This window comes from Streptomyces sp. NPDC048442, from assembly GCF_040651475.1.
Taxonomy (GTDB): domain Bacteria; phylum Actinomycetota; class Actinomycetes; order Streptomycetales; family Streptomycetaceae; genus Streptomyces.
Window position 1 is genome coordinate 1 of record NZ_JBEZKB010000003.1, and the last position, 57,671, is coordinate 57,671.

General features: G+C 69.0%; 36 protein-coding genes and 2 pseudogenes (1 of these 38 running past the window's edge). 8 read left to right on the plus strand and 30 right to left on the minus strand.

The window, feature by feature from the left end; genetic code table 11:
* Nucleotides 1–134: 134 nt before the first annotated feature.
* Together AB0D18_RS06105 and AB0D18_RS06110 are read right to left on the minus strand one after the other, a co-directional pair.
* On the minus strand, nt 135–815 hold the full coding sequence (locus AB0D18_RS06105; protein WP_362413452.1) for a TrkA family potassium uptake protein: 681 nt from the start codon (nt 813–815) through the stop codon (nt 135–137).
* Complete coding sequence (locus AB0D18_RS06110; protein WP_362413454.1) at nt 815–1,480, minus strand: TrkA family potassium uptake protein; 666 nt, start codon at nt 1,478–1,480, stop codon at nt 815–817. Before AB0D18_RS06110 ends, AB0D18_RS06105 begins: the two co-directional genes overlap by 1 nt.
* Nucleotides 1,481–1,712: 232 nt before the next feature.
* Here AB0D18_RS06110 and AB0D18_RS06115 point away from each other — a divergent pair, with 232 nt between their 5' ends.
* Both AB0D18_RS06115 and AB0D18_RS06120 read left to right on the plus strand, forming a co-directional pair.
* Nucleotides 1,713–3,767: an APC family permease gene (locus AB0D18_RS06115; RefSeq protein ID WP_362413456.1), complete on the plus strand. Its 2,055-nt coding sequence runs from the start codon at nt 1,713–1,715 to the stop codon at nt 3,765–3,767.
* 135 nt (nt 3,768–3,902) lie between these two features.
* On the plus strand, nt 3,903–5,339 hold the full coding sequence (locus tag AB0D18_RS06120) for a TRAM domain-containing protein (protein WP_362413458.1): 1,437 nt from the start codon (nt 3,903–3,905) through the stop codon (nt 5,337–5,339).
* A gap of 135 nt (nt 5,340–5,474) precedes the next feature.
* On the opposite strand, the pseudogene AB0D18_RS06125 reads toward AB0D18_RS06120, so the two are convergent.
* Nucleotides 5,475–5,870, minus strand: a pseudogene (locus tag AB0D18_RS06125) (recombinase RecQ); the annotation flags it as partial.
* Nucleotides 5,871–6,445: 575 nt separating this feature from the next.
* On the opposite strand from AB0D18_RS06125, the gene AB0D18_RS06130 reads away from it, so the two are divergent.
* Nucleotides 6,446–8,590, plus strand: a complete 2,145-nt coding sequence (locus tag AB0D18_RS06130) for a DUF2075 domain-containing protein (RefSeq protein ID WP_362413459.1) — start codon at nt 6,446–6,448, stop codon at nt 8,588–8,590.
* A gap of 54 nt (nt 8,591–8,644) precedes the next feature.
* On the opposite strand, the gene AB0D18_RS06135 is transcribed toward AB0D18_RS06130, so the two are convergent.
* From AB0D18_RS06135 to AB0D18_RS06185, 11 genes and pseudogenes are all read right to left on the minus strand, one after another.
* Nucleotides 8,645–8,773 carry a DUF6408 family protein gene (locus AB0D18_RS06135; protein WP_362413461.1) on the minus strand — a complete coding sequence of 43 codons (129 nt, stop codon included), beginning with the start codon at nt 8,771–8,773 and terminating at the stop codon, nt 8,645–8,647.
* 198 nt (nt 8,774–8,971) lie between these two features.
* Nucleotides 8,972–10,835 (minus strand): annotated as a pseudogene (locus AB0D18_RS06140) (DUF2075 domain-containing protein).
* A gap of 238 nt (nt 10,836–11,073) precedes the next feature.
* A complete protein-coding gene (locus AB0D18_RS06145) occupies nt 11,074–11,424 on the minus strand; it encodes a transposase (protein WP_362413463.1) in 351 nt (116 codons plus the stop codon).
* Nucleotides 11,425–11,830: 406 nt separating this feature from the next.
* Complete coding sequence (locus tag AB0D18_RS06150) at nt 11,831–14,014, minus strand: DEAD/DEAH box helicase (protein WP_362413465.1); 2,184 nt, start codon at nt 14,012–14,014, stop codon at nt 11,831–11,833.
* A gap of 42 nt (nt 14,015–14,056) precedes the next feature.
* Nucleotides 14,057–15,418, minus strand: coding sequence for a BREX system ATP-binding protein BrxD (gene brxD / locus AB0D18_RS06155; protein WP_362413467.1), 1,362 nt, complete (start codon nt 15,416–15,418; stop codon nt 14,057–14,059).
* Nucleotides 15,419–15,497: 79 nt separating this feature from the next.
* Nucleotides 15,498–18,458 carry a BREX-2 system phosphatase PglZ gene (pglZ, locus tag AB0D18_RS06160; protein WP_362413469.1) on the minus strand — a complete coding sequence of 987 codons (2,961 nt, stop codon included), beginning with the start codon at nt 18,456–18,458 and terminating at the stop codon, nt 15,498–15,500.
* Nucleotides 18,458–22,384, minus strand: a complete 3,927-nt coding sequence (locus tag AB0D18_RS06165; RefSeq protein ID WP_362413471.1) for a phage resistance protein — start codon at nt 22,382–22,384, stop codon at nt 18,458–18,460. The genes pglZ and AB0D18_RS06165 overlap by 1 nt, the downstream gene beginning before the upstream one ends.
* A gap of 28 nt (nt 22,385–22,412) precedes the next feature.
* Nucleotides 22,413–26,114, minus strand: a complete 3,702-nt coding sequence (pglX, locus tag AB0D18_RS06170; protein ID WP_362413473.1) for a BREX-2 system adenine-specific DNA-methyltransferase PglX — start codon at nt 26,112–26,114, stop codon at nt 22,413–22,415.
* Between the two features lie 87 nt (nt 26,115–26,201).
* On the minus strand, nt 26,202–30,887 hold the full coding sequence (gene pglW / locus AB0D18_RS06175) for a BREX system serine/threonine kinase PglW (protein ID WP_362413475.1): 4,686 nt from the start codon (nt 30,885–30,887) through the stop codon (nt 26,202–26,204).
* Between the two features lie 248 nt (nt 30,888–31,135).
* Nucleotides 31,136–31,345, minus strand: coding sequence for a DUF397 domain-containing protein (locus tag AB0D18_RS06180; RefSeq protein ID WP_362413477.1), 210 nt, complete (start codon nt 31,343–31,345; stop codon nt 31,136–31,138).
* Nucleotides 31,342–32,211: a helix-turn-helix transcriptional regulator gene (locus AB0D18_RS06185; RefSeq protein ID WP_362413479.1), complete on the minus strand. Its 870-nt coding sequence runs from the start codon at nt 32,209–32,211 to the stop codon at nt 31,342–31,344. Before AB0D18_RS06185 ends, AB0D18_RS06180 begins: the two co-directional genes overlap by 4 nt.
* A 175-nt stretch (nt 32,212–32,386) precedes the next feature.
* Between AB0D18_RS06185 and AB0D18_RS06190 the strand changes: the two genes are divergently transcribed.
* The gene (locus AB0D18_RS06190; RefSeq protein WP_362413481.1) at nt 32,387–32,905 is read left to right on the plus strand and encodes an ATP-binding protein; all 519 of its coding nucleotides are present in this window, start codon (nt 32,387–32,389) and stop codon (nt 32,903–32,905) included.
* Here AB0D18_RS06190 and AB0D18_RS06195 read toward each other — a convergent pair.
* From AB0D18_RS06195 to AB0D18_RS06215, 5 genes are all read right to left on the minus strand, one after another.
* Complete coding sequence (locus tag AB0D18_RS06195; protein WP_362413483.1) at nt 32,832–34,151, minus strand: 7-cyano-7-deazaguanine synthase; 1,320 nt, start codon at nt 34,149–34,151, stop codon at nt 32,832–32,834. The genes AB0D18_RS06190 and AB0D18_RS06195 overlap by 74 nt on opposite strands.
* Entirely contained in the window at nt 34,148–34,990 is an 843-nt protein-coding gene (locus AB0D18_RS06200) for a hypothetical protein (RefSeq protein ID WP_362413485.1), read from the minus strand. Before AB0D18_RS06200 ends, AB0D18_RS06195 begins: the two co-directional genes overlap by 4 nt.
* Nucleotides 34,991–35,698: 708 nt before the next feature.
* Nucleotides 35,699–39,616: an AAA domain-containing protein gene (locus AB0D18_RS06205; RefSeq protein WP_362413487.1), complete on the minus strand. Its 3,918-nt coding sequence runs from the start codon at nt 39,614–39,616 to the stop codon at nt 35,699–35,701.
* A 19-nt stretch (nt 39,617–39,635) separates the two neighbouring features.
* A complete protein-coding gene (locus AB0D18_RS06210) occupies nt 39,636–39,953 on the minus strand; it encodes a hypothetical protein (RefSeq protein WP_362413488.1) in 318 nt (105 codons plus the stop codon).
* Between the two features lie 501 nt (nt 39,954–40,454).
* Nucleotides 40,455–40,625, minus strand: a complete 171-nt coding sequence (locus tag AB0D18_RS06215) for a hypothetical protein (RefSeq protein WP_362413490.1) — start codon at nt 40,623–40,625, stop codon at nt 40,455–40,457.
* 347 nt (nt 40,626–40,972) lie between these two features.
* Here AB0D18_RS06215 and AB0D18_RS06220 point away from each other — a divergent pair, with 347 nt between their 5' ends.
* Nucleotides 40,973–42,259 (plus strand): MFS transporter, encoded by a 1,287-nt coding sequence (locus AB0D18_RS06220; protein WP_362413492.1) that lies wholly within the window; start codon nt 40,973–40,975, stop codon nt 42,257–42,259.
* Nucleotides 42,260–42,262: 3 nt separating this feature from the next.
* On the opposite strand, the gene AB0D18_RS06225 is transcribed toward AB0D18_RS06220, so the two are convergent.
* From AB0D18_RS06225 to AB0D18_RS06275, 11 genes are all read right to left on the minus strand, one after another.
* Nucleotides 42,263–43,672, minus strand: a complete 1,410-nt coding sequence (locus tag AB0D18_RS06225) for an FAD/NAD(P)-binding protein (RefSeq protein ID WP_362413494.1) — start codon at nt 43,670–43,672, stop codon at nt 42,263–42,265.
* A gap of 27 nt (nt 43,673–43,699) precedes the next feature.
* On the minus strand, nt 43,700–44,977 hold the full coding sequence (locus AB0D18_RS06230) for a GTP-binding protein (RefSeq protein WP_362413496.1): 1,278 nt from the start codon (nt 44,975–44,977) through the stop codon (nt 43,700–43,702).
* Nucleotides 44,978–44,979: 2 nt separating this feature from the next.
* A complete protein-coding gene (gene cysD / locus AB0D18_RS06235) occupies nt 44,980–45,915 on the minus strand; it encodes a sulfate adenylyltransferase subunit CysD (protein ID WP_362413498.1) in 936 nt (311 codons plus the stop codon).
* Nucleotides 45,912–46,472, minus strand: coding sequence for an adenylyl-sulfate kinase (gene cysC / locus AB0D18_RS06240; protein ID WP_362413500.1), 561 nt, complete (start codon nt 46,470–46,472; stop codon nt 45,912–45,914). The genes cysD and cysC overlap by 4 nt, the downstream gene beginning before the upstream one ends.
* A 53-nt stretch (nt 46,473–46,525) precedes the next feature.
* Complete coding sequence (locus AB0D18_RS06245; protein WP_362413502.1) at nt 46,526–47,869, minus strand: MFS transporter; 1,344 nt, start codon at nt 47,867–47,869, stop codon at nt 46,526–46,528.
* Between the two features lie 55 nt (nt 47,870–47,924).
* Entirely contained in the window at nt 47,925–48,704 is a 780-nt protein-coding gene (locus AB0D18_RS06250; RefSeq protein ID WP_362413504.1) for a methyltransferase domain-containing protein, read from the minus strand.
* A 38-nt stretch (nt 48,705–48,742) separates the two neighbouring features.
* Nucleotides 48,743–49,972 (minus strand): hypothetical protein, encoded by a 1,230-nt coding sequence (locus tag AB0D18_RS06255; protein WP_362413506.1) that lies wholly within the window; start codon nt 49,970–49,972, stop codon nt 48,743–48,745.
* 115 nt (nt 49,973–50,087) lie between these two features.
* Nucleotides 50,088–50,819, minus strand: coding sequence for an SDR family oxidoreductase (locus AB0D18_RS06260; protein ID WP_362413508.1), 732 nt, complete (start codon nt 50,817–50,819; stop codon nt 50,088–50,090).
* Nucleotides 50,816–51,568, minus strand: a complete 753-nt coding sequence (locus AB0D18_RS06265; RefSeq protein WP_362413510.1) for a hypothetical protein — start codon at nt 51,566–51,568, stop codon at nt 50,816–50,818. The genes AB0D18_RS06260 and AB0D18_RS06265 overlap by 4 nt, the downstream gene beginning before the upstream one ends.
* Nucleotides 51,569–51,636: 68 nt before the next feature.
* Nucleotides 51,637–52,863 (minus strand): transaldolase family protein, encoded by a 1,227-nt coding sequence (locus tag AB0D18_RS06270; RefSeq protein WP_362413512.1) that lies wholly within the window; start codon nt 52,861–52,863, stop codon nt 51,637–51,639.
* Nucleotides 52,864–52,912: 49 nt separating this feature from the next.
* Nucleotides 52,913–53,650 (minus strand): HAD family hydrolase, encoded by a 738-nt coding sequence (locus AB0D18_RS06275; RefSeq protein WP_362413514.1) that lies wholly within the window; start codon nt 53,648–53,650, stop codon nt 52,913–52,915.
* Between the two features lie 336 nt (nt 53,651–53,986).
* On the opposite strand from AB0D18_RS06275, the gene AB0D18_RS06280 reads away from it, so the two are divergent.
* The 3 genes from AB0D18_RS06280 to AB0D18_RS06290 form a co-directional block, all read left to right on the plus strand.
* Nucleotides 53,987–54,811, plus strand: a complete 825-nt coding sequence (locus AB0D18_RS06280) for an AfsR/SARP family transcriptional regulator (RefSeq protein ID WP_362413516.1) — start codon at nt 53,987–53,989, stop codon at nt 54,809–54,811.
* A gap of 57 nt (nt 54,812–54,868) precedes the next feature.
* Nucleotides 54,869–56,341, plus strand: a complete 1,473-nt coding sequence (locus tag AB0D18_RS06285) for an MFS transporter (protein WP_362414036.1) — start codon at nt 54,869–54,871, stop codon at nt 56,339–56,341.
* 246 nt (nt 56,342–56,587) lie between these two features.
* On the plus strand, nt 56,588–57,671 hold the 5' portion of the coding sequence (locus AB0D18_RS06290; protein ID WP_362413518.1) for a transaldolase family protein. The gene runs 56 nt beyond the window's last position; the window shows 1,084 of its 1,140 coding nt (coding positions 1–1,084); it begins with the start codon at nt 56,588–56,590; its stop codon lies beyond the right edge, outside the window.

The window sequence follows — 57,671 nt, forward strand, 5'->3', positions numbered from 1 at the left end:
TGCCCTCCCCAAACAGCAACGTCGGCCTTCAAGACCACAACCAGGTCTCGAAGGCCGACGTCACGCACAGGGCCCACATTCGCCAACAGCATCCGTTTCCATACGGTGCGGGCCCCTCCTCGTACCAAGAAGACTCAGTCCTGAGCGGCCGTCTCGCGCCGCACCGACAGCAGGTCCTCCAGCTGCTCCTCGCGCGCCTGCGCGGCCACGAACAGCAGCTCGTCGCCCGGCTCCAGGGTCTCCTCCGGAGTCGGCGTCAGTACGCGCGTACCGCGGATGATCGTGACCAGCGCGGTGTCCACCGGCCACTCCACCTCGCCGACCTGCGTGCCGGAGAGCGCCGACTCGGGCGGCAGCGTCAGCTCGACGAGGTTCGCGTCGCCGTGGCTGAAGCGCATCAGCCGTACGAGATCACCGACGCTCACCGCCTCCTCGACCAGCGCCGACATCAGCCGCGGCGTGGACACCGCGACGTCGACGCCCCAGGACTCGTTGAACAGCCACTCGTTCTTGGGGTTGTTGACGCGGGCCACGACCCGCGGCACCCCGTACTCGGTCTTGGCGAGCAGGGAGACGACCAGGTTGACCTTGTCGTCGCCGGTCGCCGCGATGACGACGTTGCAGCGCTGCAGCGCCGCCTCGTCCAGCGAGGTGATCTCACAGGCGTCGGCCAGCAGCCACTCCGCCATCGGCACCCGCTCCACCGAGATGGCGGTGGGCGCCTTGTCGATCAGGAGCACCTCGTGCCCGTTCTCCAGGAGCTCGCCCGCGATGGAACGCCCCACCGCGCCCGCTCCGGCAATCGCGACCCTCATCAGTGACCTTCCTCGGGGCCCAGCGAACAGGCCGCCTCGACCTTCGCGATCTCGTGCGTGTGCATCATCACGTGCACGAGGTCGCCCTCCTGCAGCACCGTCTGGGAACTCGGCAGAATCGCTTCCCCCAGCCGAGTGAGAAACGCGACACGCACGCCGGTCTCCTCCTGCAACTTACTGATCTTGTGCCCGATCCAGGACGGCGAGATGTGCACCTCCGCGAGCTGCACACCGCCGCTCGGGTCCCGCCACAGCGGCTCCGCGCCCGAGGGCAGCAGCCGGCGCAGCATCTGGTCGGCGGTCCAGCGGACCGTGGCGACCGTCGGGATACCGAGGCGCTGGTAGACCTCCGCCCGGCGCGGGTCGTAGATGCGCGCCGCGACGTTCTCGATGCCGAACATCTCGCGGGCCACCCGGGCCGCGATGATGTTCGAGTTGTCGCCGCTGCTGACGGCGGCGAACGCACCGGCGTCCTCGATGCCCGCCTCGCGGAGGGTGTCCTGGTCGAATCCGACCCCGGTGACCCTGCGGCCACCGAACCCGGAACCCAGACGGCGGAAGGCCGTGGGGTCCTGGTCGATCACTGCGACCGTGTGCCCCTGCTGCTCCAGAGTCTGCGCGAGAGCGGCTCCCACTCGCCCGCAGCCCATGATGACGACGTGCACGTCCGTCCTTCCGCCCGTTAAGAGTCCATCAAGAGTTTTCGTTGACATTTCGTCGGACTCACAAGAGTCGCAGACCGCCGACAAAGCTACACACGCGCGGTACCCCGCGGGGACCCCCGGTCAGCGCCTTCCTCACCGGTCCGCGCGACGGGCCGTGCACCGATCCCAGAACATTGCGCAGCCCGGGGGTGGTGTGTGGGCGACGCCCGTTCGACCCCTTACGATCCTCGACGTGTCCAAACTGACCGACGTGCCCAAACGGATCCTGATCGGCCGGGCCCTGCGCAGCGACAAGCTGGGAGAAACGCTCCTCCCCAAGCGCATCGCACTCCCCGTCTTCGCCTCCGACCCGCTCTCCTCCGTGGCCTACGCGCCCGGAGAAGTACTGCTCGTGCTCTCCATCGCGGGTGTCTCGGCGTACCACTTCAGCCCGTGGATCGCGGTCGCGGTCGTCGTCCTGATGTTCACGGTCGTCGCCTCCTACCGGCAGAACGTGCACGCGTACCCGAGCGGCGGCGGCGACTACGAGGTCGCCAACACCAACCTCGGCCCGAAGGCCGGACTGACCGTCGCCAGCGCCCTGCTGGTCGACTACGTCCTGACCGTCGCCGTGTCGATCTCCTCCGGCATCGAGAACCTGGGCTCGGCCATCCCCTTCGTCGTCGAGCACAAGGTCCTGTGCGCGGTCGCCGTCATCGTGCTGCTGACGCTGCTCAATCTGCGCGGCATGAAGGAGTCCGGGAAGCTCTTCGCGATCCCCACGTACGTCTTCGTCGCGGGCGTCTTCATCATGCTCGCCTGGGGCGCCTTCCGGGCCCTGACCGGCGACGACATGAGCGCCCCCACCGCAGACCTGGAGATCAAGCCCGAACACCCGGGCCTCGCCGGCTTCGCTCTGGTCTTCCTGCTCCTGCGCGCCTTCTCCTCCGGCTGCGCCGCCCTCACCGGCGTCGAGGCGATCTCCAACGGCGTCCCCGCCTTCCGCAAGCCGAAGTCGAAGAACGCCGCGACGACGCTCGCCCTGATGGGCTCCCTGGCCGTCGTCATGTTCTGCGGCATCATCGCGCTCGCCATGGAGACCGGCGTCAAGATGGCCGAGAAGCCGGCCGTCGACCTGATCCGCGACGGGGTGCCGGTCGGCGACTCGTACGTACAGAACCCGGTGATCTCGCAGGTCGCCGCCGCGGTCTTCGGCGAGGGCACCTTCTTCTTCGTCCTGCTCGCCGCCGCGACCGCGCTGGTCCTCTTCCTGGCCGCCAACACGGCGTACAACGGCTTCCCGCTCCTCGGCTCGATCCTCGCCCAGGACCGCTATCTGCCCCGCCAGCTGCACACCCGCGGCGACCGCCTCGCCTTCTCCAACGGCATCGTGCTCCTCGCGGGCGCCGCCGTCCTCCTGGTCTTCCTCTACGGCGCCGACTCCACCAAGCTCATCCAGCTGTACATCGTCGGAGTCTTCGTCTCCTTCACCCTCAGCCAGATCGGCATGGTCCGGCACTGGAACCGGCACCTGAAGACCACCAAGGACCAGGCCAAGCGCCGCCGCATGGTGCGCTCGCGGGCGATCAACACCTTCGGCGCCTTCTTCACCGGCCTCGTCCTGGTCGTCGTACTGGCCACCAAGTTCACCCACGGCGCCTGGGTGGCCCTCCTGGGCATGGTGATCTTCTACGGAACGATGTCCGCGATCCGCAAGCACTACGACCGGGTCGCCGAGGAGATCTCCGCCGCCGAAGGCCCCTCCGACGACAGCCTGCGCCCGTCCCGCGTGCACTCCATCGTCCTGGTCTCCAAGGTCCACAAGCCGACGCTGCGCGCTCTCGCGTACGCCAAGCTGATGCGTTCGGACCGTCTCGAGGCGCTCTCCATCAGCGTCGACGCGGCCGAGACGAAGGCGCTGCGCGACGAGTGGGAGCGGCGCGGCATCAACGTTCCGCTCAAGATCCTCGACTCGCCCTACCGCGAGATCACCCGCCCGATCATCGAGTACGTGAAGGGGCTGCGCCGCGAGAGCCCGCGCGACGTGGTCTCCGTCTACATCCCGGAGTACGTGGTCGGCCACTGGTACGAGCACCTGCTCCACAACCAGAGCGCCCTGCGCCTCAAGGGCCGCCTCCTGTTCACCCCGGGTGTGATGGTGACGTCCGTCCCGTACCAGCTGGAGTCGTCCGAGGCGGCGAAGAAGCGCGCGAAGCGGCGCCAGGACTGGAACGCTCCGGGCGCGGTACGGCGGGGCCCGGTGGACCGCCGCCCCAAGGAAACGACCAAGGAGACGACCAAGAGCTAGTCAGGCTTGCCTGGTCAGGCTTGCTTGGTCAGGCTTGCCTTGGTCGTGCGGCCGGACGACACCCACGTAGACTGGTGGGCTGTTGTCCGGCCGTTCCCGTTCGGTCCCCCTTTGATCCTCTGGAGTCACCCCACCATGCAGTCCGAATCCAAGGCATCGAAGGAAACGACGGCCCCGCAGGAGCCCGGAACGGCTGCCCCGCAGGAGCTTGCAGCAGCTGCCCCCCAGGAGCCCGCAGCAGCCGCCGCGAAGGAGCCCAAGGTCTCGCTCGTCGGTACGGAGTACGAGGTCGAGATCGGCCCCGTCGCGCACGGCGGCCACTGCATCGCCCGTACGTCCGAGGGCCAGGTCCTCTTCGTACGCCACGCCCTCCCCGGCGAGAAGGTCGTCGCCCGCGTCACCGACGGCGAGGAAGGCGCCCGCTTCCTGCGCGCCGACGCGGTGACGATCCTCGACCCCTCCAAGGACCGCGTCGAGGCCCCCTGCCCCTTCTCCGGCCCCGGCATGTGCGGCGGCTGCGACTGGCAGCACGCCAAGCCCGGCGCCCAGCGCCGCCTCAAGGGCGAGGTCATCGCCGAGCAGCTGATGCGCCTCGCGGGTCTCACCCCCGAGGAGGCGGGCTGGGACGGCACGGTCATGCCCGCCGAGGGCGACAAGTTGCCCGCCGGACAGGTCCCGCAGTGGCGCACCCGCGTCCAGTACGCCGTCGACGCCGACGGCAAGGCGGGCCTCCGCAAGCACCGCTCGCACGAGGTCCAGCCCGTCGACCACTGCATGATCGCCTCGCCCGGCGTCTCGGAACTCGGCATCGAGAAGCGCGAGTGGCCCCAGATGGCCACCGTCGAAGCCATCGCCGCCACCGGTTCGAGCGACCGCCAGGTCGTCCTGACCCCCGCCCCCGGCGGCCGCCTGCCCCTCGTCGAACTCGACAAGCCGGTCTCCGTCCTGCGTGTCGACGAGAAGGACGGCGGCGTCCACAAGGTGCACGGCCGCGCCTTCGTCCGCGAGCGGGCCGACGGCCGTACGTACCGCGTCGGCATGGGCGGCTTCTGGCAGGTCCACCCGCAGGCCGCCGACACCCTGATGCGCGCGGTCATGCAGGGCCTCATGCCCCGCAAGGGCGAAACGGCCCTCGACCTCTACTGCGGCGTCGGCCTCTTCGCGGGCTCCGTCGCGGAACGCGTCGGCGAGCGCGGCGCGGTCCTCGGCATCGAATCCGGCAAGCGCGCCGTCGAGGACGCCCGCCACAACCTCGAATCCATGCCCAACGTCCGTATCGAACAGGGCAAGGTCGAGCAGGTCCTGCCGCGCACCGGCATCACCGAAACGGACCTGATCGTCCTCGACCCCCCGCGCGCGGGCGCCGGCAAGCAGACGGTCAAGCACCTCTCGACGCTGGGCGCACGACGGATCGCGTACGTGGCCTGCGACCCGGCGGCCCTGGCCCGCGACATCGCGTACTTCAAGGAGGGCGGCTACAAGGTGCGGACGCTGCGGGCGTTCGACCTGTTCCCGATGACGCACCACGTGGAGTGCGTGGCGATTCTGGAGCCGGTGAAGAAGGACGACTGACCTGCGGTTTTGCCCGTGCGCTTTATGTGCGGTGTGGGCGTTACAGGCGATATCTTGACGCTGAAATGACGCTCTCGGGGGCGGTCGTATTCGCAGAGGTAGACCCTGGACTGTGGCCGCGAGGAGGCGGGCAGCCTCCACGCCGGAGCGGCCCAATTCGCCGCGTGCCGCGTCTAGGGCGGCCTCGGAGACCTTCGCTTCGCTTCGAACCTGTGCCCGCGCAGTTGACGCACCGGCCGCATGGGGCGGCCTGCTCGTCGTCGAGCTGTCGGCGCAGGAACTCCATGCAGCAGCCGGTGGTCGCCGCGTACTCCCGCATCGCCTGCTGCTCGGCCTGGCGTTGGGGCGAGCCACGTGTATCGCTCGGCGCCGTACACCCAGGGCTGGTACGGCGGAGGCCCAGCTGCCCTTGGTGTGGTGCACCGCACCGTCCACGTTGAGGACTTTGAGCGTGGCCTCCAGTCGAGTACGCCGCAGGTCAACCATGGGCTCCAGGATGGGCAGGGACAGCGGCTTGGGGGAGTGCGCGAGGGCGTGGAAAGTACCGAAGGGCCACGACTCAATGGCCGTTGACATCGGATCGGCGGCGGCGCAGACCATGCGAATCGGGCACCCGGACCAGGAAACGCCGCAGGTCGGCGGTGCCTCGTGCGAAGTTCTGGCGGTCGGATAGGGGCAGTTGTCCTAGACCCGGGGCATGGGTGCTGATGTGCGGGCAGGCCTGGTCTCGCTCGGTGCCTTCCGGGAACTCCCATTCGCACAACGGGACATGACTCGCGTCGCGCGCGAGACCGGCGAACCGGACCGATCACTTTCGTGCAATGCGCCTGGGAACTACCTGAGCATGCTCGTTGATTATGCTGCCGCACCGGGAGACTCCAAGATCCCGACAGAGTTAAGCTGAGACGAGCCAGGCAAGGAGCTGCCAGGCATGGGCAGGTGCGATTCAGTCATGATGGCCATGGTTCCGGCCGCGGGCCATGGCGACGTTTCCGGGTAGTCGCAGCTTTCTCTAAGATCACCGAACCGATTGCGGCCCGACGGGCTTCCCCACGAGGACATGCCCCCACCCGCACGAGCTACTCGTGCCCTGGGGGAACCATCTCGTGTCATTGCTCCTTCTGAAGCTTTCAGCGCAGGATCTTCTCACTTTGCATGCGCGCCGCCGTTTGGTGCCGCACCTTGCTGCTCGCTGGAAGCATTTCCGAGGTGCGGACGCCTCGGTCACCGAGCGCTCCGCATGGGCGGAAAGTTTGATCAGCCTTGCGAGCGATCTGGTCGCTGCCGACCGCGGGAACGTGGAGATGGTCGTCGAGTGCGCTGCCACCATCGACGAGTCCACTCGCTCGGAACCGCGGCTCATCGATGTCGTGCTGGTGGGCCGACATCCGGGCGAGAACCGTCCGTCCGTTCAACTCGTTGAATTGAAGCGCTGGTCCACGGTGACGAGGATAGAGCGAGCCACCGCTGAGCTGGTGGACGTGCCAGGTCTGGGAGCCAAGAGACATCCTGCGCTCCAATTGCGTGAATACTACGAGGCGTTCACGAGCGAGAGAGGGCCCTTCGAGAACGAAGAATTCGAATGCGGCGGGTTCGCCTACCTCCACAACGCCACAGACGATTCCGTGCGCCCGCTGATCGGCGTGGAGGCGCCCATGGGCGCGTACGCCCGCGTCTACACAGCTGACCGGCGCGCCCAGCTCCTCGACGACCTTAGGGCGGGCTTCGGCCCCGAGGGCGGGGCATCCGAGGCCGCGACCATGTTGCGGACCATGGGATTGAGGAATACACCGCTGCTCGACGCCATGAACTGGTCCAGGGGTGACGACACCGTCTTCGTGCTCCGTGGGCGCCAGAATGCGGTCGCGGAACAGATTCTCGAAGCGGCGTCGAAAGTCCTTCCCGACCGGGAGCGTCCCCTACTGGTTCCGGACGAGCGGCGTGTGGTCTTCCTCGTCACAGGTGGCGCAGGCACAGGGAAGAGTGCCATCGGCCTGCAGGTCAAGGCACAGCTTGAGGCGCAGGGGCGAACCGTGAAGTACGCCAGCGGAAGCAGGGCCTTCAACGCGGCCATCCAGGAGCATGTCGGTTACGGCGACAAAGAGTTCAGGGAGACCTTCACCTACTTCAGCAACTTCGTCGACACCTCGGTGCCCCCGGTGGATGTTCTGATCTGCGACGAGGCGCATCGCCTGCGCGACCGTTCGACGAACCGGTTCTGGACGCCAGAGCAGCGGGCGAAGTGGGGGAAGGGCGCGCAGGTGGACGAGCTTCTCGACGCGTCACGTCTGACAGTGTTCTTCCTGGACGAAGGTCAGTCCGTGCGGCCGAAGGAAGTCGGCACCGCCGAACTGATCAAGGACGCGGCCGCGCGGCGTGGCGCCGACCTGCTCGAGTACGGCCTGCGCGAGCAGTTCCGCTGCGGTGGCAGTGGTTCGTACATCCGCTGGGTACGTGCACTCCTGGGCGTGACGGACGAGGAGGCGAAGCCTTGGCGGTCGAACGAGGAGCCGCAGGCCTGGCGAGCGGACGGACTGATGCACGTCGAGGTAGTGGAGACCCCGGAGGAGCTCGAAGAGATCATTCGGACGGAGGCCGCGGCTGGCGCTTCCGCACGCATGGTCGCGGGGTACTGCTGGCCGTGGACGGAACCCGTGGGCGAGGAGAAGCATCTGGAAGCCGATGTCCGCATCGGAGATTGGTACCGGCCGTGGAACGCTAAGAGCGAAAGCTACTGCGCGGACGGGGTGCCGCCGTCGGACATCTGGTCGGTCCACCCCAATGGCCTCGGCCAAATCGGCTGTGTCTACACGGCGCAGGGCCTGGAGTGGGACTGGTGCGGGGTCGTCATGGGGGACGACATGGTGCGTCGTGGCGATCAGTGGGTGTTCCAGCGCGGAAAGGAGCGGAAGGAAGGCCCAGGTTCGGACATCAAGCGCGTTGATCTGCCGGGTTCGCTCGATCCGAAGGTTAGCTCGTCCAGCGTGGACGACGACGACTTCGCGCGGCTGGTCCGGCAGGCGTACCACGTGCTGTTGACCCGCGCGAGCCGTGCAACGGTGCTGTACTCCACGGACGAGGAGACCCGCACCTATCTGAAGGAGTTGGTGGGTCTGGTGGAGATCCACGGGCTTCGGCCCACGTGGCTGAACCTTCCGAAGGAGGCTCGCACAGTGCACTTGCCGCGGGCCAACAGGAGACGCAAGGGCAAGGGGCGAAAGTCCTCGGGACCTGACCTCAAGCTCTTCTGACATCAGACGCCGGGCAGCGGAGTGGCGGGCTCTCCGGGCCCGCCACGTACCTGCTCAGAAGAACAGGTCTGCCACCGCGGTCAGCGCTGTCACCAGAAGACTGGAGACCACTCCGCCAGCGATGTCGATCAGGACTTCGCGAATCCGTTCACGACGCGCAGGCTTGTACTCGACGGGGGTCATACGGCCACTCCAGGTTGTGAGTTCGGAATGGCAGGGGGCACCCTACCGGGCAGCCACGCTCACGTCGTGTGTTGCCACACGACGGGCACAACCATCCTTCTCTCATAGCCTGTTCGGCCTCACGCATGAACCGCAGCCTCGTACCCTCCGGGAAGGTGCGCAGCGGGATCATATTAGCCCTCGGCAGAGCACCTTGGATCAGGGAATCAGTGAGCGGAGCTTCTCGCGGGTTTCCGGGTCCGTCGAGTAGACGACCGTTCCGATCATGCCTCGGGTCAGGAGTATCTTGTAGGTGTTGCGGATGAGGCGGTCCACGTCCTCGTCCGGCGTCGCCTTGGTGAAGGAGGGGTCCTTCGAGGCGGTGCGGTCGGCCACCCAGCGGTCGGTCCGCCAGATCAGGTCCGGGCCAATGAGCACGCCCGACCAGGCGTACTCGAAGCCCTGGGCGGTGTAGACGCAGCCGACCTGGCCGAAGCCCGCCGGGTCAGTGGCCCAGAGTGGCGCCGGCGGTGCGGCCAGAAGGGAGCGGTCGCCGTACAGGTTCCACGGCCTCGACCAGTCGCCGACGGATACGTCCGGGGGCAGCGTCGTCATCGACGGAGTGATCTTCGTGGTCCACTTCCAGCAGTAGCCTGCGGAAAGCCGGGCACCGTATCCCTGTGCGTGCTTATCGCCGAGGAAGTCCTCCAATTCCTGCGGGCTGTCCACCGTCAGTAGTTGTACCTTGCCGTCCGGCTCTCAGACGACGGGTTCTTCGCCCTCCAGGCCCAGGAGACCAGTGACCCAGCGTAAATAGGCGTCGCTGCCTCCGCACCGGAACTGGCTGTCCAGCTCCACCAGCGTGAAGTCCACTTGCTGTTCGGCTGCAGCCTGCCTGATCTGCTCGACGGTTCCCATCTCACCGGGACGTACCACCTGGTGCTGGTCGAGGAGGAACACCGGGACCCGGGCCGCGTCGATCAGCTCAGCCACCTGTGGGCGCCCGGTACGCAGTGAGGCTCTGGTGTAGCGGTCGGCGGAGATCTTGCGGAGCCGGTGAGCCTCGTCGCAGACGAGCAACGTCGATGTCGTTGGGTTCGGCCTCCATGAAGCTGTTGAAGTAGCGGAGCAGGCGCTGTAATTCGGGCTTGCGGGCGCCCGCGACCTTTCGCATGGTCTTCGTGAACGACTGCGATCCGGTGGCATGGAGGGCTGGTATGCCGCGTCGGTAGAGGTCGCCGAGCACGGACAGGGCGATCACGCTCTTGCCGGATCCGGGCCCACCGGTCACGACGACTACCTGCTTGTGGTTGGAGCGGCGCGCCTTGCGGACTGCCCCCATCACCGTCTCGTAGGCGAGCCGCTGCTCGTTCAACAATACGAACTGCTCCCGGTCGCGGACCTCGTCGGCAGCCACGGCCATCAGCTGTCTGGACGGCCGGACCCTGGCCTGCAGGAAGTTGTCAGCGGCGCCAGCGCCAGGCTTTGCGGCCAGCCTCGAACGCAGGTAGTCGAGGAACGCGCCACGTTGAGCGCCGGTGATCATGCGGCCCCGGCGGTTCTCCTCGACCTCGCGCAGCCCGCCGACTCCGAACTCGGTCGCGTTGTGCAGGAAGGCCACTCCAGCGACGGAGTCGGGGTTCCGTTCGAGAGCCCCGTTGAATGAGACGAGGTAGTCGCAGTAGCCGCGTATCTGCTCGATGGGGTTCAGGACGGGCTTGCGGTAGGAGGACACGCTGCACCGCAGTGGATCGTCATCCACGGGGTGGGCTTCGCTCCACTGCTTGAGTTCCACGATGACGTACGACGGCTCGCCGGACACCGGATGGACGCCGGCCAGTATCACGTCCCCGCGCTTGCTCGTCAGCGGCAGCCCGTACTCCAGCAGCATCTCGACCTCACCGAGACCTGCTTCGACCAGAGCGTGGGTGAGGGCGGGGATGCTCCGCTCCCAGGAGCAAACCTCCGCCACGTGCGGCCTATGGCCGTGCCTGTGTAGGAAGTTCTCGCTTAGGAGTTCCGCCAATCGGCCTTCGAGGCGCGTGCGGTTGGCCAAGGATGCCGCGGACTCACGGAACAGCAGGAAATTGCCCCCAGGCAGCACGGAGTAACTCGTGCGGGTGGGGGCATGTCCTTCAGTTCCACGTGAGGTGGAGCGGAAGCCCGGCGGGCCGCTGAGATGTCCTTGCCATCTAATGACGGTTCGTGATCTGGTGGCCAGGCCGAGAATGATGGCCGGACCGAGGCCTTAGGGGTGCTCACGGCATTCAGGAAGGGCGGCGCGCAGGATCAACGACTTCTGTGGCGGCTCGGTAGATGACTCAAACAGCTCTTGCCCAGTGCGCGGTACGTACCCGTCTCACCGGTCCGGTCCCATGTGGTGGAGGCTCACTCTCGCCTTCGGTCGGGAGCCCAGAACCTCTCGCGAGGGTCGACCCGGTGGTGCGGGTGGCCCCCCTCTGGACCTGGGCGCCATACGAGCCGACAGGCCTGACGGGCAAAAAGGCACTGCAAGCTCTGGGCTCTCTCGTCCCGCTGGTGCTCTGGCGAACAGCGTTCAGGGTTGCCTGTGATCGGTGGTGTCGGGCGACCGGGGAAACAGGAGGGCCAGAGCTCAGTACTTCACGGACGGCTCGCTCGCGCAGCTCGTCAGGATATTTTCCGGGGCGCAAGCATCGGAACAGCGGCTTCAGGACCGCTACAGAACCCAGTTCAGCTCACATCGAGGTTCGGTTCGAAACGAGTCCGTCATCGCGTATGTCGGTGACGGCGAGAAGCCCCCGGTCGCTGATGCCCAGGTCGACGACCGGCCCACGGTTGTCCGTAACACCGATCAGTACGTCTCCACCGTGCCAGCCCGAATCGCTTGGGACAGCGCAGATGGCCTTTCGAAGGACATCGGGGCGCTTGACCATACGCTGGAACTACATGCATGTGTTCTCTTCAGCGCCAAGCGGATTGGCCATATCGACCAGCTTACGGGCGTGGGAACCTGCAGTCAGGGGCCTGGCCCTTCCTGATTGCCACCCCGGTATGCCGGCCGTCACTGAAAGTCACCGCTGCGCCTCGGCGTCTTGATCAGATTCCCCATTCCGCCCGGATGGGTTCCCGCGCGGTGGTCAGTGCCCCGTCGAAGTCGGCGAGGCGTTCGGCGAGGGTGTTGGCGGCCACGCGGGGTGGAAGTGCGGTGGAGAACTTCAGGCCGCGGACGGCGCGGGGGTCGACGGTGGGGAGAGTGAGGGAGTCGGGGAGTTCCGCGCGGGCTGCTTTCCAGTCGGCGGGGGAGAGGTCCTGGCGGAGGCGCAGGTGGGTGTCGGTGGGGCGTTGGACGGGGTCGGCGAGGTTGCCGAGCGAGGCGGCCAGGGTGGCGTTGGCGCGGTATCCGGCCCAGGTCCACCAGCGGGTGGCGTCGGCGTCGCGGACCAGGAGGGTGCCGGCGGGGTGGACTTCGTGGGGGGCCCGTTCGGTGCGGAGGTCGGTGAGGGCGGCGGTGGCGCGGCGGGTGAGGTTGACGTCCGGGTCGGTGCCGAGGAGGACTTCGCGCATGGCGCGGGTGAGGGTGAAGGAGAGGCCGCGAGCCTCACTGCCCTGCCATTTGGCGATCCCGCCGTCCTCAACGGGTTCGACGAAGGCGCGGCGGCGGGCCCAGTCGATGAAGGTCACCTGCCAATTGCGTCCGGCCAGGAGAAGGCGGCGCGGACCCGGACGTTCCTCGGTGAGAACCGAGGGGTCGGTGGTACCGATCTCGGTGCGGCCCGCGAGCACCGTGAACTCGGGGGGCGCGGTGAAGGAGGCGGTCAGCTCCATGAAGTGACGTCGGCCGAAGTGCTTCTCGGCCTCGGGGCCGATGAACAGCATGCCGCCGTCGCTGTCGAGGAACCCCTCGGCGACGAGGTGCTTCAGGAGAGGGGCGGCGGACCGGTCGAAGGGTGCGAGACCGTTCCACTGCTCCGGCCACAGACGGTCACCGATGCGGTGTTCCTGCAGGGTGACGGCGAGCAGTTGCTGGGCGACGAGGTGGCGGGGGGAGGGTGGTGGATTGACGGGCTCGACCCAGCCGCGGGACCACAGAGTGAGCAGTCCTGCGGCTTGGAGGAGGGTGTCGGGGCGGGTGGCGAGGAAGAGGCAGTTACGGGAGGCCCCCGCGCGGCGTCCGGTGCGGCCGATGCGCTGGAGGAAGGAAGCGACGCTGGAGGGCGAGTCGATCTGGATCACGCGGTCCAAGTCGCCGACGTCAATGCCGAGTTCCAGGGTGGAGGTGGAGACGATGACGCAGTCCCGGGCCTCGGCGAACGCCTGCTCGGAGCGGGTGCGTTCGTCGGTGGAGAGGGAGGCGTGGGAGAGGAACACGGTGACGTCGCGGGCACGCAGGGCCGCACCGAGTTCCTCGACCTGTTTGCGGGAGTCGCAGAAGACGAGCCGCTTCTCGCCCCGGTGGAGGGCAGAGATCACCTTGGCGGCGTTGCCGAGCGACCCGACGTGGTCGAGTTCCACCTCACCGGCGGGGCGGGGGAGCGGTGTGCCGCTGCCAGGTGTGCCGCTGTAAGCGGTGGCAGGCAGGACGACGCCGGGGGCGACGACCCGTCCCGGACGGTCCGTGGGATGCGCACCCTGGAGCCAGGTGAGCAGGGTGTCGGGGTTGCCGACGGTGGCCGAGAGGCCGACGCGTTGGATGCGGTGGCCGGTGAGTCGTTCCAGCCGTTCGAGGACGGCGAGCAGGTGCCAGCCCCGGTCGTCGCCCGCGAAGGCGTGCACTTCGTCGACGACGACGGCACGCACACGCCCCAGCATGTGGGTGTGGTCGGTCTTGACGCTGATGAGCATCGCTTCGAGCGACTCGGGTGTGGTGAGCAGGATGTCGGGGGACTCGGTGCGGATGCGGCGGCGTACGGACTCGGGGGTGTCGCCGTGCCAGAGTGCGGCCCGGCGGCCCAGCCACTGGGCGTAGCCGTCCACCCGGTGCACCAGGTTGTTCAGGAGCGCCTTGAGCGGAGCCAGGTAGAGGACGGAGGTACCGGTCCAGCGCTGCTCCCGCATGGCGGACAGGAGGGGGAAGGTGGCGGCTTCCGTCTTCCCGCCCGCGGTGGGTGCGAGCAAGATCGCGTCCTCGCCGTCCATCAGCGGATCAACGGCGGCCTTCTGCAGGGGGCGCAGGTCGGGCCACCCGAGGGTGTTGACGATGTGGTGCAGGACGATCGGGTCGAGCCGGTCCAGCGGGTCGGGGCGTTCGACTGCGTCGGGGCCGGGCGGCTGGTCCTGCACGTGGGCGACTCCCTGCGCTGGGTCTTCCGGGAAGGCGATGGGTCAGAGGTCGAGGTCGAGGTCGTCCGCCGACGCGGCCGGCGGGGGCGCGGCGAGGTTGCGTTCGGTGGCGGTGAGGTCGCTGCTGCCCAGGGTCAGTTTGTAGTGCGTACGCGGATCGAAGTCGTCGTGCAGGTCGATCCGGTCGAGTACGTCACTGACCAGCTTCTTCAAATACAGCCGTGGGGCCACTCCGACCTTGCCGCCCAGCGCCCCGCCCACCGCCCGCGCCAGGTCGGCGAGGTACGCGTCGTCGGCGAGCCGCTTGATGCGGTCGGCGGATTCTGGGGAGGCGACGCCGTCCGCGTACAGGTCGCGGATCCTGATGCCCAGGCTGGTCAGGGATTCCTCGGTGAAACCGGGCAGCCGGATCTGGACGGCGCGGGGGTTGTCGAAGCGCGGGTCGGTGGTGAAGTCGGTGGCAAGGCGCTGTGCGAGCGGGGCGAGGCGCTGTACGCCCTGCTGTCCGTCGTAGAAGGCCGGTGTGCCGGTGATGACGAGATACAGACCGGGGAAGCGACCGGAGTGCACCTCGTCGATGAGCTGCCGCAGTGCGTTGAGCGCCTTGTCGCGGGCGTCCGAGCGGACCCGCTGCAGGGTCTCCACCTCGTCCAGTACGAGGACCAGTCCGGCGTGCCCTGCGTCCTTGAGCACGGTGAGCAGGCCCTGCAGGAACCCGAAGGCCCCGAAGTGGTCGAGGTCGCCGCGTACGCCCGCGCTGCGCCTGGCGGCCGCGGCGACGTGCGGCTGGCCGCCGAGCCAGGACATCACCGCGGCGGCGGTGGCCTCGTCACCGGCGTCCAGGGACTGCTTGTACCCCCGCAGGGCGGTGGCGAAGGCGGGTGCCTGCCGGGACACCTCGGCCAGCCGGGCAGTGAGCAACCGGTCGACGGCCTGGGGGAGTTCACTCTCGGCCGCGCCGTCGGCGAGCGCGTCCTCCTCCAGGGCGTAGAACCAGGCGTCGGCGACCGGCCGCAGTGCGCTGGGCGGGAAGCTCGCGGTGGCCAGGCGTTCGGTGAGCCGCCGGTAGACCGTCTCCAGCTTGTGCAGCGGGGTCTCGGTCTCCGACACCTGCACTTCGGCCACGGCGAAGGTGCGCCGTTTGGCGCGCTCGCCGAGCCAGCGCGTGAAGAAGGTCTTGCCGGAGCCGTACTCACCGCGTACCGCCTTGAACGCCGAGCCACCGGCGGCGACGGTGTCCAACTCCTCGTCGACCGCCTTCTCGAAACGGCCCAGGCCAGTGGCAAGCAGGTCGAGGCCGCTCTCGGGGACGGCACCGCGACGCAGCGCGTCCACGACGGCGCGGCGGCGTACGGCGCCGACGGGGGAGGCGGGCCGAGGGGCTGAAGGTCCGAACGCGTTCACCCGAACAGTCTCCCACCCGGCCGGTCGGCGGGCTGCCGGTACACAGCCGAACAGAGCCAGTCCTCCGTGCTCACGGGGTTCACAGTTCGAACTGCTCGATCAACTGTGCCCGGTGCAGGCGCAGGGTGCGGTTGTCGGGAAGGATCTCCAGGATCTGCGCGCCGTCGTAGTTGAGGAGCTGGGCCAGGGTCGCGGCGAAGCCGGGGGCACGGCTGACGGGCTGGCCCGCGCGTTCCGCCAGGGCGGTCATGGGCAGAGTGCCCGCTTCGACAAGGGCCGCCAGCGCCTTGGGCAGGACGGTCTTGTCCCGTGGCTTGCGGGCGAGCAGTTCCAGCTGCGCCTCGTACAACTCGGTGGCGATGAGGCGTTCCACGAGTGCGGCGGCAGGGGTCTGCGCCGGGGTGGGGATGGCCTCGGATTCCGTCGCGGGGGCGGCGGATTCCTGGAATGTGGCAGGCGCGAGTTCCTCCTCGCCGAAGAGCCCGATGACACCCTCGGCCACGGGCGGGGCGGCCTTCTTGTTCTGCTTGCCGCGCGAGCGCGACGCTGCGGTGCCGGGCACGGAGACGGCTTCGGTCCCGGCTGCGGATCCCGCTACGACGCTCAGGTCACCGGACCACCACCAAGGGGACGGGTCCCCCAACTCCCGCCACCCCTCGGGTGGTTGCGCACCGAACGGCAGCAGCGCGAGCAAGGGGACGGTGAACTCGGCGAGGGTCGCCCCACCGTGGTAGCCCGCCTTGAGCGCGGTGTACCGGGCGTCGTGGTCGCGCAGGGCGACGATCCGCGAGCCGGGCTCGGGCCACACCACGCGCGGTCCGGCCAGTTCGACCTCGGCCGCCGCGAGGGGACCGCCGGGGGTGCGGTGGCGGGCCGAGCCGATGGCGCCGGCGGGTGCGTCGAGCTTGCTGCCGCGCCGTTCGACGACATGACCGTGGTCGGAGGTCAGGAGCACGGTCATACCGTTCGCACGCGCGGCCCGCAGCAACGGTTCAAGGCCGCCGATCTCCTTGGCGTGCCAGGAGCCGTCGCCGAGCTTCTGTTCCTTGCCCAGGCGGTCGTCGACCGTATTGAGGACGACCGCGACATGGGTGCGTTCGTCGGCGAGGGCTTCGCCGAGCGCGGTGGAGAAGGGCGAGCCGGTGTCGGGTCCGCGCAGGTCGTCCTTGTGGAATACGGCCGCCGGGGCGCCCTTCCAGCAGGAGTGCTGGGGGAAGAGCCGCTTCTCGTCGCTCTGGTCGCCCTTCGTCAGCCTCCCCGCGAACAGCGAGGTGCGCGATACGGAGGTCAGCGTGGGCAGAGCCGCGGCCACGCCCCGCCGCACCGGCGAGCCGTGTGCCCCGGGCAGGGGGTCGAACTCCGCCCACTGCTCGCGCAGTTCCTCGCCCAGCTCGGCCGCTATTGCCGCGCTCATCCCGTCCAGGATGAGCAGCAGGACCCGGCGTCCCTGCTCGGCGGCCACGACGGGCGCGACGACCCGTTCCAGGAGGGTCTCCACGGTGAGCATGGTCCCGGGGGACGTGCCGTCCGCCGTCCACACCGCGAGCCGTTCACCGAAGGAGTGGTCGAGCGTACGGCGCGTATCGCGCACCAGGTCGCCGATGCGGCTGTACGCGTCGGCGAGTACGCCGTCAGGGTCGCCGCCTGCTTCCAGGTGCTCCAGGGCACGATCGACCCAGCCGAGCTCATGCAGCTGCCGGTGTATGCCGTCGGTCACCGACGGGATCTCGCCCAGCGAATTCCCGGCCAGTGGGCCCCCGGCCAGCCACCTCCGCAGACGTACGGCCATCCGCACCCGCTCGATCCGGGCGCGCGTCTCGCCGTCGACCGTGGCCAGCGCGTGCTCTGCGAGCGCAGTGACGGCGGCCGTGACCGCGTCGGTGGAGTCACCGGCCAGCGCGCGGCCGGCCGCGGTGAACCGGGCGTCGAGCCCGGCGGGCAGGAGCGGGCTGGCAGCGGCGGCACCCTGCGCCCCGAACTGGGCGACGAGCTGTGCTGCCCGGGCCAGGACCGGGTCGGCCAGGCGGTGTTCGCCCCGGTCCATCAGCCCGCGTACGTATGCCTCACCGCTGCGGGCGAAGGACGAGAGCAGCCGGTCGAGCTCGTCACCCTGGGCGGGCGGCTGCTCACCGAGCCACCGCTCGGCCCGCCCCCGTGCGCGGTACAGGTCGTGGTCGGGCTCCGCGTGCCCCCACAGGGTGGCGCAGACGACTGCGTACGCGGCAGCGTCGGCGCCGTGCTCGGCGTCCACCAGGGCACTGATCAACTTGCCGGTGGAGCCGCCCTGTTCGGGTTCGGCGAGGAAGCGGGCCAGGCCTGCCCTCTCCGGTCCGCGCAGCTCACGCAAGAGGTCGGGGCCGTCAGGGGTGAGCGTCCACCGGAACAGGGCGACGGGGTCGACCCGGTCCGCCTCACCTGCGAACGTGCGCCCGCCCGGCAAGATGCGCCCACCGGGTACATCGCCGTTGTCGCCGTCCAACTGGAGCCGCCGCCGGGCCAGCCGGGTGAGGGCCTCGTCGCGGGAGAGTACGCCCCTGCCGATCGAGCGCCAGGGCCGGGAGCCCGCCGCGTCCAGGAGCGCTTCGGCAGCCCAGGTCTCACCGCGCAGCCGGGTGTCGAGGCCGCTCGCCCCGAACGCCTCCTGCACGACCTCCCAGTTGTCGACGGACCTGATCCGCCGGCCGTAGACACGAGCGAGCAGACCCGGGTCGAGTTCGGTGTTCTCCCGGTCGGTGAGCACCACCAGTACGCACGGTTCCGGCCGGGCCGGGGCATCCAGGTGGTTCAGGATCTGCTCGTGCACCGCGAGTACGGACGGCGCGACGGCCACCCGCACCTGCGTCCCGCCCGTCGTCTGCTGCACGGCAGCGCCGTCCCACTGCGGGGCTGCTCGCAGCAGCATGACGCGCACCGCGCCGTCGCAGAGCGCGCTGCGTGCGGCGACGAACTGCCGGACGGTACTCACGGACAGCCGGGCAGGACCGGCAGCACTACCCGAACCGGCCCCGGCAGCGGACGCAGTGGTGATCGTGCCGGACATCAGTCGACAACCTTCCAGACGACCTCGACGGTGGCATCGGGATGCGCGGCGGCGAGCGCCGCGATCTCCGCCTGCAGCTCCACAGCCGCCCGTGCGGCGGTCGTCCGGCCACCGCCCGAGCGGGCCACCGGGCGTGCCGGATCACGCGGCAGGGGTTGCGGCGACGGCAGTACCTGCGGATGGGCGGAGCCGTTTTCCAGGTCCACCGTGTCGGAGCTGGGCCCCACGGGAGCCACGGGACTCACAGGTGCCACAGGCGCGGCGGGCTGTTGCGGGTTCACCGTCGGACTCTGCCGGGCCCTCAGCAGCGTCATCACCTCCCGGCTGCCCTTCTGCAGTACACCCGGCAGATCGGGGTAGTCCCCCGGATCACCGGCCGCGGCATCGCGTACCCGCTCCAGGATCGCCGCGCCTTCCCTGCCGAGTGTGTCGGCCAGCTCCAACTGCTCGCCCCAGCTGGTGTTCTGCAGCGCGTCGGCCACCTTCCCGGCCTGCGTCAGCGACATTCCGAACCGGAGTGCACCGAACTCGCCGAGATCGAACCCGGCCAGCCGGTCCACCACCGCCTTGGCGCCGATGCCTTCCTCCCGCACCGACTTCACCAGCTCCTCCGCCCGCCGGGCCAGCACCAGGCGGGGCGAGGAGTCGTCCAGGTGCAGAAAACCGCGGTGCTTCTCCAACTCCTTGACGAGCCGGCCGGTATCGCCGGCGACCGCGCCCGCGGCCTTGCGGATCTGCCCGGCGAACTGGTTCACGATCCGCCCGCGCCGCAGCTGCGGCGCAGGCGTGCCGAACAACGAATCGAACCGCTTGCGAGCCTCCGCCCAGTCCGCCTCGCTCGGCAACGGCTGCGCCCGCAGCGCGTAGTCCCGCTTCAGCTCGCTCGGCAGCGGTGCGGGTTCGATCGCGGCCCCACCGCGTACCCACACCCGGTCCGACATCTCCGCGTACGCGGCGGCCAGCAACCGCCGCAGCGGATCCGGCAGCCCCCGCCGCTCGGGCAGGTCGCTCCAGTCGCCGAGCGTGACCAGGGTCGGCTCGGCAACCCCGTCCCGGCGGGCCTGCGCGTTGAAGTGATCGAGCCAGGAGGTGGACTGCCGGTAGTACGCCTCCCGCATGGCACCGAGCCCGAGCCCGCCCGCGATCCGCGCCATGGTCCTGCGGTCCTTGGCTTCGACCTCCGCCTGCCCGTCCCGGTCCTCGGCCGCCCTGCGTACGTACTCGAAGACCGTCTTGATCTCGCCGGCCCGCAGCGGCTTTCCGGTGCCTTCCGGGTCCAGATCCGGGTGGGCGGGGAACTGGTGGGCGAGCAGCCGTCCCACCAACTGGCGTGCGGCGTCGTCCATTTGTGCGCCGATCGGCAGCCGCAGTTCAGCCACCTGCTGCTGGGTCTCCAGGTGCTGGTCGAAGCCGAGGTCGACGATGCCTTCCTGCTTCTGCGCGAGCCCGTAGGCCTGCCGCAGCGCGAGCAGCACCCGCTCGGTGAGGATGTCCCGCTGCGACTGCAGCATGCCCTTGGCGCGCGCCTTGTCGTCGGCGTTGAGGCTGCGCGCGAACTCGGAGTCAAAGCGGGTCTCGTCGGCCAGCGCCTTGTCGATCACGACGAGACGCTCGAAGTCGCCGCGGGTGGCGTCGGTGAGGTGGGTGGGCAGCCAGGCCAGGGTGCGCGAGTCACCGCCCGGCTTCTCCCGCAGGACCCGCAGCCGCTGGACGTCGTCCATTGGCCCGTACTCGCCCTCGTCGTAGGGGAAGTCGACGACGAGCCGCCAGGCGTCCTCCTGGCTGGGCCGCAGCGCCGCATCCGACAGCGAGTCGACATCGGCGACGTTCCCGAACACCACCTCGACCTGCCGCTCGGTGCCCTTCCACACCAGATTGAGTACGTCGTACGGATCCAGCCCGCCGACCCCGTCGGTGACGTCGAGCGCGTCCTTGAGCAGCACGCGCATCTTGTCCCGGCGGTTGGGCAGGTTGTTGAAGATTTGTGCGTTGGCGAGCACCGCGTCCAGGTCGACGCCGGTCAGCTCCAGGCGGACCACCGCGCCAGGACCCGTACCCGCGACCTTGATCTCGGGGAAGGTCGCCGCCCATTCCTTCGTCTTCTGCTCCAGGCGGCCGATCTCGGTACCCGCGATACGGGTAGTGATGGACCCGTGGTTGAGCGCGTTGAGCCGGGCCAGCGTCAGGTCGGACAGCGCGGGGACGCTCGGCGCGAGCGCGGACAGCAGCAGCGTCTGCACCAGTCGGCTGTCGCCGGTGAAGTCCCGGCAGCGCGCCTTGAGTTGAGGGTCGCTGAGCGTCTCCGGGCGGCGCCGGTAGGCCTCCACATCGTCCTCGGTGACCTGGTTGGTCTTCAGCAGGTACGGGCGCAGTTTGTCGCGGTACAGCTTGTCCGCCGCCTCGAAGTGGACGCTGGTCTCACCGCTGAACGCCTTGTCGCCGCCGCCCACGATCGCCGGGTACAGATCCCCCAGCGGAACGAGCTGACCGAGCCGCCAGTCGTCCCGGTGGTTGACCAACAGCTGACTCATCAGCTTCAGACCGGTACGGGAACGCTGCAGCGCCGCGGAAATGTGCACCAGCGTGTCCATGAACGCCGGCGGGAACGGATACGTACGCCGAAAGGCGTCCTCGTCTGCTCCAGTGGTCGACTTGTCGTGCCCGAGCAGCGTGTCCCACACATCCGGGCCGAGCTTCTTGGCCTCCGCGAAGGCCGCCGTGATCTGTTCCCTGGCCTCGTCGGTGAGGGGGTTGAGGAGGCGGGCCTGCGCGATCGTCGGCAGGTTGCGGTCCTCCAGGACGATCGAGTCGTACCGACCACCGTTGAGCTTCAGCGTGTCCTGTACGGCGGCCTCGGCGGCGCCCGACATCTCCTCGCCGACCAGCTCGCGCAGGTCACGTTGGCGGGCGATGAACGAGATGATCGGAATGGCACGCCGCTCGTCGGCGCCCTCCACGAAGTTGGTGACCTTGCCGGCCTCGCGGCCGAGCACCTTCTGGTCATGGATCAGGGTGGCCAGCCACAGAATCAGTTCGTCCATGAAGAGGACGAGGCCGTCGTACTTGAGGGACTTGGCGTGCGCGGCGATGATGCCGAGACCCTTGTCCAGGGAGACGAACCCGTCCGCGTTCTCGGAGGCGTTGCGGGCGAAGGACGGGAACAGGGTCTTGGTGAGGTCCTGGACCAGCCGGGCCCGCAGCTCCTGCGGGGTGGAGGGGTTGTCCAGGTCGAAGCCCTTGGTGTTCTCGTGCTCCTCCTGTGCGACGACGGCCTGGTTGAGGAGTTCGGTGGTCCAGGCGAACGCCTCGCCCCACTCGTCCCCTTCACCGCTGTCGGCCTCGGCGAGCTGCGCGATGACATGGTCGTCACCGCTGCGGCGGCGCTGCTCGGCGAAGTCCTCGAAGAGGCCGTCGGTCAGATACACCTGCGGCAGCGAGCACCCGGGGTGCACCTTGCGGACATGCTCCACGTACCTGCCGAGGATGCGCTGCTCCAAGGACTTGGCGCCGAGCATGTGGTACGGCACGAGCAGGAACTTGCGGCCGTCCGCGTCCAGCCAGGGGTGGCCGGAGCGGACGGGGTCGAGGTCGTGGTTGGTACGTGCGGCCTGGTTGCCGGAGAGGAGGGCGTAGAGCACCGCCATGAAGTGCGACTTACCGGAACCGAACGAGCCGTGCAGATAGGCAGCCTTGGAGGAGTGGCTGTCCAGCGCGGACTTGATCAGGTCCAGGGCCTCGCCGAAGTTGCCGAGGAGCCGGTCGGTGACGACATAGTTGTCCAGCGCGGCCTTGGCCCCGTCGGGGGTGACGGCCTCGCTGAGCTTCAGTACGAAGTCGGAGGTCGACACCGACTCCGGGATGCGGATCAACTCCCGCAGGAGGGGCCGGTCCTCGGGACGAGGGGTGTTCCTGGTCATGAACGCCATGGTGTTTCTCTACGCTCCTCGTCCTGTCTCAGACTTCGGTGTCGGTGTCGGTGTCGGTGTCCGCGGTGAGCTCCGGCTGCTTCGGGGCAGCCGCCTTCTTCGCACGGGTGGCGGGAGAGGGGCGCCAGGCGCGCAGGGCGTCGTCGGTCAGCCCCAACTCGCCCTGCTTCTGGTGCCGGAACGTCAGGATCTCGGCGGCCGGTGAGGCGCCGAACTCGGCGTCGTACTCCCCGTACCACTGGTCCAGCCACGGCTGGAGTTCCAGCAGTCCTGTCAGGTACGGCACGATCTCCTCGTCGCCGAGACCCGCAGTCTGTACGTACGAGGCGAGCGCGAGCGCCTGCTCCAGGTGGTCCCAACCGGCCCACCCGTACAGCTCAGGCGACTGCGCGTTGACCGCCCCGTACGAGACGAACCGCTCCTTGGGTACGTCGAGCTTGCCGCGAGCACGCGAGTAGCTCGGCTTGAGGAAGTCGGCGGAGGTGTACTTAGGGGGCACGGGCGTCCGCTCGCGGATCTTCCGCTTTGCGGGCTCGTCGGGCGCGGCGTCCTCTTCACGCTGGAGGTCCCAGACGTGCTCCCAGTCGGCGCGCTTCTTCAGCGCGGCGGGCTTGTACCGGAGGGCCGATACGAACGGGACGTGCTCCTCGGCGAGCAGGTCGCGGACGGTCTTGGCGAGGTCCTGCCGGGGAGCGTAGAGCTCCGCGACGGAGGTGAAGTCCTCGTCGGCGGACAGGGCTTCGGTGAGGCGGGCGAGGGTGGTGACGGTGGGGTTTCCGTTGGAGTCGAACCAGTAGGAACGGTCCTCGGTCCGGTCCAGCAGCCAGGACTTGAGCGCCTTCTGCCGCATCGAGTCCCAACCCTCGGTGGCCCAGCGGCGCTTGTACTCGGGGCGCTCGATCATGCCGATGGCGCGGTTCGACTCGATGACGTCGATGCGCTTCTGGACGAGGGTGCGGTACTCGGCGGGCCAGTGGGAGGGGATCTCGGTGATGGGCGTGTGCCCATGATGCGAGAACCACTTGGTGGATACTTCGCCCGCTTCGATCTGCCGTGCCAGGACGATCTCGAACGCGCGCTGCCCTGGTTCGATCCGGGGCACGTTGCCAGACTGGATCAGGTCGGCATCGTGCAGGTTGTAGATCGAGTAGACCTGCCAGTCCAACTCCTCCTGCATAGCCACCATCTGGTTACGAGTGCGGGTCCAGTCAACGTGAGCTTCACGCAGGCGGAGAGCAGTCGGAACCCCTTCCTCGGTGACGGCAGCAGGTGAGGTTGCGGACAGCGCCTGGGCCAGGATGTCAATCGAGGTTGCGAGTTCCGTGGGGTAGGTGGAGGGGAGGGGGAATTCCCCGAGCTTGGTGCCAGTGAACTCGTAGTTCCACGACCATGGCTGGTCGGGCATGCCGCTTGCTGCCGTGGCGTTGCCCTTGCTGTGGCTCATTTGTTTGAGCCAGAAGCAGGCCGTGGAGCTATTGAGTAGCCCCAGCAGCCGGAAGTGCTCCTCCGCTGTTGCCTCCTCTCGCAACTTAATCACTGGCGCGGACTGCTTGAACACCTTCCCACCTCGGTCCAGTACAAAGTGATTGTGTGTCGCCACAAAAGCGAAAGCGATTCCCAGTGGGGAGCTGAAGCGCTTCGGGAAAAACATGCTGTGGTCGAACCAGCGTAGCCCGCGTTCGATCGGTGTCTGTCCGAAATCGACGCGGTGCTCAAGAACTGTTCGTCGGGGCCACAAGAAGCGCTTTTCGGGTGTCGAGAGTTCTCGCGGCTGTCCCTGTTGGTCGTATGGGAAAAACGTGGCGACCGGTGCTTCGATTGCGTGATCGCGCACTCCGTCACCAAGGACCACGGGTACGGTTCCGCATTCGAGCGCCAAAGTCTTAGTGGCTGGCGATGGAAGATAATATGCGTCATCCAGCCCCGTATGTGTGCTGCGCCCAATTGTGTCGATCTCGTGGTCCAAAATTGACGCCGCACTCTCATTCAACTGCTGCACCATTTCGAGGCCGCCAGAGGCGAGAATCCAGGGTTGCCGAGTAAAGTGTTCGTTGCGATTCATGTCATCGGTGGAGACCCACTGTCCGATACTTCCCGGCTGATCAACCTGTTCCACGATCGCCCGCCAGACGAGCCCCTTTTCCGCTCTCTCCGGCGCCGAAGGTTCCCCCTGCACGCTCCGGACCGTCCGGATGGTCGACCCACGAGCGCCCTTGTAGTCCAGCGGACGCCCCACCAAGATCACCGTCGGGGTTCCATGCCCCGGGATGAATGCTCCAGACGTGTCGATGACCTCGGTCAGTTCGACCTCATCCCGGAAGAAGCTCTCGATCAGCTTCGTCCCGAACTCCCGCTTCATGAAGGAGTTCGACGTGATCTGACCGACCATGCCGAAGCCGCGCCCCGTCTTCCCGTCGCCCCGCACCGCGAGCTCGAAGAAGCGCTGAGCGAACGGGACGGACAGTGCGTACGTTCCCGCGCAGGCGTCGTACAGCTTCCGGTACCGCTCGTTGAGCGTCTTGTCCTTGACCGTGATGTACGGCGGGTTGCCGACGACCACGTGGTAGCTCTGCCTGCTGAGGATCTGCGGGTGCTCGAACACGTCCTCCGTGCTCAGCGCGTAGTACGGGTCCTCTGCGTCGCCCGTCGCCGTCAGCTCTTCTTCGCCGAAGAGGCCCTCCTGTTCGTACTCCGTCGGCAGCAGAGAGTCGCCCACCGCCAGGCCCAGCGGCCATTCGTACGCCGCAGCTTCCGCGAACGTCCGCATGCCGCTCGCTGCGATGGCCGCCAACAGCAACCGGAACCGCGCCACCGCCACCGCGAACGGGTTCAGGTCCACCCCATGCACCGACTCCAGCGCCGCCCGCACCCGCTCGTACGCCCCGACCTCCGGCCGCTCCTCGCCCCACATCCGTACCAACCGCCGGAAGGCCCCCAGGACAAAGTGCCCCGACCCGCACGTCGGGTCGATCATCTTCAGGCCCTCGAAGCCGAACTCCCGCACCGCCGGCGTCATCGTCCGGTCGAGGATGAACTCCTCTACAAACTCCGGGGTTTGGAGCAGCGCGTACGTCTTCCGCGCCGCCTCGCTCAGGTCCTGGTACAGGTCACCCAGGAACCGGGTGTCCCAGCCCTCCGTACCGTCCTCGCTGAGCGCGTCGGTGAAGTCGTGCACCAGCACCGATGCGGCGGCCGTACCACCCTCACCCTCCGTGTCCCCATCCGCCTCCACAGACCTCTGCTCCCGCCAGAACGCCAGCAGCGCCCCCGCCCCGTCATGCGACAGCGGGATCTGGAACAGCGGGTTGTGGTCCTGGTCGAACAGCAGCCGCCCCGCCTGCCCCTCGCCCAGTTCCGCGAAAGCCGTCTCCAGCCATCCGCGATACGTCGGGTCGGCGTGCTTCGCCCCGTACTCCTCGTACCGAGCCTGGGCCGTCTCCCGCCCCGCGACATCCGGTGCCGTGATGTACGGCTCCGCGATCAGTCGGTTGTCCTCGCTGAAGCGAACGAAAACCGTACCGAGCACCCAGGCCACCGCGACCTGCGTGACCCGCTCCCCGAGCCAGCTGTTCCAGGTGGCCGCCGTACGGCCCAGCTTCTTCGCCTGGTCGTACTCGCCGCGCAGCCGTGCCCCGACCTCGGGGACGGCCTTGACCTGTGCTTCCAGGTCGGTTTCTGCCGCCTTGACCTGCTTCTGCAGGTCGCTGAGGAGGCTCTTGCGGTCGATCACGAACGGCTCCCGGGAGTGATAGCTCAGAGATAAGAAATGAGATGGGAAGTATGGGGCTTATGGGAGGGGCGGTCTGCCGTACCTACCTCAGACGTCCCCGTCCGGCGCCAGATGCTTCCGCGCCACCCACGCATCCGGCACGACGATCCACTCGTCGAACCCGGCCTGGTACGGAACACTCTGCCCGGCCAGCCTCGGCGCTCGCGCCGGGTCGGACTGTGCGACCAGCAGCCACAGCGGGCTGCCCCCCTGCCGCGCCTCCTCCGCGAGCCGACCGAGCAGGTCGAACGCGTCGTACCGCGCCAGCGCCGCCGTATCGGTGAGCAGCAGTGGGCCACCGCCCTCCGCCAGGCGGTTCCGCAGCAGCGGTTCAACCCGCCCCCACGCCTTGTCCGTACGGACATGCAACTGCTGATGCGGTCGCGAACCCGCCTCCGCCGCATCCGCCTTGAGCACGGTCTCCCACGTCGGCCGGGCCGCCTCGGTGACCACGCCCCGCAGCTCCGCCAGCAACAGCCCCGTCAGCGACACTGCCCGCGCCCCGTACGGCTCGTCGGTAAGCCTCCGTACCGCCGCCTCCGCACCCCGGTGGGGCATGGTCAGTACCCGGAACCCGTCCTGCCGCGCCGAGTGGACGAGCCGCTGCTCGGCCTTCGCCGCGGCGGCGACCGCCGCATCCGCGTCGTACTGCGTGGGCGCGGAACGGCGTGCAGCCGACGCCGAGACGCCCCAACTCGCGGATGTCAGACCGCTGGTGAACTCCCCGGCGGGCCGGTCCGGGACGAGCCGGAGCACCTTGTCGTAACGCGTCGCCAGTTTCAGCTCGAAACCGGCCTGCTTCAACAGGCGTACCAGCGCACTGCCCACGGGCAGCTCGCTCGGCACCAGCGGGTCGTCGCCCAGGTCGGGGAAGCGGGTCGCGACCCGCTTGTGCAGCGCGTCAACGGTGAGTCCGGGCTGGCGGTCTTCCTCGACACCCGGCTGTACGGCGACCACACCGGCCTGAGTGATCCGCAGCGCACGCACCAGGTCCAGAGCGCGCGGATAGATCTCCAGGCGGGGCGTGAGCGCAGCCCCCGGGGAGGCGGCGACCGCGATCTCGGCGGTGCGCCGCTCGTCCCAGCCGAGCGTTCCCGGCGGCTGCCGGATCGCGGCGAGCTTCGTGAGGACCGTGCTCGCAGTCGGCAGGGACTCCAGGGCCGCCAGCTCGTCGGCCTGCACGCCCAGCTTGAGCGCGTACTCCTGAAGGGCCGGCATGGTCGGGGTGTCCGCCCCGTCCACTCCGTCGCGTACGTCCATGACGATCAGCCCGAGTACCGGATCGGCGCCCTTGGGCAGCCGGGCGTAGAAGTAGCGGAACCGCGACGGGGTCTCGTCGTGCTGCTCCCGGTGCTGCTCCCGCTCCACCACGGCACGCAGCAGCGAGAGCGCCAGCGCACGACGGTCGCGCCGCGTGACGAGCTTGCTGCCGCGCTGGGCGAGCAGGGCGTCGGCAAGTTCCAGTACCGGCACCACCCGGCCGCGCTCTGCGACCAGCTCGATCACCTGCTCGCTCAGCAGTTCCAGAGCGGGATCCTCGTACCAGCGCTCCCGCGCCTTCTTCACGATCTGCGGGATACGGCCCGCAGTCAGGGCCAGTTCCTTGGCGATATCGAGCTGCCGGACCCAGGGCAGGCCCTCGGGCAGTCGGCCGGTCTCGTCGGGAAGCCGCAGCAGCAGCCGTACGGCTTCGCGCTCCTTCGCGTTGGAACGGGCGCTGCCACTCGACGGCCGGGGCACCAGCCGGGAGGCCAGCGCGTCCAGGCTCAGCGTGCGCAGGACTTCCTGGCTGGGGTCGCCGGTGGCGGCAAGCGTTTCGGCAACCGACTTCTCCAGCTCGGTGGCCTCCTGGCGGGCCGCCCTCAACGCCTCCGCGCTCATCGGCGCGGGCACCGCCTTGCCGAGGCGCAGGTTCCACTGCTTCTGCCGGTTCTGGATCTCGGTGCGGGTCCGCGCACCCATGCCCGGTGCGGTGAGGAACTTCCGTACCGAGTAATCAAGCACGTCCCCTACGGAGTTCAGACCCATCGCGAACAGCTGGGACTGCGCGGCGAGTGTCAGCCCCGCCACCGACAGCGGCGTCGAACGCTCGGCCCGCTCCGCCTGCTGGTTCCGGATCTTCTCGGCAGCGTCGTCATCGTCCTCCTGACCGATCTGCGGCGTGGGCGCCTGCGCGATGTCCTCCCGGCCCACCACCTCGACCTGCCCGGACTTGCCGTGCCCGGAACTGGGTGCCGTGGTCCGCTGCGCGTCCAGGAAGATCGCGCTCCAGGCGCGCTCCATCGGCTTCAGGTCCGGGTACCGGTCCTTCACGTTCCGGGCCAGGGCCTTGCGGAAGAAGGCCACCAGGCCGTTACGGACCGGGTCGTCGAAGGCATCGGCGGCGAGCTGCGGGTACGGCCACTCCTTCTGGTCGGTCTGCCGGGGCGTGACCGAGCCGTCGCCCCAGCGGGGGAGCTCCCGGGACGCCATCTCGTGCAGTGTCGCTGCCAGCGCGTACCGCTCGGCGTGACCGTCGTACGAACCGCGTGTGATGATCCCGACGAACGGGTCGAGGTAGCCCTCGGTGCCCGCGTCGATCTCCTTCGCCGGATACCCGGCGAGCGAGAAGTCGATCAGGACGAGCTGGCGGGTGCCGTTGGGGCGGATCCGGATCGCGATGTTGTCCGGCTTCAGGTCCCGGTGCCAGATGCCCTCCGCCTCCAGGTGCTCCACCGCGCCGAACAGGTACTTTCCGTACGCCTCCAGCTGGTCCATGCCCAGGCGGCCGTAGTCCCGCAACTGGCGGGCGACCGTGTCCTCACGCCTGCGCGAAGGCTTGCCGCTCTCCGCGTCCAGTGCGCGGATGTCACCCACGTACTCCAGCGCGAGCACCCGGCGGCCGGCGAGCGTCAGGGGCTCGCGCTCGTACAGCGCGATGATGCTGGAATCCCGGTGGATCCGGCCCAGGACCTCGGCCTCCCGGTCGAGCACCCCATGCTTGGCCTCGCTCAGCGCGACCTTGAGCACCGCCACCGGCAGTCCGCCGCTGCGCCGCGGCTCTCCGGCCAGGTCACGGACCAGGAACGCCCGCGACGTCGAGCCGGTACCCAGCCGGCGCACGACCTCCCAGCGTCCGGCGAGTATGTCGCCGGCCACCGATTCCAGTGGGTCCTTCTCCGGCTCGCTGCTCTGCGCCCCGGCCCCGTCGCCCTCGGGTGGCACGCCCTCCCCGCTCGCAGCCGCTGGGTCCTTGTCCTTGTCGGCGAACGCTTCCTCGACGTACTCGAGCATCTCCAGGAAGTCGTCGACCGTGGACAGCCGACGGCTCGGCTCGTAGGCGGTGGACGCCTCCACCAGGTCGTCGATGTCGGGGTTGAGACCGTCCACCAGAGCGCTCGGCGCCAGGGTCTCGCCCGCCTCCAGCCGGGACAGGACCTCATTCTGGTTCGCACCCGGCGCCTGCCCGGTGACCAGCAGATACGCGAGGACGCCGAGACCGTACACATCGAGCCGGACCGGATCCGCCTTCGGGATCCGCAGCTCGGGCGCCAGATACGGGTCGGCCTGCTGCGCGACGTGCAGGCCGGACAGCTGGGACGGGGCCAGTGTCAGTGGCTTCCCCTGGCTGGCGCTGTGGCCGGAGGCGATCTGCCAGTCCGCGATCTGCAGATGGGGGCTCAACCAGCGCTGTTCCTCGCCCAGTTCGCACCCGCGCGGACCACGATTGCGCGGGACGACGTGCACCGAGTGCGCCGACAGGGTGCGGTGGTGGAGCCGGTTGGAGTGCGCCGAGCGGACCGTCTCGGCGAGCTGGCGCACCAGCGCGAGCCGGCCCGGCAGATCGAGGAGCCGACCGTACTGCACCAGGTAGTCGTCGAGACGGAGGGTTTCCGGGTGGTAGTCGAAGAGGATCGTCGGCCCCGCCGGGTGTCCCGAGGGCAGATAGCTCTTCAGCTGCACCACACCCGGGTGCCGGAACCGGCTGAGGACGGTGGCCTCACGGGCGGCGGCCTTCTCCACCGACGCACGCTCGGCGTCCGAGGCGCCGCGCTCGCTGAGGAAGACCCGTACCCGCGCCAGTTCGTGCAGTTGGGTGTGACGGCCCAGATAGTCGGCCCAGGTGGGACCGGAGTCGAACGACTTCGCCTCCAGGCGGTACGAACCCACCTCGTGCTGACGGGGGACGGGTGCGATGCGGAGCTGCTTCAGGGCTGCGTCGACCTGGCGCGAGATGGTGGCGGTGATCTGCCGGTGGGCGTCCGACGGAGGGACGGACAGCATCTCCACCAGTTGCTTGATCGTGTACACGCCGTTCATGTCGGCGCCCGGCAGGTTCACATGGAGCCTGTCGTCGGTGAAGCAGACCGCCTCACCCACCCAGATCCTGGGCCGCCCGGGGCCGCGGCCCACGGTGTCGCCGATCAGGCTCGCCAGTTCCTTGGCCTTCTGGTTCGTGAGGTGGAGCGGGTTGCCGTGCCGACGCTGGGTGCCGCCGGGTGTCGTCTGTACCCAGCTGTTGCCGCCGCCGCTGACCGAGCCGTGCCAGTCCTTCAGCTCGATCAGGAAGACCCCGGCCGGAGCGGTGACCATGAGGTCGACCTCGCGAACGTGCCCACTGCTCGCCGTGAAGGTGAAGTTCGACCAGGCGCGCCACGGCTCCTCGTCCGGCAGACGCTTGCGGATCGCCTCAAGACCGCGGCGCTCGTGCTCGTACCCGGACTCGGTGACCGTCGTCCACCGGCCATCCTCCATGCGGCTCCTGCCCCGTCTCAGCTCGTGTGCGTGTGTGCCGGGCGCGTTCCTGCAGGTGCGGCCCAGGAAGCCCGGCTGATTCCCCCGGATGAAATCCTAAACGGTGACACTGACAACTATCGGGGCAGAAGTGATAGTGGCTGAAAAAGTCCAGGTCAGAGGGTTGAGGGGAGGAGTGCTGGTAGCGGGGGGGGGAGGGGTAGGTGGGCGGTCCCGGTGGCTCGCACCGGAACTGCCCGGCCCTTGCGTCAGGCGCGGTCCGAGGTGATCGACAGGAACGCCGACCACTCGGAGTGACCGAAGGCGAGCAGGGGGCCCTGCGGGTCCTTGGAGTCGCGGATGTGGACGGTGCCCGGGGTGGCTGCGACCTCGACGCACTCCGGGCCCTCATTGCTGCTGTAGCTGCTCTTGATCCACGTCAGTATGGAGGTCGAGTCTGCGGAGGGCTTGATCGTCATGTCTCTCCCAGGACTTTCTCGATGAAGGCCAGGGACTCCCGCGGAGTCAGCGCCTGGGCTCGAATGATTCCATAGCGGGCCTCAAGCAATTGAACCTCCTTCGGGTCCAAGAACACACGGCTCAACTGCTGGACCTCCAAGTGCGCAGCTCTCGATCCGCTGCGAGCGGAGAGCAGTTGGAGTTGGCCGCCCATTCCCGCGTGATCCTCGCGGTCCGTGGGCATCACCTGGATCTCCACGTTACGCAACTGGCCGATCTTCAGGATGTGTTCCAGCTGCTGCTGCCACACCGTCCTACCACCGAGCGGCCGTAGCAGCGTCACCTCTTCTAGGACGAAACTCAAGATCGGCGACGGCCACTTGGTGAGGATGGCCTGACGGGTCACCCGGGCGGCTACCTGGTTCTCGATGTACTCCTCGTCCAGCAGGGGCCTGCGCATCCGGAACAGGGCTCGGGTGTAGTCCTCGGTCTGGAGCAGGCCGTGGACATTGTGACTGCTGTACGCACCGATCTCGACGGCCTCGTCCTCCAACTTGGCCAGATCCCGCACCTTCTTCGGGTACTTGGCGCGAGCCACGTCCTCCGCGAACGCCACCAACATCCCGCCCGCCCCCAACGCCTCGTCGGCCGCCCGCAGGAACTCCGCCTTCGGGGCCCGTCTGGCCCGTTCCACCGAGGACACCTGCTCCTCGCTGTAACCGATCGCCGCGCCCAGTTCCGCCTGCGTCATTCCCGCCCGCTCGCGCCACAGCTTGAGCTGTCTACCGACGGTCTTGAGGAGGGCGGACGCCTCCTCGTCGCCGTCGTCCCAGTCCTGCCTCTCGGTCCCGCTCCCCGAACGCCCTGCTCCGACTTCGTCCGTCATGTCCGACGCCACCTCCGGTCCGCCGCAGTCCCCGCCAACTCCCCGCCAACGACCCACCCGTACCCACCCGTCACGCCCGGCTCCCCGTACACACCCTCGGGGCAGCCGGACAGAAACCGGTGTGTACCGGTATCAGCCCTGTTCAGGGTAGAGCCGGGCAGACACGCTCTGTCACATGAACGAGGAAATCGGCAGGGGTGAAGCCCCGGCCTCCGAGCGGGAGTTCGCGCAGCAGCTCTCCGCCACCCCGCGCGGGGCCCGGCTCGCCAGGCGGCTCGCGGTGCAGCAACTCGACATGTGGGGCGTGCCGTTCGGGTGTGAGGCGTCCGATGCCGTCGCGCTTGTGGTGGCGGAGCTCGCGGCGAACGCCGTGACGCACGGCCGGGTGCCGGGCCGCGATTTCCGGCTCGGGCTGCGGCTCCACCCGTACACCGTCCGTATCGAGGTCACCGACCCGCGCGGGGAGCGCCGGCCGCCGGTAGCCGGTATGGCGACGCCACCGCCGGGGACGGCGGCGAGGGGGCGCGGACTTGTTCTCGTACAAGAACTCGCGAAGGACTGGGGAGTGAGCGAACCGGAGGCGGGGGCGGTCGGCAAGACCGTTTGGGCGGAAGTGCCGCTCATGCTGCCCCCGCTGCCTCGGACTGCGCCCACCGGACCATGGCCCGCAGTTCCTCCCGGCCGCTTTCGATGACCTGGAGCCAGTTCCCGGCCGGAGTGCCAGGCGGAAGTGGCACGTCGCCGATCAGGTCGAAGACGGTGTAGTCGCGGCCCAACCAGTTACGGAGGGCGTGCCAGTGCTTGGAGCGTTCGGAGCTGAGTCCAGGGTGCAGGGGGGTTGTTTCGTACGGGGTGGGGTCTGTGCCGGTGCCGGCCAACAGCCCTGAGCGGCGGACCAGGCAGGGGAAGCAGACGCCGCAGTTGACGTACGGCACCGGTCGGCGCTGACGAGGTGGGGCCCCGCAGCTCATGCTCTGTGCCAGGACGGTCAGGGGGAGCCCCGCGCGGACAGCCGCGCGGCACACCTCGCCCTTGGTGAGGTGTGCGAGGGGATTCTCGACGGTGACGGAGCCGCCGACCGTACGGATGACGGCGTTGAGCAGGTGCAGGGTGCGCGGGTGCACTGACCGGGTGGAGAGCGCGGCGGAACGGGCGGCGCTCAGGGGCGGGTTCAGGGCGAGCTGGCCGTTCTCCGGGACCTGGACCGTGTCCACTCGGTCTGCGGCTGCCGCCCGGACGGCGGTGGCCGCGTAGAGCAGGCCCCGGGGGCGGGAGGAGTGCTCGGCCTCCTTCCCGTGGCCGCCGCTGTTGGTCTGGGCGAGAGTGAGTCGGCGCAGTTCACGCCCAGACTGGCGGGCGAGAGCCTTGACGCCGGCGTACACGTTTCCCAGTACGTGCTCGACCTTCTTCTCCGTGAACGTCACCAGCAGCAGGACGCCGTCGCCGTCACCGGATTCAGCTGCGCGCCGGGCGGCCCAGCTGAGGGAATCCAGACCGCCGGAGAAGAGCGCGACCTCTCGGGCACACCAGTCTTCGTCCGCGGGGAAGGGTTCCTGCCTCGGCGCGGGGCGCAGCGGGCGCAGAGAGATCTCCCAGAGGTCACCGGTCAGGGTGCGCAACAGGGACGACAACGGGCCGGCTGCCGCCGCTGCCCAGCGGTCCGGGTCCGAGGCGGGCACCGAGAGGCGTAACCGGCGGGTCCAGCGGTCCTCCGTCGCCTTGCGGGATGCCAGCTTGTCCGCCAAGAAGGCGGCTCGGGACAGTCGCAGCAGGTCGTCGGCCCAGGCGGGGGCCGGCCCGCGCAGGGAGTGGTGGCCGGTGATCCTTCCTTCGGTCTCCTCGAAACCGGCTGTGCCGATCGGGTGCCAGGCAGGGCCGGGTGGCAGCTCAGAGTTGTGGTTGAGCCACCAGAAGGAGCACGGCGTACGGGCAGACGTCATTCCGATGGCTCCTCATATGTCGGCGTGGTGATGGCCGTCTCGTCGGTGCCCGACGCGTCGGCGGCCAGACCGAGCACCTTGCGTACGGTGCTGGGAACGAGGAGCCGGGCCACCTCCAGCAGGGGCGGGGCGACTACAGGAGGATCCTCGGTGGCCCCGGTGGCGTCCCCGGGCGGCAGTTCGTCGCTCGGCACCAGGTCGACCAGTCCTTCCCCTTCAGCGGCCTCAGCGCAGGGATTCGGGACGAGAGAGAGGACCAGGCCAGTGACCTTGTCCGGTATCCCTCCCTCGGGCACGGCGGACGACAGGCCCGGAACCACCAGGTCGATCTGTTCGGCGATGACCGCACGCAGGAACTCCGAGACCAGGTCGGCGAAGAACCACCGGTAGAGAAGGCAGAGCAGAACGCCCGCCAGCCCGCTGCCACCCGGTGAAGCGGAGTCGGAACCGGAGGGGGCACCCAGCGACTCGCGCACCCCGGGCTGTTCGAGGAGCCGCCGGGCTGAGGCCACGACCGCGCGGCGCAGGGCCGCATCCACCACGGTGGTGCCGTCGCCCGCGACCCGTTCGGTGAACTCCGCTACGAAGGCATCGGAAGGATCGGGCCACAGAGCACCCTCCGTAACCTCCCAGGGATCTGCCGGGGCCTCATTCCGGCCCGGGATACCGTCTTCGTACGAGACCTCGCCATCGCCCTGGGGCTGCTTGCCGACCCGTGCTTTCGGCGGACGCCGGTGCAGGCCGTCGGGCCCGTCCTCCGCAAGAACTCGCAGAGTGTCCGTGAGACGCAGCCCGGCGGCAGTGGCTGCCTCCCGCAGCCCAAAGGCGTCCTTATCCACACGGCAGGCGTTCTGCAGAGCGCCGATCGCGGACGCAGCGATGACCACTGGGTCAGATCGGTCGGGATCCCAGCGGGAGAGCTTCCTGGTCACCCCGGGCCAGCGTGGCCCTTTCCAACGCGTGGACGTACCCATCCTGCTGCCTCCCCCGAATCGGCCTACTACTGACTCGTGTCTCCCAGTGCAGCAGTCGTTGGTGCTCGCAGCCAGGGCATGGATCAGCCATCGTCCGGAAGGCGCTCCGGCCGATTGAAGTCTCACGCCGAGGCTGTGCGAGGTGTCGACACAGGGTGCGGTGCGCCGCCGACCTCGGCCACGTGGCCATCCGCTGGCTTGGCCACGATGAGGCACTCAGCGCGTCGGTGACATCCGGCACTCGATACGGCGGGACGCTTGATGTACCCGCGATCGATGCGGAGCACCTGGATGCCGCACGGTCGGTAAGAAGCAGGTGGGGCGACCTGGCCCCTCGACCTCACGGATGAGGGAGTGTAGTGCTCGCTGCGGACAGCTGGGCCGGCACAATGTATTCGCGTGATGCTCGTTGCTTGCCACCTTGTACTGGCAGGGGCCTGGGGAAAATTGTTCGAGCAGACCGACCTCTCGGTCGTACCGGCTGCCCGAAGTTCGAAACGGGTGAGGGAGGCAGGATGAGTCGTCGCCGATGACGCTCGTTTGACGTACAGGGCCCGCCACGAGGCTGTGCGGTCACCCCATCAGGGTTCTCAAGGACTCCTCGCCCGCCAGGATCCGCCAGGCAGGCACCCGGATCGCCCGGGACACGGGAGCCGGCTGTGCCCCGTGTCCGCCGGACGGCAGACCGGTGAGCAGGTCGGCGCGCGCGAGTGTCAGCCGTAGGTGCCGGGCCGGGTCCGTGCCGGGCGGCGGTCCGCAGTCGATCAGTACTGCGGTGTTCTCTCCGCGTCCAGTGAAGAGCAGGTCCGCGGGGTGGCCTCCGATCGTCGGGTTCCGCTCCAGCGACGTGATCCCCCGGGATCCGAGATGGTGCTGCAGCCGGTCGGCCAGCTCTTCGCGGAACGTATGACTGCCGGTGGGTTGCCCGGACCCGTCGCCTTCGACGGTCCAGGTCTCCTGGGCTTCCGGGCGCAGCACCGCTGAGCGATGGGCCAGTAGCGCGGGCAGGCCTGCCTGCTGCTGCCAGAAGGCGTGGCTGCCGACAGTGATCAGCTGTGACTTGGCGCGTGTGATCGCGACGTTCCACAGGTTGACCTGGCTCGCGGCCCAGTGGGCGGTCGGCTGTGGGGTGTTGAGCGTCGCCACGGGGCTCAGCACCATCACATCCCGCTGCCCGCCTTGGAAGGCGTGCACGGTGCCCACCCGTACGCGCTCGCGCGGCAGCATCCGTTCCAGGACTTCCTTCTGGGCCCGGAACGGTGTCACCACGCCGATGTTGGCCTCCTCCGGAAGCTCGGTCAGTAATTCGGTCACGAGAGCACGGACCTCCTCGGCCTCCGCCTCGTTGCGCCAGGACGTACCCCTTGGGCCGCGTGCGGACGTTCCCCCGACGACGTCCAGCCAGCCCAGTACGGGGGCCGGATCCACCTTCCCCACAGGGTCGAGCGCGGGAATCTGCCTACGGACGTCGGTCATGACCTGCAGTTGGCCCGCATAGCAGTAGCCGTTGACCACATTCGCGATCTCAGGGTGACAGCGGTAGTGCTCATCGAGGAGCAGGGCGCCTTCACCGCTCTGGGCAGCCGCATGGTAGGAGGAGTGAACGTGGTAGGTGAGCCGTCGATCCTCCAGTTGAGCCGCGCTCAACCCGGTGCGGAGCCTGGCCTGGCGCTCCTGCTGCGGAGAAACGCCGGGGATGTGCCCCAACTGCATGGGGTCGCCGATGATCAGAGCTCTCCTGGCCCGGAAGAGCAGCGGGAGCACCGAGGGGATGGAGCATTGTGACGCCTCGTCGATGACGACGAGGTCGAAGAGCTTCGGCAGCAGTTCGAGCTGACGCACCGAATGAGTGCTGATCGCCCACCCCTTGATGTGCGGGAGCAGGTTGCGCTGACTGCGCTGGTTGCCGCGTTTGTTGCGCAGGGTCTGGAGCCGCTGCTCCATCAGGGTGCGTGCGCGGAGCAAGACTTCGGCGGACCAGGACCGGATCAGCTCCGTCGACAGATCGCGCAGAAGCTCGGTGGTGCGCAGGCGCTGCTGCTCCAACGCCTCCTCGTCCCGGGCCAGATGACGCGGCACGAGAGCCCTCATCTGCTCTTCCACCGTGAGTAGTTCGGACAGCGAGTTCAGCAGTTCCGCAGGCACCGGCCGGGTGACAAGCCAGTCCGGCCGATCCGGCCATGCGTCTCCCGCCGCCTGGTCCATCGCGGCTTCGAAGGCTGCGAGTGCCCGGTGCCGTCGCAGGCGCGGAAAGATCCAGTGGGCCTCCGCGGCCTTCCTGGCGCGTTGCCGCCACGTGGCCGACGCGTTGTCGTCGGCGTCGCTCCAAAGCCGGGTCAGCACCGGCACGGGAAGCTTGAGCCCTGCCGCTCGATGCTCCCGGTCCTGTGCGAGTTCGAGGAGCCGGACCTCTTCGGTGACCAGCCGAGTCGCCTCGGCGCGCTGACTGTCTGCCTGTGTGTGGGCATTGCGCAGCTCTCCGGCGACGGTCGCCGTGCCGCGTGCGGGGGAGTGCGGAGGCTCGGTCAGCACGCGTTCCAGTTTCGCCGCCTCTGCGAGCCGGGCCTCGGAGTTGCCGGTCCGCATGAGCAGACCCGGCGCGATGGCATCGCAGCGTTCGGCCACGACATTGACCGCTTCGTTGTTGGTGGAGGCGACCAGCAGGGACTGGCCCGAGGCCACCGCGGTCGCCACGACTGCCGTGACGACCTCGCTCTTGCCGGTACCTGGCGGGCCGGTGGCAACCGTGAGCGGACGGGTCATCGCGGAGGCGACCACCAGCTCCTGGCTCTCGTTGCTCGGGCCCGGGGTGACCACGCGGTGCGAAGCGCCCTCGTGCGTCGGATCCTGCGCACCGGCATTCAGCAGGGCGCCGAGAGCTGTCCCAGGGATCTGTCCGGTACGGGTGGAGATCTGAAGAAGGTTGTCGACCAGGCCCTCCGTGGCCACCCGGTCCATTCCCGAGGGGGTCAGGAGCACAGCGGCGTTGTGCGCGCCCGCCCGCAGCGTGTTCATCACGGACTGCTCACTGAGGACGGAAGTGTCCAGGGGCTCCAGCTCGGACAGGCCCAGGTCGCTCAGCAACTCCCGTACGGCCTGGACCATCTGGGCACTGTTGCCCTCCTGCCACGTCGGCTGCCAGCGGGCGAGGAGATCAGCCGCGTCGTCGTCAGACAGTAGTTCCGTGACCACACCGGTGTGCAACGCGGGGACACCGGCCGGCTGGAGCCGGTCGCGCCCGTTCTCGTCCGGTGCGAGCTCCATCGGCTGGATCAGCAGCGGCGCGATCCTTGCCGTGGTCCGTCCGCGGCTGCTCCCGGTGGCGACGGGCAGGGTCACGGCGGGGTAGCCGTACCAGTACTCCTGCAGTGCGTCGGCATTGCCCGGGTGGGCGTCCGGGCCGCCGGCAGTCTGCTTCTTGGGCCGGGGCAGGTTCGAGGGAGCGGGCAGGGAACCTGCGAGTCCGGCCTGGACGGTCTCCGCGGCGTTGTGCAGCAGGAAGTACTTGGAGTCACGTCCGGTGTCACGGTCGGGCAGCATCCCCGCTGCTGCCGTGGCTCCCAGACAGTGCACGTAGTAGCGCAACAACCGCTCCGCGTCCACACCGTCGCCCGCGTCCGGCCGGGCCGGCTCGCGCGCCTTGAAAAGAGCCGGCGAGCGGTTGCCGTCCGCAGCCTCGCGCGGGGGCCCCGCGGGAGGAGCGGGAAGCTGCACCTGGCGTGCCACGGAGCGGGCGAACGGCAGATTCCCGGTGGCCCTGATGGTGGACTTGGTGGGCCGCTGCTCCGCCGGGACGCCGTTGCGCACCATCTGGGAAGTCAGATACGTGAAGAGGTCGTCGGGCGTGATCCAGCTGCCGTCGTGCTTGATGCGCCCCGTTCGCAGCCCTTCGACGATCTCTCCGGTGAACCGGGACGTGCCGAGGGCGGAACCCGTCGGCGCCATGGCCGAGGCTGCCTGCCGCGCGTCGGACGCGGTGATGAAGTACACGCCGGTGGGGCGCAACAGGGTGGAGGGTGCCGGGCGGCCCCCGCCGTCCTCTCCTGCGCCCTTGGCAGTCCAGCCCTGGACGACGCTGCCGCTGGAACAGCAGTCCAGCAGGACGACCTTCGAGGACGCACGGCAGGACTGCAGAGTCTGTTCCAGGAACGACGCGGACACCGCGGTGCCCGGAAGGTCGGACGGATCGGAGTCCCGAGTGAGGAAGTAGAGCTGGTTGTCGCTCTCGCAGAACTCGCCGTGTCCACTGAAGTACAGCAAGGCCGTCTCGCTGCTCTGCCGGTCCTCCAGGAAGGACTCGACGGCGTGCAGCATCTCCGCACGGGTGGGTTCCGGGACCATCGCGCAGTCGTTGTACATGCCGATCTCGGTCCGCTGCAGCACCGCCTGCATGTAGTGCAGATCCGCGCGTACGGCCGGGAGGTCGTGGTACGTGTCGCTGTCGTACGTGGAGACGCCGACGAGCATGGCGTATCGATCGTTGCCACTCATGAGGTGCCACTGCCTGCCGCTACGCCGGTTCCGAACCGTCGTGTGGAGGGGGCGGCGAGAGGGACGCGGGCGGGGCCGTGAGGAACCGCTCGATCGCCTCCGTGTCCGCACGGGCTTGACGGCCGGTGATCTGCAGGGAGACGCCGTCGGGCCGGGTGAGGGAGATGGTGCGCTGGGGCGTACGGGAGAGCCAGAGCTGTACTGCGGCGAGGGCCAGGGAGCCACCGCTGAAGACCAGCCCGACGAGGGCGACGACGTCGCCGCCCTTGACGTCGGTGGCGAGCGGGCCCTGAGACCGTGCCGAATCGAGAGCAGCGTCGGGAGCGACCTCGGTCAACTCGCCCAGCAGTTCACGGGCTTCCGCCTGGCGCGCAGAGGATCGTCGTCGACGACGGAGATCCGAATGAGGGTGGTCCGGTCGTCGCGGGTCGTGCTCACTTACTCCCCTTGGGTCTGCGTACGTCATGGCTGACGCGGATTCGTGAAGCTACTGCGCTGCCCCGGCCCATGGAGGCGATTCTCCGGAAGTCACCTGGTCATTGGCGCAAAACCCGTGGCGTGGCCGCCCCGCTCGGGTCTGATCCCCCCCGCCCCTTCGCCTCCTGATCGCCCGACTGCAGGCGGTCGGGTCAGCAGGTGTCGACCTCGGTAACCGTGAAGGGGAGGGGTTCCGGCGCCGAAGGGGCCGCCCTTGTCGGGGCCTTGCAACGTCACCGGGGCCACCACCGGCAGCGGCCAGGACGCCCAGCGCACCATCGACAAGCAGTGCTTCGCCACCAACCCCCTGGCCGGCTCACCGAAGCTTGGACCGCGAAGAGCGACTGCACCGCCACACCGGCTACCGCCGGGTGCTGCTGCTCTCCTTCGCGCTGATGGCGGCGGGGAACGCGGGACTGATCGCCGCGCACACCGCCATGCCCCTGTTCGCCCTGGCGTCCGCCGTCGCCGGCTTCGGCATGGGCCTGGCCCTGGGCGGCCTGCCCACCCTGATCGTGGAACGCAGTGCCACGGACCGGACGGCGACCGCGACCGCCGTCTACAGCAACCTGAAGACCCTGGGCAGCAGCGTCGCGGGCGCGGGCGCGGCGGTCGTCCTCGGCTCCCTCGTCGTCGGGGAAACGGAAGTCCCAGCGCACTCCGCGTACTTGACGATCCGCGGACTGAGCGTGCTGCTGTGCGTCGGCGTGCTGGTTCCTCCACGACGGGCGATACGGCCACGCCGGGCCCCACCCGGGTGGTTGGAGCGGTCCCGGTGGGTAGGAGTGGATCGTTGGCGGGCGGGCTGTCCGGGGGCTTGTGGGGACCAGGGTCGGCGAATCGGCGCGAGCGGGGGGGCACCGGGTGTTCGGGCGGGGTGTGCGTGGGCGTTTCGGTGTGCCGGTCTATCTGACCACGGCCTATCTGGCCCGCTTCGCGGACGAGGGCATGCCCATCGCTCTGGCGCTGCTGGCGATACATCGCACCGGCAGCGCGGCACAGGGGGCCTTCCTTCTCACCGCGTGGATGGCACCGCACGTGCTGACCGCGCCTCTGACCGGAAGCCTGGCCAAAAGGGTGCGGTACCCGCGGCTCTTCTACTCGGGGGCGCTCGGTGTGTTCGCCGTATCGATCATCGTGCTCGCGCTGACGGTCGGCCGGGCGCCCTCCGCGGTGACCCTCGTGGTGGCGCTGGCCGGCGGCAGTTGCGGGCCGATCGTCACCGGCGGGCTGTCCGGACTGCTGTCCGGCCTGTTGACCGACGCGGCGTCGCTCCAGCGTGGGTACGCCCTGGACGCGGCGACCTTCAACGCGGCGGCGGTCACCGGGGCGGCGGCGGTGACGCTTGTCGCAGGAGCGGCGACACCGGTCGTGGCCACGGTTGTCCTGGGCGGTGGGGCGGTCGTGGCCGCCCTCCTGGTGGCTGCTCTGCCGTACCCGCCGGTTGTACGGTCCACCGGCGGGCCCTCGCTGGTGGCGGACCTGGGGTCCGGGCTGCTGGCGGTGTGGCGGATCGTCGAACTGCGCGCGATCACCCTGGCGACCGTCATCGCCTTCGGAGGCATCGGAGGGCTCGCCATGACGGCGGTGCTCCTGGTGGACGACGTGGACGACCCGGGCGCGGCAGCGGGTGGGGCGGCGGGGGCAGAGCTTGGGGCAGAGGGCGGGGAGGGGCACTTCGGCGGCGGCTATCTGATGACCGCCTTCGCCCTCGGCGGGCTCGTCGGGTCACTGGTGCTGGCCAGGTGGCAGCCGTTCGCCACCGTGCAACGGCTCGCTGTGTACGCCCTGTTGGGTACGGGTGCGGCACTGGCGGCTGCCGCACTGGTGCCCTCGTTTCCTGTGCGTGTTGCCCTGTTCGCCCTCGCCGGTGTGTGTGACGGCCCGCTGCTCGGCGCGACCCTGCGCCTCCGTGCCGAACACGCGCCCTCCGCCGTACTGCCGCAGGTCTTCACGATCGGGGCGGGGCTGAAGATGTCTGCGGCAGCCTGCGGTGCGGCGCTCACGGGGGCGGCCGCTGGACTGGGTGCCCCCTCGCTGCTGCTGGCCATTGCCTGTCTCCAGTTCGTGGCGGCGTTCTTGTACGTGCTGGTACGGAGCCGGGGCGCCCGGCCCGCCAAGTCCCCTGCCGAGGCCCGCCGCTCCGGTGTACGCAGCAGTACCTGAGCCTCAGACGAGCAGGGGAGCGGGGGCGTGGGCCAGGATCCGGTCGGCCAACTCCGCAGCCTGGACGCGGATTTCAGGAATGGCCGTGGTCTCCCACAGGTTTCCGCGGCGTAGCTGTCCGAGCGTCCACACCGGGGCCGGTGTGCGGCCGGGCGCCGGGACGAGCCGTCCGTCGGCCGTGGTGTCGAAGCCGAGTCCGTGCGGTCCCGCCACGGCGACCCCCGAGTCCAGCAGGCAACGGGCGAGGGGATCGGTCAGTTCGCCGGTTCTGCCCTCGGGGCCGGTGCAGTTCACCACCGCACCGACGGTGAGAGAGCAGCCGTCGGACAGGCCGACGGTGACGCTGCCTCCCTCTTCGCCCGCCTCCTCGCCCGGTTGCGCTGCCACGACCTCTGCCGCCCGTACCGTCAGCAGCCCGGACCGCAGCGACTCCGTCAGCGCCCGGCTCGTCGCGGGTGCCAGCCGGTGCCTGCTTACTTCCCACTCGCGGAGCATTCCGGTCAGGAAGCGCTCGCGGTCGGCGAAGGAGAGCCGTTGCCACAACTCCGCGACGTGCGGGCGCAGTTCGTCGATCGCGGGCCGCCAGTCCCCGTACTGCCGCCGGTACCGCGCCGCCCGGTGCAGGACCTCCCGGCGCAGCCGTGCCAGATCGGGCGGGTCCGGGGCGGGCCCGGGGTGGAACGCCGGTGTCCGCACGGGGGTTGTGGTGTGGGGGAGCGGTACCAGCCCGCTTCGGGACACGGCGTGCACCGTGCGGCCTGGGGTGTTCAGAGTGCGGGAGACGTCGCACATGGTCAGTCCGGTTCCCACGAGCAGTACGTCCCGGTCGGCGGGAACGCCGTCGAGGGCTCCGGGCCGCCAGGGGTCGGCCACGAAGCAGGGCGACCGCCGGAGACCCTCCGGCACCCAGCCACCGCTCGGCGCGAGGTTCCCCAGCGCGAGGACTGCCGCGTCCGCGTCGAGCAACTCGCCGTTGTCCAGGCGCAGCCGTACGCGCCCGATGCCGGTCGGCTGCTCGACGGCGACCACGCGTGCGTACCGCCGATGCAGCGTCGCGACGCCGCCGGCGGCCTCGACCGCGTGGCGCAGCGCGTCCGCCAGATAGGTGCCGTACGTCCCGCGCGGGACGTACTCGCCGGGGTCGACCCGCCGGCCCTCCCGGTGCGAGAGCCACCGCACGAAGCCGTCCGTGTCGCCGGGCAGGGCGCTCATCCGCCCGGCCGGGACGTTCAGCAGGTGCCGTGGGTCGGACGTGGCGTACGCGAGTCCCGGCCCCGACCGGGGCGCGGGGTCGACCAGCTCGATCGACACCCCGCGCCCGGTCAGGGCCGCCGAGTCCAGCAGCCGGGCCGACACGAGCGTCCCGGCCGCACCCGCGCCGACGACCACGACACGGAAGGTCCCCTCAGCCATGTCCCCAGTGATGTCCTCAGTCATGGCTCACCTGTCGCCGTCGGCCATGCCGGCCGCGAGCGTCGTGCCGTCGGCGGGGTCGATGAGCAGGAACGAGCCGGTGCGCCGGGAGTCGGCGTAGTCGTCGAGGGCCAGCGGCTCCGCGGTCCGTACGACGACCCGGCCGATGTCGTTGGCCACCAGCCGTCCGGGGGCGGGGTGTTGGGAGAGGTCGTCCAGGGTGAGCCGGGACGGGATGTCCTTGACGATCGCCTTGACCGTACGGGTGGTGTGCTTGAGGAGTACCCGCTGGCCGACGGAGAGCGGCTGGTCGGCGACGTGGCAGACGATCGCGGTGATGTCCTGCGAGATGGAGGGCGCCGCGGCGCTGGGGGCGATCAGGTCGCCGCGCGAGATGTCGATCCCGTCGCTGAGCTGCACGGTCACCGACTGCGGCGCCCAGGCCGTGTCCACGGCGTGGCCGAGCATGTCGATGGCGGTGATGGTGCTGGTGCGCCCGGACGGCAGGACGGTGATCTGCTCGCCGACCCTGAACGTCCCGGCGGCGATCTGCCCGGCGTAGCCACGGTAGTCGGGGTGTTCGGCGGACTGCGGGCGGATCACGTACTGGACCGGGAAACGTGCCTGGGCCGCGGTGAGTTCGCGCGTGACGGGTACCGATTCCAGGTGCTCAAGGACGGTCGGCCCGCCGTACCAGTCCATGTGCGCGGACGGCTCGACGACGTTGTCCCCGGCGAGTGCGGAGATGGGGATCGCGGTGCACCAGTTGTCCCCGGAGCCCCAGCCGGGCACGCCCAACTCACGTGCGTACGCGGTGAATTCGCGCGCGATCTCCGCGAAGACGGGCTCGGCGTAGTCGACGAGGTCCATTTTGTTCACGGCGAGTACGACGTGGGGGACGCGGAGGAGTGCGGCGACGGCGGCGTGCCGGCGGGTCTGTTCGACGACTCCGTTGCGGGCGTCGACGAGGACGACGGCGAGTTCGGCGGTGGAGGCGCCGGTGACCATGTTGCGGGTGTACTGCACGTGTCCGGGGGTGTCGGCGAGGATGAACCGGCGTCGGGGGGTGGCGAAGTAGCGGTAGGCGACGTCGATGGTGATGCCCTGTTCGCGTTCGGCGCGCAGGCCGTCGGTGAGCAGTGCGAGGTCGGGGGTTTCCTGGCCACGGTTGCGGGAGGCGTGTTCGACGGCTTCCAGCTGGTCGGTCAGTACGGACTTGGAGTCGTGCAGGAGCCGTCCGACCAGGGTGGACTTGCCGTCGTCGACGGACCCGGCGGTCGCGAAACGCAATGTGTCGATGGTCATCTCTAGAAGTACCCTTCGCGCTTGCGGTCTTCCATTGCGGCCTCGGACATCTTGTCGTCGGCCCTGGTGGCGCCCCGTTCGGTGAGCCGGGACGCGGTGATTTCGGCGATGACGGCTTCGAGTGTGGTGGCGTCGGAGTCGACGGCGCCGGTGCAGGACATGTCGCCGACCGTGCGGTAGCGGATCAGCCGGGTCTGGGTGGTCTCCGACTCCTTGGGGCCGCCCCATTCGCCGGCGGTGAGCCACATGCCGTTGCGGGCGAAGACTTCGCGCTGGTGTGCGTAGTAGATCTGGGGGAGTTCGATCTTTTCGCGGGCGATGTACTGCCAGACGTCGAGTTCGGTCCAGTTGGAGAGCGGGAAGACCCGGACGTGCTCGCCGGGGGCGTGGCGGCCGTTGTAGAGCTGCCACAGCTCGGGGCGCTGGCGGCGCGGGTCCCACTGGGAGAACTCGTCCCGCAGGGAGAAGACCCGCTCCTTGGCCCGGGCTTTCTCTTCGTCGCGGCGGCCGCCGCCGAAGACGGCGTCGAAGCGCTCCGCCTGGATCTTCTCTGTCAGGGGGAGGGTCTGGAGCGGGTTGCGGGTCCCGTCCGGGCGCTCGCGCAGGACACCGCGGTCGATGTAGTCCTGTACGGAGGCGATGTGCAGTCGCAGTCCGTGGCGGGTGACGGCCTGGTCGCGGTATTCCAGGACCTCGGGGAAGTTGTGTCCGGTGTCGACGTGGAGGAGGGAGAAGGGGATGGGTGCGGGGGCGAAGGCTTTGAGGGCCAGGTGGAGCATGACGATGGAGTCCTTGCCGCCGGAGAAGAGGATCACCGGTCGTTCGAACTCGCCCGCGACTTCGCGGAAGATGTGGACGGCCTCGGACTCCAGGGAGTCGAGGTGGCTGAGGGCGAAGGGGCTGTCGACGCCCTCGCCGGTGGTGGTGGCGGTCGTCATGCCAGACCCCTCTCGGTGAGCAACGTGTGCAGGGCTGCTGCGGATTCCTGGACGGACTGGGTGTGCGACTCGATGCGCAGGTCCGGGTCGGTGGGGGCCTCGTAGGGGTCGTCGACCCCGGTCAGCCCGGAGATCTCCCCGGCCGCCTGCTTCGCGTACAGGCCCTTCACGTCGCGTACGGAGCACACCTCGACCGGCGTCGCCACATGCACCTCCAGATACGGGGTGTCACTGCCCAGGTGGCGCTTGCGGACGGCCTCGCGGCTGTCGGCGTACGGGGCGATCACCGGCACCAGGGTGGTGATGCCGTTGCGCGCCAGCACCTCTGCCACCAGGCCTATGCGCTGGACGTTGGTGTGCCGGTCCTCGCGGCTGAAGCCGAGCCCGGCGGAGAGGAACGAGCGGATCTCGTCGCCGTCCAACACCTCCACACGACGGCCTTCGCCGCGCAGCCGGGTCGCGAGTTCGTGGGCGAGGGTGGTCTTGCCCGCACTGGGCAGCCCGGTCAGCCAGACCGTGGCGCCCGGCCGGCACGTGCAGATCGTTTGCGGTTCCATCGGGTCCCTTCCGAGTGTGGTGGCGTCGGCCGCGGCCGACGTACGGGTCCTTCTCAACCGACGGACGGCGCCGTCTCCTTGGGGATGCTCGGGGCCGTGGCCTTCTTCCCGATGGCGCTCTCCGCCGATCCCTCGCGGGGGAGTTGGAGGGTGAGGAACCCGAGAATCACTGCGACCACCGCGACGACGACGTAGTACCACATGAAATCGCCGGTCACGTTCTTGAGGAATCCCGCCGTGTAGTTCCCGACGATTCCGCCGAGTCCCTGCGTCACATTGGTGACGCCGAAGATGACGGTGGCCGCCGCACCCGATGCCGACTTCGACACATAGGCGGGAACCAGCCCGTAGATCGGGTAGAAGGCGAGGGCGAAGAGGACGCCTGAGACCATCGGGAGAAAACCGACCGGGGCGAGAACCAGCAGGACGGACGAAGTGAAGAAGAGCGAATAGCACATCACCAGTGAGGCGCGTACGCCGATCCGGTCGGAAAGCCAGCCGACGGCAAATCCCGCGAACATTCCGATGACGCCGATGGTGCCCCAGACCTGCGCCGCGAAATCGATGTCGAATCCCAGGCCCTCACGCAGATAGGGCGAGAGGTAGTTCTGGAACGGCATACAGGCGAAGCCGTTGAGGAACTTGATGATCCAGACGATGACCACCCAGCGCACCAGCACCATGCGCCAGCCGGCGCGGGCGCTGTTGTCCTTGACGGTGCTGTCGCCTTCCGGGGTACGGCCGCCCGCCCCCGGGCCGTCGTCCGGTGTGCCGGGGGTCTCCGCCTTCTCCGGGCGGAAGAGTCCGAGCCGGTGGAAGGTGAAGGCGGCCACGGCGGTCACCATCAGCGTGCCGAAACCGACCGAGTACCAGAGGCCCTGCCAGTTGTCGTCCTGTACGAAGCCGGGGACGAGGAGGCTGTTGACGAAGACTCCGTAGCTGGTGCCGCTGGACACCAGGCCCAGCACCTTGCCGCGGTGCCGGTAGTCGATGACCCTGCCCACGATCTCGACCAGCGGGACGTACACGGAGGCCGCCGTACCGCCCATGATCGTCAGCAGGACCGCGATCAGGACGATGCTGTTGGTCACCGGCAGCAGCACCAGGCACAGCCCGCACAGCGCGACCGAGCCGATCACCACCTGGCCGCCGCCGATGCGGGTCGACAGCCAGGTGCCGAGCAGGGCGAACACCAGGAAGCCCAGCTGTCCTGCCGCGGTGATGGTCCCGACCACCGTGTAGTCGAAGCCGAGGTCCTTGCGCATGTCGGTGACGAGTTGCGCGAAGAGGTAGAAGCCGAATCCGTAGGTGGCCGCCACGAAGCTGGTCAGCAGCACGGTGGTGGCGAATCCGGCAATCGTGTGGGATCGCTTGCCGTTGGTCTGCTTGGTACTCACTGCCGTTGTGGCCTTTCTGAAATCAGGTCTGAAATCAGGGCGCGCGAGGTGCGACTCACGGTTTCCGGGCCACGTGGATGACGAAATCCACCTCGGCGAGGTCGAATTTCTCCTGGAAGTCACCGAAGGTCTGGATGGTGTCGAATCCGGAGTCGATGAGCAGCGACGAGAGCTCCGCCGAGAGAATGGGGTACACCTCCAGGTGGTGCGTGCCGCCGTTCAGGAATTCGTACTGGAACCGGCAGAGTTCCTCGTCGACGTGTGCCACGGTCACGGTCGCGCCGGTTCCGCAGTAGTAGTAATTTCCGGTGCTCTGATACCGGTGTTGGCGGATCGCGTCGAAGTTCCGGTGGTCGACGATGAGGATGCCGCCCGGGTTCAGGGCTTCGTAGAACTCCGCGAGCACCGCCCGGCGGTCGGCCTCCTGGAAGAGGTGCGGGAACGAACTGCCCAGGCAGACGATCGCGTCGTAGCGCCCGTCGAGGTGCCGGCGCAGGCTGCGCCAGTCGGCCTGGAGGACCTGGAAGGACTGCCCGTGCCGTTCGGCGTTGCGCCGGGTGCGCTCGATCATCTGGGCGCTGCCGTCGGCCGCGGTGACGTCGAAACCCCGCTGCGCGAGGGTGACCGAGTGGTAGCCGGTGCCCGTGGCGACGTCCAGGACCCGACGGGCCTCGGCGCCGTTCAGGAGTTCCACGAAGAAGTCCTGCTCGCTGGCCCGGCGCCGGTCCCAGTCGATCAGCTGGTCCCAGAGGTCCACGAGGGTCGGGATGTACTGGCCTTCGAAGTCGTCCGGGGCGGCGCTCTCCGGGGCGACCCGGGCTGTGGGCGTGGTCATGATGGTCCTCCGGCTCTCTTGGGTGGTCGCGCGCGGGTTCAGCGGAACTTCGCGGCGAACGCCGCGTACTTCAGGGTGAGTTCGTTGGCCCACTCGCTCGCGTCGCCGAGCTTCATGCTCTGGCACTCGTAACCGAGCAGCCGCTTCATGACCGCCATCTCCGGTGCGGTGAAGTGCACCGTCCCGTCGTCGTCGATGCGGTCGATGCCGTCGGCCCGCTGGCACTCCTCGTTGATCCGGACCGCCTCGTCCCGGTCCAGGCCCGCGGGCAGGTCGAGGGTGCCGCCGGCGCGGTGGACGCGGACCGGATAGCCGCCCGGCAGGCCGCCGGGTGCGGGGGCGTGCGCGAGCACTCCGCTGTCGGCCGCCATGCCCTTGAGCACCCGTACGGCGGAGGAGGCGGTCAGCAGCTGGCCGTCGATCCCGCCGATCCGCTTCAGCCGGTTGTCGAGCTGGGCGAAGAGCGCGCCGTGGTCCAGCTCCGCGGTCCCGGGCCGGCCCCGCACGCTCGCCGCGAGGTGGTACGCGCCCTTTCCGGCGTCGCCGAAGCGCGGTACGTAATGGCTGAAGTAGTGCTGTGCGGTGAGCCGGAGTTCGACCTGCGAGGGATGGGCGTCCAGCAGGTGTGCGGCGCCCAGGGTGAGCGCGGGAACGATGTTGGCGACGTTGCCCACGCCGATCGTGGGGGCCAGACCCACCTTGTCGAGGACCGGGCCGACCGCGTCGGGGAACGCGGCGTTCACCACTTTGGCGTCGATGCCCGAGCCCCGGACCGCCTGCATGAGCAGGTGGTTGAGCGTCAGGTGCATCGGCAGCCACGGCCCGAACTGCGCCTCGTCGAGCTCCTCGAAGACCTCCTTGGGCAGCGCGGTGATGACCCGCCAGGACTGGAGCGAGCCGCCCATGAAGATGATGTCGGGGCGGACCCGGGCGAGGGTGTCGGCGGTGGCGTCGACGTCACGGAGATCGACGTGGACCGAGTCGACCGTGCCGTGCAGGCCGAGGTTGGTGGCCGTGAACAGTGCCAGGTTGCCGCGCCTGCGGACGGCCTCGGCGTCCCGCCCGGCCAGTACGACCCGGTTGGTCGCGGGGTCGCCGAGGAGCATGGTGAGCACCTTGGCGCTCAGGTCGCCCATGCCCAGCAGCATGATGAGGGGCTTGCCGGAACTGCCGGTCGTGCCGGTCGAGGCGCTCGTGCCGGTCGAGGCGCTCGTGCCGGTCGTGTCGCTCGTGCCGGTCGTGTTGCTCGTGTCGCTCGGGGAAGTCAAGGGGTGCCTCCATGACGTACGGAGAGGGAGCCGTGGGAAGAGCCGGCCGCATGGGCCGTGGGGGCGGTGCGTGCGCGCCGGGTGGCGGCGCGCACGCACCGGGACCGGGCCGGGTTCAGCGCGGGTAGGAGCCGTTGTCGGCGCGCAGCAGAGCGCCGGTCAGGGTCCGGGACTGGTCACTGAGCAGATAGACGCAGGCGTCTGCCACGTACTCGGGCAGGATGTCGCCGTCGAGCTGCTCCTGGCGCTTGTACTCGGCGTAGCGGTAGTCGGGTATCCGGTCGGCGATCGCGGTGTTGACGATGAGGCCGGGCGAGACGACGTTGACCCGGATGTACGGGGCGAAGTTCATGGCGTTGGACTTGGTGAGGCCGATGACACCGGCCTTGACCGTTCCGTAGAGCGCGTCGGAGCTGCCGACCTCGCCCGCGACCGAGGCCAGGTTCACGATGGCGCCGCGCCGTTCGGCGGGCAGCAGGTGGCCCGCGAAACGGCGGGAGAGCCATACCGGCCCCTTGACGTTCACGGCGATGACCCGCTCGATGGTGGCGTCGTCGTACTCCCAGACCGGCTGACCGAGGTAGAGGCCGGCGTTGTTGACCAGGCCGTCCACCTCGGGGTGCGCGGCGATGACCCGGTCCATGAAGGCGTCGCAGTCCTCGTGCGAGGCGACGTCGGCGACGTGCGTCTCCAGGGGCCGGCCCCGGTGCTCGTCGGCCAGTGACTTCAAGCCCGGCTCGTCGATGTCGCAGGTGATGACGGTCTTGCCGGCGTCCAGCAGCCGGCCCACCAGGGCCCGGCCGACGCCGCTGGCCCCGCCGGTGACGATGACGGTAGTGACACTCATGTGGTTGCCTCCTCGGCCGGCTGCAGCCGGTACTGGTCCAGGTGTTCGTAGAAGGGACGGCAGTGGCGCTCGAACTCGCGCAGGTCGGGGCGGTTCTCGTAGCTGAAGCGGTAGGCGCGCTGGGGCCTGTTGAAGCCGTTGCTGGCGGCCACGTCCGTGTGCCAGCCGCTCCAGGTGGTCCACTGCGGCTGTTCGCCGGCGCTCCACTTCAGGGCTTCGGGAAGGAAGGGAATCCCGACTGCGTCGCAGTAGGCCGCGAGGGTGGCCTCCGGGCGGGCGGCGAGGTCCGCGGCGTTGACGACCACCGGGGCGCTGCCCGTCAGTTCCCGTACGAAGTCGAACGTCCTGGCCAGCTGCTCGTATCCGAGCACCTCGCGGGTGAGTTCGGGGTGCACCGTGGCGTGCGAGAGGACGGCTTCCTCGGGGTCGCGGATCAGGAAGGTGTTCACCTGGCCCAGCAGATAGCCGGGGTCGCCGAGGAGATGGTCGAGACAGTGGTAGGGGAAGTCCTTGTGGAACACGGGGCCTTCGCGGCGCGCGGCCTCCATCATCCGCTTGATCTCCGGATAGGTGAGCGGGTGGCCCGGGTCCGGGTTCTTGTGCGGGATGGCGGCCCGTTCCTCGTGCATGAAGAACACGTAGGCGAAGGCTTCGTGGAAGACCTTGAAGTCGCGCCGCTCGATGAACGAGCGCTCCAACGCGGTCGACATCGACCTGGGATGGCTCCAGAGCGCGATGGACTTGTGCATGACACCTTCCTGGTGGTGGGGGCACGGGCCGGGGAACCGGGCCCGCAGGACGGCGGGAGCGGGGCGGCTCAGACCAGCAGCAGAGGCCGCGCGGAGGTGGTGGCGGTCTGGAACTGGTGCGCGACGAAGTCGATCAACTTCCGTGTGTTCGACATGACTTCGGCGTACGTCGAGACGAACGACCCGTAGTGGGCGAACTCGTCGGGCTGCATGCCCGCCGGGTCGTAGGCGCGGTGGAACGACGGGAGCCACATCAGCTTCTCCAGGACGTCGGCCGGCACCTCCCGGTCGATGGCCTCCGGGTCAAAGACCGGCAGCTCGCTCTCGCGGCGCATGACGTCCGCGATGAACTGCGGCTTGCAGGTGTACGCGACCGCGCCCCCTGCGCTCTGCTCCAGATGCATGCTCAGCGTGGAGCCGTCCCGGCGGGGTTCGTCGACCTCCAGGCTGGACAGCAGGGGCTTGACCGGGTGTCCGTTCTCCTGGATCAGCCGGTGGATTCGCTTGAGGATGGCGACCTCGGCCCAGCGCAGGTCGGTCCTGCTGAGCTCGATGTCGCGGATGGCCGCCTCGTACCGCAGATCGTTGTTGGCTCCGAAGCGGCCGATCATGTGGGTGAAGACGGCGCGCCACCGGCCGGTGTCGATGCCCTGGGCGCGCGCGTCGGCCAGCCCGGCCTCCACGGCGCGGGCGCAGGCGGCGAACTGGGGGACAGTGTAGGAGAGGGTGGAGTTGATGGAGATGCCGCGTGCCACCAGCTGCCGGACGACCTGGTAACCCTGTTTGGTTCCCGGGACCTTGACCATGAGGTTCGGGGATATCCGGGCGATGCGCAGGGCCTGTTCCAGCATGAGGTCGGCATCGAGCATGTGGCGGGGGTCGAGCTGGCCCGACACCCAGCCGAACTTCCCTCCGGTGGCGTTCCACATCGGCAGCATCTCGCGTGCCGCCCGGCGCAGGGCCTCCTCGTAGACGAGCGCGAAGGTGCTCTCGACGTCGGGGCTCAGCTGGTAGCGGATGAGTTCCTGGATGTCGCTGCGCCAGCTCTCCGGGGAGGCCAGGACGCTCTGGGCGACCAGCGAGGGGTTGGTCGTGATGCCGCGCACCAGGGACCGGTCGGGCGTCGCGGGACACAGGAACCGGTCCAGCTGTTCCTGCCACCGGTCCCTCGTGGCCTTGTCGGGTGCGGTGGCCAACTGGTGCCGGCGCCACCGGGGGAAGTCGAGGGGGGAGGAGTCCCACCAGATCTCTGCCGACTTGCCGGCCTGCTGAAGCTCGTGAAGAACACTCGGCATACGGATCGTGCCTTTCCGACTCGGTCTCTCAGGAGGGTGGGGGGAGTGGTCACCGGACGGCGTGGGCGGCCGGGAGGTGGGCGGCGGGGGCGGCCCAGCTGTCCAGCAGGCCGGGGAGTTCCTTCATCGAGCCGAAGGTCACCGCACCTTCGGCGGCGAGCTGCTCCGCCGTTCCGTTCTGCGGCGGCGCGTAGCCGAACACCGACATGCCGGCCGCGATCCCGGCCCGGACGCCCACGACGCTGTCCTCGACCACCGCGCAGTGCTCGGGAAGCACTCCGAGGTCGGCCGCGGCGTGCAGGAAGAGGCCGGGGTCCGGCTTCCACGCGCCGACCTCGTACGCGCTGTAGATGCGGTCCTGGACGCGGTCTTCGAAGCGGTCCTCGAAGCGGTCCTGGATACGGTTTTGGAAGTACGGCAACAGGCCTGTCAGGCCAAGGGTGTTGAGGATCTTTTCGCGCGGTGCGCTGGACGCCGTGCAGAACGGCAGCCCGAGCCCCTCCACCACCTGCCGCACATGGCGGACCGGCCGCAGTTCGGTGGCGAACAGTTCGGCGCACCCGGTGCGGAAATCCGGCACGAAGCGGGCCGGCAGCGCCCTGCCCAGCAAAGCCTCCAACTGCCCGACCCACTCGGCGACCTTGCGGCCCCGAATGAATTCGACTGCCTGCTCGGGAGAGAAGTCGAGTCCCTCCTTGCCGGCCATCTCCCGCATGACCCGCGCACTCAGCGTTTCACTGTCGACGAGAACTCCGTCGCAGTCGAATATGACCAGACCTTTCGTCATGGGGATGCCTTTCGTGAACCTTTCGGCGGCGGGACTTCGCCAGTTAAGCAAGGCGTCCTTACGATTCGCTCACTGCTCGATACCGAGCCATCCGGAAGTACGGTCATACGTGCTCAATTCGGGCGCACGTGACAGAGTCTGCAACCCTTCCTGGACCGGTCGTTGCCGCACGGCTAGCTTCATTCCGGGGCACCTGCTGAACCGTTCGTTCAGGAGCCGCTCGGTCAGGAGCCGTTCGTTCAGGAGCCGCTCGGTCAGGAGTACGTCCCACTGTCCCGACAGATCGTCCGTGCCGTTGGATTTCTTTGTTCAGGCATCCGTGCGAGAGGGAGTTCAATGAAGTTCGCAGTTCTCGGCCCGCTGTCCCTGACGGACGGAAACGGTTCCCTGCTCCCGACCGCACCCAAGACGCGTCAATTGCTGGCGCTTCTGCTGATCCATGCGAACTCCCTGGTCACGCTCGACACCTGTGTCCAGGAACTGTGGGGCGAGTCCTCGCCGCGCAGTGCCGTGCAGAGCGTGCACACCAGGGTCTTCCAGATCAGGCAGGCACTGGCCGGAGACCTGTCCGGCCGGACGACGGACGAGAGCAAGCGCATCCTGGAGACGCACCACCAGGGCTACTCGTTCCAGGTCGAAGAAGGCTCCCTCGACCTGGACGTACTCGAAGTGCACTTGACTCAATTCCGTCGGGCGCAATCGCACAAGGACGACGCCGGAGTTTCTGCGGCAATTCGTTCCGCACTCGGTCTGTGGCGCGGCCGAACCCTGCTGGACATCCAGCAGGGGCCGTGCATCCAGGCCTATGCGACGGGTATGGAAGACCTCCGGATGACCCTGCTGGAGCAGTGCATCGAAGCCGAATTACGACTCGGCATGCACCATCGACTGCTATCGGAATTGAGTGCACTCGTCTCCCGGAATCCGGTGCACGAGAATCTCCATGCCCAGTACATGATCGCCCTGTACCGGTCGGGCCGTGCCGCGGAATCGCTCGGGATCTATCACCGGCTCCACAAGACCCTCACGGAGGAACTCGGCATCGGGCCCTCCCACCGGATCAGGCAGCTGCAGACCGCCGTACTGACCGAGAGCACCGAACTCGATGTGGTCACACAGGACAGGGCGGTCCTCTCGATGGACCTCATGACGAGCCGATAGCCGGTATTCGACAACGGAATTCCGCAACGGAGGAGAGCGTACGTGTCAGCCGTGGATGTGCACTCGTCGCCCGGCCAGGGGTCCGGCTCAGGCCTCGATCCCTGTCCCGGCCCTGGCTCAGGCCTCGATCCCTGTCCCGGCCATGGCTCCGGCCCCGGTCCCTGTCCCGGCCATGGCTCCGGTCCCGGTCCCGCCAAGGAGAAGGCCAGGCGGGTCCGCCGGTTCGAGACCCGTATCGCCGTCTGCGCGGGCGGCGGCGAAGTCTGTGACGGGTGGGTGCTCGGGGTGGTGGGAGCGGCATTGCCGCTGGCTCGCGACGACCTCCAACTCACCCCTGTCTGGGTAGGGTTGATCGGCTCGGCTTCGCTGATCGGCCTGTTCTTCGGAGGGCTGGTCTTCGGATGGCTCACCGACAAGGTGGGCCGCCAGAAGATGTACCTCATCGACCTGCTGGTCTTCCTGCTCGGCTCCCTGCTGCAACTCGTGGTCCAGGATCCCGCCCAACTGCTCGCCGTACGACTGGTCATGGGCGCGGCGGTGGGTGCCGACTACGCCATCGCCGGCGCGCTGGTCGCGGAGTTCGCGCCGCCCGCGCGACGAGGGCGCCTGCTGGCCTCCCTCATCGTCTTCTGGTACGTCGGCTACACCCTGGCGACCGGGCTGGGCATCGCGATGGCGTCCCTCACCGACGACGCGTCCGCATGGCGGTGGATACTCGCCAGCAGCGCGCTCCCCTCCCTCGTGGTGCTGCTCGCCAGGCTGGGCACCCCGGAGTCCCCGAGCTGGCTGGCGAGCAAGGGACGGATCGCGGAGGCGGAGGCGATCAGCCGGCGCTGGCTCGGCCGGGGGCTCGAACAGCCCGCGGCAGACGACGCACCGGTGCGCACTCGTCACTCCACCCTCTTCTCCCCGGTGTATCTCCGCCGCACGCTGTTCACCAGCCTGTTCTGGCTCTGCCAGGTGACACCGTTCTTCGCCATCTCCACCTTCGCGCCCCAAGTGCTGGGCCTGCTCGGCGCCCAGGGCGACGGTCTCGGCGAAGTGCTGCTCAACGTCTTCCTGCTGCTGGGCTGTCTGACCGGCATGGCCGTCATCAACAGGGTGGGCCGCCGGGCCCTCCTCCTGTGGCCGTTCTGCGTCACGGCGGCAGCCCTCCTCGTCCTCGGGCTGTGGCCCCATGCGCACCCGGGGGTCGTCGCGCTCTGCTTCGGCGTCTTCGCCCTGTTCCACGCGGGGTCGAGCGTGCTCCAGGCTGTCTACCCGAGCGAAGTGTTCCCCACGGAGATCAGGGCCACCGGGATCGGATTCGCCGCCGCGGTGAGCCGGATCGGAGCGGCCGTCGGCACCTTCCTCGTCCCCATGGGACTGCAGGCATGGGGAGTTGGCGCGGTGTTGCTGTTCGGCTGCGCGGTCTCTGTGCTGGGCGCTCTGGTGTCGGCCGCCTGGGCGCCGGAGACCGGTGGCCTGGAACTGGCACGGGTGAGCCGGCCGGCTGCCCGACCGGCCCCGGAGCTGGAGCGGACCGGGTGATCGTGTCCGCCGTCGCCCTCCTGCTCGGCGCGGGTTGGGCGGCGTACCTGACACACCTGGCGCACAGGAGGGGACGCCCCGTCCCGTGGGAGCAGTCGGCGACGACCAGCGGAGCGTGGGCCTTTCCGGCAGCGGACGCCGCCGGTGCGGGGTCCCCGGAAGCCCCGACGACCGTGCTGACTGCGCCAACCGTGCCGACCGCGCCAACCGTGCCGACCGCCCGACGAGAGGAAGAGTGAGTACGCAGTGGACGAAGCAGCAGCGACCCGGGCCGGCTCCGCTCTGACGGACCTGGTGCACGAAGGGGTCTCCGTCTGGCTCGACGGGGTCACCCGCCGCTCCCTCGCGGACGGAGCCCTGGCCCGACTGGTCGCGGAATCCCGGGTGACCGGCGCCGTACTGCCCCTGCGGGAGCTCGGGCGCGAAGTGCGGGAAGGCACCGCGTACCGCGCACAGCTCGAAGCGCTCGGCGGGCGGGGCGTCGGCGCCGAAGTGGCCCTGAGGGCACTGCACCGCCACGACGTCCGCAGGGCCTGCGACGTGTTCGCGGCACAGTTCGTCTCGACGCGCGCCGAGGACGGCTGGGTGTGCGCCGAACTGGACCCGAGGACCGCCGACGACGCCCGCGGCTCGCTCGCCGAGGCACGGGCCCTGGCCGCCGCGGTGGACCGTCCCAACCTGCTGATCACGGTGCCCGGCACCGCCGCGGGTCTGGAGGTGGTGAGCGGCTGCCTCGCGGAGGGGATCGGGGTGAACATCAGCCACCTCTACTCGCCGCGCCGCTACGAGGACGCGGCCGACGCCTCCTTCGAAGGGCTCGAACGGGCACTCGCCGCCGGCCGCCCGATGGCCCCCGGCTCGGTGGCTTCCTTCGGAGCGGCCCGGATGGAGGCGGCGCTCGGCGAGGGATCTGCGCCGGCTCTCGCCCGGGTCGTCTACCACCTGTACGAGGAGCGCCTCGGTACGAGCGGCTGGCGCAGACTCCGCAAGGCGGGGGCCAGGCCGCAACGGCTGCTCTGGCCCGAAGACGATGCGGCGGCGGACCGTACGGAGAGGGATCGCACGGAGAGGGATCGCACGGAGAGGGATCGCACGGAGAGGGATCGTACGGCGGCGGTGCACCGGGTGGAGGACCTGGTGGCCTGGAACACCGTCCGGACGATGTCGCTACGGACCCTCGACGCGGTGGCCCGACAGGCCCGGCTGCGCGGTGACACTCTCTCGGGGGAGCCCTTGGTCACGGCCGCGCAGGGATACCTGACGGGGCTGCGGATCAAAGGTGCGGGCGTTGAGGAGGTGGCCGGGGAAGTGGCCGTCACGGCCCTCCGCG

What these genes read in the sequence shown, in the direction of transcription:
- AB0D18_RS06105 (WP_362413452.1), bottom strand. Translation starts at nt 815, where the DNA reads ATGAGGGTCGCGATTGCCGGAGCGGGCGCGGTGGGGCGTTCCATCGCG.
- AB0D18_RS06120 (WP_362413458.1), top strand. Translation starts at nt 3,903, where the DNA reads ATGCAGTCCGAATCCAAGGCATCGAAGGAAACGACGGCCCCGCAGGAG.
- AB0D18_RS06135 (WP_362413461.1), bottom strand. Translation starts at nt 8,773, where the DNA reads ATGACCCCCGTCGAGTACAAGCCTGCGCGTCGTGAACGGATTCGCGAA.
- pglZ (WP_362413469.1), bottom strand. Translation starts at nt 18,458, where the DNA reads ATGTCCGGCACGATCACCACTGCGTCCGCTGCCGGGGCCGGTTCGGGT.
- AB0D18_RS06165 (WP_362413471.1), bottom strand. Translation starts at nt 22,384, where the DNA reads ATGGCGTTCATGACCAGGAACACCCCTCGTCCCGAGGACCGGCCCCTC.
- pglW (WP_362413475.1), bottom strand. Translation starts at nt 30,887, where the DNA reads ATGGAGGATGGCCGGTGGACGACGGTCACCGAGTCCGGGTACGAGCAC.
- AB0D18_RS06180 (WP_362413477.1), bottom strand. Translation starts at nt 31,345, where the DNA reads ATGACGATCAAGCCCTCCGCAGACTCGACCTCCATACTGACGTGGATC.
- AB0D18_RS06185 (WP_362413479.1), bottom strand. Translation starts at nt 32,211, where the DNA reads ATGACGGACGAAGTCGGAGCAGGGCGTTCGGGGAGCGGGACCGAGAGG.
- AB0D18_RS06190 (WP_362413481.1), top strand. Translation starts at nt 32,387, where the DNA reads ATGAACGAGGAAATCGGCAGGGGTGAAGCCCCGGCCTCCGAGCGGGAG.
- AB0D18_RS06195 (WP_362413483.1), bottom strand. Translation starts at nt 34,151, where the DNA reads ATGACGTCTGCCCGTACGCCGTGCTCCTTCTGGTGGCTCAACCACAAC.
- AB0D18_RS06205 (WP_362413487.1), bottom strand. Translation starts at nt 39,616, where the DNA reads ATGAGTGGCAACGATCGATACGCCATGCTCGTCGGCGTCTCCACGTAC.
- AB0D18_RS06225 (WP_362413494.1), bottom strand. Translation starts at nt 43,672, where the DNA reads ATGGCTGAGGGGACCTTCCGTGTCGTGGTCGTCGGCGCGGGTGCGGCC.
- AB0D18_RS06230 (WP_362413496.1), bottom strand. Translation starts at nt 44,977, where the DNA reads ATGACCATCGACACATTGCGTTTCGCGACCGCCGGGTCCGTCGACGAC.
- cysD (WP_362413498.1), bottom strand. Translation starts at nt 45,915, where the DNA reads ATGACGACCGCCACCACCACCGGCGAGGGCGTCGACAGCCCCTTCGCC.
- cysC (WP_362413500.1), bottom strand. Translation starts at nt 46,472, where the DNA reads ATGGAACCGCAAACGATCTGCACGTGCCGGCCGGGCGCCACGGTCTGG.
- AB0D18_RS06250 (WP_362413504.1), bottom strand. Translation starts at nt 48,704, where the DNA reads ATGACCACGCCCACAGCCCGGGTCGCCCCGGAGAGCGCCGCCCCGGAC.
- AB0D18_RS06260 (WP_362413508.1), bottom strand. Translation starts at nt 50,819, where the DNA reads ATGAGTGTCACTACCGTCATCGTCACCGGCGGGGCCAGCGGCGTCGGC.
- AB0D18_RS06265 (WP_362413510.1), bottom strand. Translation starts at nt 51,568, where the DNA reads ATGCACAAGTCCATCGCGCTCTGGAGCCATCCCAGGTCGATGTCGACC.
- AB0D18_RS06270 (WP_362413512.1), bottom strand. Translation starts at nt 52,863, where the DNA reads ATGCCGAGTGTTCTTCACGAGCTTCAGCAGGCCGGCAAGTCGGCAGAG.
- AB0D18_RS06275 (WP_362413514.1), bottom strand. Translation starts at nt 53,650, where the DNA reads ATGACGAAAGGTCTGGTCATATTCGACTGCGACGGAGTTCTCGTCGAC.
- AB0D18_RS06280 (WP_362413516.1), top strand. Translation starts at nt 53,987, where the DNA reads ATGAAGTTCGCAGTTCTCGGCCCGCTGTCCCTGACGGACGGAAACGGT.